This is a genomic window from Dickeya oryzae (assembly GCF_009372235.1).
GTDB lineage: Bacteria > Pseudomonadota > Gammaproteobacteria > Enterobacterales > Enterobacteriaceae > Dickeya > Dickeya oryzae.
On record NZ_SULL01000018.1, the window covers coordinates 1 to 57,671 of the forward strand.

The following is a 57,671-nucleotide window of genomic DNA, read 5'->3' on the forward strand; positions in this document are numbered from 1 at the left end:
TCCATGTGAAGACATGAACCCTTTTTACATCAGCCACCGGATCGGTCAACCGATCCTTAAACGATCGGCATTAGCCTTCGGGCTGGTTTTTTTATGGCATCAATCTGACGGTTACTGGATGCGTGCTTCCCGCACGATATCCGGTTGCAGTTGCGCGACCAGCTCAAAGGAGCGCAGCCGTGCCTGATGATCGAAGATTTGGCCGTTGATCATCAGCTCGTCCGCCTGGGTTTCCCGCAGCAAGGTTTGCAGGCCGTGACGCACTTTGGCGATATCGCCGACGATAGCCAGCCGTAATGTCTGCTCAACAGCAAACTGCTCGGCAGCGGACCAGTGTGTTTCCATCGACTCTACCGGTGCGGGCAGCGGTCCCGGCGTACCACGTCGCAGGTTGATAAACTGCTGCTGTAATGACGTAAACAGGAAACGGGCGTCACGGTCGCTGTCAGCGGCGACAACATTCACACACACCATCGCGTGCGGTTTTTCCAGTTGGGCTGACGGGCGGAAAGTGTCACGATAAAGCTGCAAGGCTTGTAGTAGCATATCCGGTGCAAAATGGGCGGCGAAGGCAAACGGTAACCCCATTGAGGCCGCTAACTGGGCGCTGTACAGGCTGGAACCCAATAGCCAGATGGGAATGTTCAGCCCTTGTCCCGGTACTGCCTGCACGGGTTGACCCGGCTGAGCTGGGGCGAAGTAGCGTTGAAGTTCCTGCACGTCGTGGGGAAAATCATCAATGTCGGCATTCAGGTGGCGGCGTAACGCCTGCATGGTGCGGTGGTCGGTACCCGGTGCACGCCCCAGACCGAGTTCAATACGGCCAGGATAGAGCGATTCGAGCGTGCCGAACTGTTCGGCTATCACCAGCGGTGCATGGTTTGGCAGCATCACACCACCGGAACCCAGCCGGATGTGCTGTGTTCCTGCGGCAAGGTAACCGATCAACACCGAGGTGGCCGCGCTGGCGATACCGGTCATGTTGTGGTGTTCCGCCAGCCAATAGCGCTGATACCCCCACTTTTCCGCATGTTGCGCCAAATCCAGAGAATGGTGGAACGCATCACGGGCCGTATTGCCCTGCGGGATGGGAGCCAGATCGAGTAGCGAAAAAGGAACGGTAGCGGTCATAAGCGTCACTCATCAGGTTGAGGGGCTGACGCATCAGCCCAAATAAACACAGATAAGATGTTACGCTATCTTAACAAATGGCAACGGACGATGCGTGCGCATCGCCCTGACATTGGTGTTAACTCACCAGTTCCAGCCCGGCAACGCGTCGCCAGTAGCCGTTGCAATCCTGCTGATTTTCCAGCGTTAGTGGTTGCTCACCATGCTGGTTAGCGCGGAAACGGTCGATAATCGCCAGCGTGTCCAGCCCTTGAGGCGACAGACGTACAATATCCACCAGTCCTTCCATGGAAGTCAGGTCGTTACCGAGGTTATAGCAGTAACCGCTCTGAGTCTGGATGCCGTTAAGTACAAATACCTGCTGATTTTCCTGCGACAACATCTGACGTCCTTGTGGATACTGGATGCAGCAGGTTTCGCATTCGTCTTTGGGGCGGTTTTCCGAACGGGCGGTAAAACAGCGGGCGGAATAGGCCAGCGGCAGATGGCCGTAGCTCAGCACCTCGACTTCAAACTGATGGCGAAAACCCAGTTCGTCACATTGATTGAGCAGGTTTTGCAGCCAGTCACGCGACAGCTCTACTGGCATGCACCAGCGCATCATGCCTTGTTTGTGCAGCAACCGCAGGGTGTAAGCGTTATAACAGTTCAGCGCATGACCGGCGACAAACGGCAGGTGACGTTCTGCCGCCATATTGACCGCGCCAAGATCGTTGGCTTCCAGCAGAAATTCGCCGTTCTCCACGTATTTTTTCAGTTCGGTCAATTCGGAAGGCGCTTGTAACAACGCCAGCGTAGATATCACCACCTGTTTACCGCTGGCGGCGACTTCATGCGCCAGTGTGAGCCAGTCGCCGGCTTTCATCCCCCGGCGTTTACTGCACACGGTTTCACCCAAATAGATGATGTCGGCACTGCTGTCGAGCGCAGCACGATAGAAGGTTTCAATGTCGGCTTTCGGCCAATAGTAGAGCAGGGCGCCCAGTGAATATTTCATGTGATTGATGTCTCCTGACTACTGCCACTGGCGATGATAAGCGCCCAGCGTGGTCTGCGTACCTTCGGCAACAGCACCCAGCGCCTCCATCCACTCGGCGGTGGGGGTAAAATGTGCCGGGTCAGCTTTACAGCGGTCTATCGCCTGCCGCCACACCTGGGTTACCTGGCTGACGTAGGCTGGGCTGCGCTGCCTGCCTTCGATTTTTACCGAGGCGATATTCGCCGCCATCAGTTCTGGTAACAGTTCCAGCGTATTCAGACTGGTAGGCTCTTCCAGTGCGTGATAGCGCTGACCATCCACCAGATAGCGGCCTTTACACAGCGTTGGGTAACCCGCGTTTTCATTGTCCTGATAGCGGTCGATCAGCACATCATTCAGCCTTGATTCCATGCCGTTTTTCGTTTGTTGCCAGCGCACGAAGCGTGCCGGGGAGCAGGCACCCACGGTGTTGGGGGATTCGCCGGTCAGGTAAGACGACAGGTAACAACGCCCTTCAGCCATGATGCACAGGCTACCGAAGGCGAACACTTCCAGCGGCACCGGGCTGGTACGCGACAACTGTTTGACCTGATGGATGGACAGCACGCGCGGCAGCACAACACGGGCGACATCAAAGTGGCGCTGATAAAAGCGGATAGCTTCCTCGTTGGTGGCGGAGGCCTGAACCGACACGTGACGCTCTACTGACGGATAACGCTCGGCGGCATATTCCAGCATCGCCAGATCCGCCAGAATCAGCGCATCGGCCCCTGCGGTTTGCACGGCGGTATCCACCGCGCGCTGCCAGCGTGGGTAACCATCCGGGTGGGCGAAGGTATTAATAGCAATATGCAGCTTGCGACGGTGGCGATGCACGTAGTCGCTGGCGTCCTGCAATTTTTTGTCGTTGAAATTGAGGCCGGCGAAGTGGCGGGCATTGGTATCGTCTTTCAGCCCGATATACACCGCGTCGGCGCCATGATCGATGGCGGCTTTCAATGCCGGCAGGTTACCGGCGGGGCAAAGCAGTTCCATTCTTACGTCCTTTCATCACGGCCTGACGCAGCGGGCCGGTTTGCAATGAGACAGAATCTTAGTGAACCCGGCTGCCAGCAACTTTGATTTAAACCAGCATATCGGGGAATTGCTGGCGCTTTGCGGTCGTGATTTCGCGCAGAACAGGCTAAATTTATTTCATCACCATCGTGAGACTTTTCCTGCGGGTGTCGCCAGACGACGTTAAAAAAACGCTTCCGGCACTTTTATTGATGTAGACCCTTGCTGCCCGTTTCCCGTTCTATGGCAGAATAATGACCATGTCGGTCAGGCAGCATTGCTTTATGAGGAGTACGCCAGTGTTGGAAAAATTACGGGCGCAGATTGTGCGTCAGGGGCCACGTTTACTGAGTAAGCCGTTAACGTTAACGCCTTTCTTCCTGCAACGCCGGGTGCTGGAGCAACTGCTGGGTTGGCAGTTCCGTCAGGCATTGGAAGAGGGCGAGCTGGATTTTCTGGAGGGTCGCTGGTTACGGGTTGAAGTCCGTGATATCGGTTTGCAGTGGTTTGTGACGCTGCGCGATAACCGACTGGAAATCAGCCATAACGAGCTGGCGGATGTCAGCTTTAGCGCCGATGCTAACGATCTGATTTTGATAGCCGCTCGTCGGGAAGACCCGGATACGCTGTTTTTCCAGCGTCGTCTGCGTATTGAAGGCGATACCGAGCTGGGGCTGTACGTCAAAAACCTGATGGACGCCATCGAGCTGGAAAATATGCCTGCACCGTTGCGGGTGGCATTGCTGCAACTGGCGGGATTTGTCGCAGCCGGTTTACAGGAGGGCGCGGAGCCGGTTAGCCCGCACGCGCCAGTATCATGTTGATTCGCGTTGAGATTCCGGTGGATGCACCGGGGATTGATGCTTTACTGCGGCGCTCGTTCCCGACCAGTGCGGAGGCGGAGCTGGTGCATCAGTTGCGTGAAGACGGCCAACTGACGCTGGGGATCGTCGCGACTGACGACGAGGGTGGTGTCATCGGCTATGCCGCGTTTAGCCCGGTCACGCTGGGCGGCGAAGATTTACAGTGGGTCGCGCTGGCACCGATGGCGGTGGACGAAAACCACCGTTGTCAGGGTATTGGCGAGAAGCTGGTGTACGAAGGGCTTGATGCACTTAACGAGTTTGGTTATACCGCAGTGGTAGTGCTCGGCAACCCGCGTTACTACGCGCGTTTCGGCTTTGTGCCGGCAGCGGAACAGCAACTGTATTGCCGCTGGCTGGGTTACGAGTCGGACTTTCAGGTCTATCCGCTGGCAGATAACCACTTTCAGGGCGCCAGTGGTCTGGTGGAGTACGCCGAACCGTTTAATCGTTTTTAAAGCACGGCAGAAAATCGGTCAGTGTCGAAGGCTGGTGTTGTACCAGCCTTTCTTTTTGCAGTTTGCTCAGTTGCTTGATGCGGTATTCCCATTTCAGCGCCGTCGAGCGATCACCCGCCACACAGTGATACACCAGCGTCAACGGCCCTTTTCCGCGCAGTGAGCGCGCACCTTTGCCATTCTGATGCTCTGCCAGACGCCTGTCGACATTGGTAGTAATGCCGGTATAAAGCCATCCGCTGCCAGTACGCAGCAGATAGACAAACCAGATAGTCTCACTGTTGTTCACGCCATTTCCTTTTCGTGGTTTAGCGCTTATTTTACGGTGACAAGCCGATAAAGGCTGCCTGTTTGACGGCATTCATCGGTGGACGTGGGTGAGGAAAATTGCGACCTTTATTTATCAATAAGTTAGCGCTCTTTAACAACGTGAAAAAGTTGGTGGAATTTTTCAGGCTTTAAAAATCATTAGAAAACAAGTATATACTTTTAGAGTGTTCCCCGCGCCAGCGGGGATAAACCGAACGGAGAAGGGGAGTAGGAAATGCTTATTTTGTGTTCCCCGCGCCAGCGGGGATAAACCGTCAGCGGCTGGCACGTCAATACGCTGACGAATGTGTTCCCCGCGCCAGCGGGGATAAACCGGCTTGATAGTAGTACACCCCTACAACGTAGGGGTGTTCCCCGCGCCAGCGGGGATAAACCGTCTCGGCATAGTCATTTTCGCGGCGCCTTTTTGTGTTCCCCGCGCCAGCGGGGATAAACCGTGATGCCTTAGCCCTATCTGCTGGTGGAACCAGTGTTCCCCGCGCCAGCGGGGATAAACCGAGACTTGGGAACAGAGCGGCCGTCGAGACGGGGTGTTCCCCGCGCCAGCGGGGATAAACCGCTGACCAGTTAATTGAGGAAAAAGGCGGCGACGTGTTCCCCGCGCCAGCGGGGATAAACCGGGGATGCTGACCTGCTGCGGCGTATGTGGGCAGTGTTCCCCGCGCCAGCGGGGATAAACCGTGGTGGCAGTACCGCTGGTAGATAGCACTGACGTGTTCCCCGCGCCAGCGGGGATAAACCGGTCTATGACCGGTTCGTGAGCGAGCTCGGCCCGTGTTCCCCGCGCCAGCGGGGATAAACCGTGTTTTGATAAAATAAGTATATTCGCTTTCTTGTGTTCCCCGCGCCAGCGGGGATAAACCGGTTCCCGTTGCTGTGTCTATTTCAGCTTGCCCGTGTTCCCCGCGCCAGCGGGGATAAACCGAACGTTACCAAGCCCAACGGCACTAGTCCCAGCGTGTTCCCCGCGCCAGCGGGGATAAACCGTAAAAGGGGATTATAGTAATTTTGTTAGTTTCCGTGTTCCCCGCGCCAGCGGGGATAAACCGGTGCTAGTAGAGCAGGTTGCGGATGGAGACAGGTGTTCCCCGCGCCAGCGGGGATAAACCGTGCTCCAGCTATTCAAGTCTGACCGTCTCTGCGTGTTCCCCGCGCCAGCGGGGATAAACCGCACGCAAAGCGGAGGTGGTGGCCGAAGCGCTGGTGTTCCCCGCGCCAGCGGGGATAAACCGGCCATTGCGTACCGGGTCGGCCGTATGACGGGGTGTTCCCCGCGCCAGCGGGGATAAACCGTTCCTCGGTGACGCTATCCGTGATGACCGGCTGTGTTCCCCGCGCCAGCGGGGATAAACCGTCACTCGCCTTGTCAGTAGTCTTCATGCGGCGGTGTTCCCCGCGCCAGCGGGGATAAACCGCGTTTTTGGGGCCCTCTCGGTTGTGGCCTGACGTGTTCCCCGCGCCAGCGGGGATAAACCGCCCGTTTACATAGCTACGATCATTTTCACAGAGTGTTCCCCGCGCCAGCGGGGATAAACCGCGCGTCGGCGGCTTCCTCAGCATTATTGATACGTGTTCCCCGCGCCAGCGGGGATAAACCGGTGCTCGCGCCCTCAACCGAGAGATATATTCCGTGTTCCCCGCGCCAGCGGGGATAAACCGGCCCGGATCACCCGCTGCGCCGCGTTGATTTTGTGTTCCCCGCGCCAGCGGGGATAAACCGCTGTTTATCTGGTCGAGGATGCGGATGAACAACGTGTTCCCCGCGCCAGCGGGGATAAACCGATGCGCTGGATTTATCAATTGGAAGGGCGAATGTGTTCCCCGCGCCAGCGGGGATAAACCGCCGAGAAAATCACCCCGGCCCGCGTTGTGGATGTGTTCCCCGCGCCAGCGGGGATAAACCGTTCAACTATATCTATACTTGACTGTACTTTCAGTGTTCCCCGCGCCAGCGGGGATAAACCCCTTACCGCCAGTAAATGGCGACTCCTGCGGCCGTGTTCCCCGCGCCAGCGGGGATAAACCGCAATCAGCCCAGCTTTCAGAGTCCCAATGATTGTGTTCCCCGCGCCAGCGGGGATAAACCGCACTCCTCGGGATCGGCTAATTCCCAAATCGGGTGTTCCCCGCGCCAGCGGGGATAAACCGAAATGGCAGACGAAAATATTAGCATTGAAATTGTGTTCCCCGCGCCAGCGGGGATAAACCGCAATAGATAAAATAAAAATAAATATTGCTTTCGTGTTCCCCGCGCCAGCGGGGATAAACCGGAGACAGATACCTAATGAGCGTACCTGTGTGGGTGTTCCCCGCGCCAGCGGGGATAAACCGGAGACAGATACCTAATGAGCGTACCTGTGTGGGTGTTCCCCGCGTCAGCGGGGATAAGCGTTAACGTAATAGCGCGGCACAATCCGTCGCGATGCGCTGGGCTTTATTGTGATAATATTCACATCTATCGTGAATTATGTGTGTGTAATTTCTTTTTTATGTGAATAAAACCACAAAATAGGTTGTCATCTCCGGGTGAAATAGCGGTATTCGCCGGAGAGATGACCGTGTGGTCGATAAGCGGGAGCCTTGTATGACTGATTTAACTGCAGCAGCGCAGCGTGCGCTGGGATTGATGGATTTAACCACCCTGAATGACGACGACACTGATGAAAAGGTGACGGCCCTGTGTCGTCAGGCCAATAGCCCGGCGGGGAAAACCGCTGCTATTTGCATCTACCCACGTTTTATACCGCTGGCGCGTAAGGTGCTGCGTGAGCAGGGGACGCCGGATGTTCGTATCGCCACCGTGACCAATTTCCCACACGGTAACGACGACATTGATATCGCGCTGGCGGAAACCAATGCGGCTATCGCCTACGGTGCCGACGAGGTGGACGTGGTGTTCCCGTATCGGGCGTTGATGGCGGGTAACCGTGAGGTCGGTTTCGAGCTGGTGAAAGCCTGTAAAGCGGCCTGTGCGGCAGCTGGTGTGCTGTTGAAGGTCATCATTGAAACCGGTGAGCTGAAAACCGACGCACTGATCCGTGAAGCCAGTGAGATTGCGATTGATGCGGGTGCGGATTTCATCAAAACCTCGACCGGAAAAGTCGCGGTAAACGCTACGCTGCATTCGGCTGAGGTGATGTTGAGTGTCATCCGCGATAAAGGCGTTGGCGAGCAGGTTGGGTTTAAACCCGCGGGTGGTGTGCGTACCGCGCAAGATGCTGCCGATTATCTGCAACTGGCCGATAGCATAATGGGCGCTGGCTGGGCAGATGCCCGTCATTTTCGTTTCGGCGCGTCCGGTTTGCTCGGCAGCTTGCTGACCACACTGGGCCACGCCGTCGGGCAGGCGCGCAGCAGCTACTGATGCGGTTCGTGCTACCGGCGCGACGCAGGCGTACCTCAGCACCAGACAGGAGAAGCTATCGTGTTTCTGATTCAGGAAATTATTCGTAAAAAACGGGACGGGCATCCGCTCAGTGCGGAAGAGATTCGCTTTTTTATTAACGGTGTGCGCGATAACACCGTGTCAGAGGGGCAGATCGCCGCACTGGCGATGACCATCTTCTTTCACGATATGACGATGGATGAACGGGTGTCGCTGACGCTGGCGATGCGCGACTCCGGCACCGTGTTGGATTGGTCCGGTTTACACCTGAATGGCCCGCTGGTGGACAAGCACTCTACCGGTGGCGTTGGCGATGTGACATCGCTGATGCTGGGGCCGATGGTGGCGGCTTGTGGCGGCTATGTGCCGATGATCTCTGGCCGGGGGCTGGGCCACACCGGTGGCACGCTAGATAAACTGGAGTCTATTCCGGGGCTGGATATCTTCCCTGATGACGAGGTGTTTCGTCAGATTATCCGTCAGGTTGGGGTGGCGATTATCGGACAAACCAGCTCGCTGGCCCCGGCAGACAAGCGTTTTTACGCCACCCGCGACATCACCGCTACCGTGGATTCCATCCCGCTGATTACTGCTTCCATTCTGGCGAAAAAACTGGCAGAAGGGCTGGATGCGCTGGTGATGGATGTTAAGGTCGGTTCCGGTGCGTTTATGCCGACCTATGAACAGTCTGAGCAGTTGGCGAAGGCGATTGTCGGCGTCGCCAATAATGCTGGTTGCCGTACCAGCGCGTTATTGACCGACATGAACCAGGTGCTGGCTTCCAGTGCGGGTAACGCGTTGGAAGTCCGCGAAGCGGTGCGTTTTCTGACCGGCGAGCAGCGTAATCCTCGTCTGTTTGAAGTGACGATGGCGCTGTGCGAATCGATGTTGCTGTCGGGCAACCTGGCGCGTGATGCCGCCGAGGCGCGTGCTAAACTCCAGAGTGCGTTGGATAGTGGCCGTGCGGCGGAGGTCTTTGGCCGTATGGTGGCAGCCCAGCATGGCCCGGCGGATTTCGTCGAGCATTACGATCGTTATCTGCAACCGGCGACGCTCAGCAAACCCGTGTTTGCTGAACGTGACGGGATTGTCAGCGCGATGAATGCGCGTGCGTTGGGTATGGTTGTGGTGGCGTTGGGTGGTGGCCGACGTCAGGCCAGTGATATCATTGATAGCAGCGTAGGGTTGAGCGACATGGTCAGCCTGGGTGATCGGGTGGATGCCGAGCGTCCGCTGGCGGTTATCCATGCCAGAACCGAATCGGACTGGCAGCAGGCGGCACAGGCGTTGCGTGAAGCAATCTGTCTGGATTCTCAGGCACCTGCGCCTTGTCCATTGATTTATCGCCGACTGGATATCGCGGATATCTAAGCGTTGGTCGCCGTTTTGCCCTACGCGCATTTATACTTTATGTACACGCTGTGCCCTTACGCACGACGCAGGAGATAACAACATGAAACGTGCATTTATTATGGTTCTCGACTCGTTTGGGATTGGCAGCACTGCTGATGCCAGGCGGTTTGGCGACGCGGGTTCAGATACGCTGGGCCATATCGCACACGCCTGCGCACAAGGCAAGGCCGATACCGGTCGGCAGGGGCCGCTGCGGTTGCCGAACCTGAGCCGTTTAGGGTTGGGCAAGGCGGCGGAAGGCTCCACCGGGCAGTTCCCGCCGGGGCTGGATGCACAGGCGGATATCATCGGCGCGTATGCCTACGCCAGCGAAATCTCCTCGGGTAAAGATACGCCATCCGGCCACTGGGAAATCGCCGGGGTGCCGGTGTTGTTCGACTGGGGCTACTTCCTTGATGAACACAATAGTTTCCCACAGGCGCTGCTGGACCGGCTGGTAGAACGCGCTGGGTTGCCGGGCTATCTCGGTAACTGTCACTCTTCCGGTACGGTGATCCTTGACCAGCTTGGCGAGGAGCACATGAAAACCGGCAAGCCGATTTTCTATACCTCGGCGGATTCGGTATTTCAGATCGCCTGCCATGAAGAGACCTTCGGGCTGGATAAACTGTATGAACTGTGTGAAATCGCCCGTGAGGAACTGACCGAAGGCGGTTACAACATTGGTCGCGTGATCGCCCGGCCGTTTGTCGGTGATAAAGCCGGCCAGTTCCAGCGTACCGGCAATCGCCATGATCTGGCGGTGGAACCGCCAGCACCGACCATGCTGAAAAAACTGGTGGATGAAAAAGGCGGCCAGGTGGTATCGGTAGGGAAAATCGCCGATATCTACGCTAACGTCGGCATCACCAAAAAGATCAAAGCCACCGGTATCGATGCGTTGTTTGATGCTACGCTGAGCGAAATGGAGCAGGCGGGGGACAACACCATCGTGTTCACCAACTTTGTGGATTTCGACTCATCTTACGGCCATCGTCGTGATGTGGCGGGATATGCCGCCGCGCTGGAGCTGTTTGACCGCCGCCTGCCGGAGATGCTCGCTCGCGTGACGGGGGATGACATTCTGATCCTGACAGCTGACCACGGCTGTGACCCGACCTGGCCCGGAACCGATCACACCCGTGAGCATGTGCCGGTGCTGATGTACGGGCCGGGTGTGAAGCCGGGTGATTACGGCCATCGCACCACCTTTGCCGACATCGGCCAGACGGTTGCCCGTTATTTCGGCCTGTCGCCGATGGAATACGGTACACCGATGCTGTGACAGCTTACGTTGTGGCGGGGTGAGGGTGTGACAGGTTAATGCGGTTACCGGTTAATGCTGTGACACGAGCCGTCGACCGACGCTATACCCAAAATAATTCGAGTTGCAGGAAGGCGGCAACCGAGGGAATCCCCAGGAGCTTACATCAGTAAGTGACTGGGGTGAACGAGGGCAGCCAACACACCTGCAACTTGAAGTATGACGGGTATATAATTCATCATCATGAATTCACACTGGATTTAAAAAGGAAGAAAAAAGGATGGCTACGCCACATATCAATGCAGAAATGGGTGACTTCGCTGACGTGGTACTGATGCCGGGCGACCCGCTGCGCGCTAAGTACATCGCGGAAACCTTTCTGGAAAACGCGGTGGAAGTAAACAACGTGCGTGGCATGCTGGGCTTCACCGGGACTTACAAAGGCCGTCGTATCTCCGTGATGGGCCACGGCATGGGCATCCCGTCCTGCTCGATTTACACCAAAGAGCTGATAACCGAGTTCGGCGTGAAGAAAATCATCCGCGTGGGGTCCTGTGGTGCGGTGCGCGCCGATGTGAAACTGCGTGATGTGGTGATCGGTATGGGTGCCTGCACCGATTCCAAAGTGAACCGCATGCGCTTTAAAGATCATGATTTCTCGGCGATTGCCGATTTTGATCTGCTGCGTCACGCGGTGGATGCGGCGAAAGCACGCGGCGTCAACGCCCGTGTTGGTAACCTGTTCTCCGCTGATTTGTTCTACACGCCGGACCCGCAAATGTTCGACGTGATGGAAAAATACGGCATTCTGGGCGTGGAAATGGAAGCGGCCGGTATCTACGGCGTGGCGGCGGAATTTGGCGCTAAAGCGCTGGCTATCTGCACCGTGTCCGACCATATCCGTACCCACGAGCAGACCACGGCGGCCGAGCGCCAGACCACCTTCAACGAGATGATCGAAATCGCGCTGGAGTCGGTATTGCTGGGTGACGCCGCTGAGGCTTGATGCTGTTGACAAACAGCTATGTTGTATTGTGAATAGTGATGTTTGTCCGGTCAGTGAGTCATTTCGTGCGGGATAAACGGTGTCATTTCTTTGCTGCTTCATTGCACGCACGACAAGGAGAGGTGCAAGCGCCACCTCTCCTTGACCTCTGGCTGGTGGCTAAATTATGAACCCTGACGGGTTCACCCTTGCGGGCCAGCGTAAACGCTGTTCCATTTTGCGTTGCAAAATGGTGTGCCGCTACGCGGTTCCTTCGGCGTCCGACTTCGCGGTTCGGGCCGCCTGTGACGCGCTCCAGGCGCGGCACAGGCTTTCGCGACGTCCTGTCGCTCACCCGGCGAAGTCGCCCACCTCAGCGCAGTTTTTGATGCCAGAAAAGCGTCATCCTGTACTTAAGGATTTTATCACCCCAGCGGTAGCGCCATGATAATGGCGTCTTCGCGGCCATTGGCGGTCGGGTAATAATCCCGCCGTACCGAGACTTCGTTGAATCCCAAACTTTGATACAGCGCGATGGCGCGGGCGTTGGACGCGCGCACTTCCAGCCACAGCGTCACAATGCCACGCTGCTCCAGTTCGGTAATCAGGTGTTCCAGCAACTGACGCCCGTAGCCGTGGCGCTGGTGCGCCGGGTCAACCGCAATATTGAACAGCGTGGCTTCATCCAGCACCACCTGGGTGATGGCGTAGGCCACCAGTTGCTGGTCATGACACAGTTTCAGGTTGAGGTAACGCTCGCCCTGATTGCTGATGAAGGTTTTTTCGCTCCACGGAAAAGCGTGGCTTAAGCATTCAATATCAAACGCCTGCGGCAGGTCAGCCGTGGTCAGGGTGGAAATCATGTTCATGGTGACAAATCTGTTGCCACAGGGCGCGTTTCGCCCCGGCGTTGTGAGAGAGCTCGGCCAGAGACGGGCTGGTCAGTTGCACGCCATCCAATGCCAGTGCATCGGTGACAGGCTGACCCAGCCACCAACTGTGGCAGCGGGTATGTTCCGGTAACATCTGCGCCTGACGTGGTGTCAGGCTTATCATCTGCTGCGAAGAGAGATTCAGGCTGCGCAAGACATCCTGTAACAGCGGGTCATCGCTGGCGGGCAGTGGGTCGGCGATGATAATCAGCCGGGCATCAGGCGGCAGGCTGACGGCGATTTCGCCTTTCAGCACCGACGGACGACGCAAGGTCCACTGGGTGATCCCCAGTTGCTGTAACAGCCAGTCCCGTCTTGATGTCATGCCTTACTCACTCTGCGTGCGATGTTAGTGCCCGTGGTAACCGCGCCCGATGTCGCAAATCGTCGTATCCGGCGATGGCGGTGCACGATTGTGCGGCGCTATGCTAACAAATCGCTGAACCTGCGCCAACAAACCACTATAATCCCCGCTCAGTTTATTGAGGAGCCAGACCTGATGTCAGCATTAACCCCCGCCAGTGAAGTGATATTGCGCCATAGTGATGAATTTGTTGCCCGCCGGGTACTGTTTGCCGGTGATTTGCAGGATACATTGCCTGCGCATTTTGAAGCGGCGGTCGTTACTGTGCACACCACGCAATACCATCATTGGCAGCAGTTGCAGCCTGTATTGGGCGACAACGTGCATTTTTCGCTGCTGGCGCAGGCGGACATGGTCGCCGGGTGCGACACCTTGATTTACTACTGGCCGAAGAGCAAACAGGAAGCACAGTTCCAGTTGTCTAATCTGCTGTCGCTGTTGCCGGTCGGCTGTGAGATTTTTGTCGTCGGTGAAAACCGTAGTGGGGTGCGCAGCGCTGAAGGTATTTTGGAGCCGATCGCCGCTATCAATAAGATCGACAGCGCACGTCGTTGCGGTCTGTACCACGGTCGTCTGGATGCCGCCTCCGCGTTTGCACTGGAAGACTGGTGGCTGGAATATGACGTGGATGGCGTGCCGGTACGCACATTGCCGGGGGTATTCAGCCGTGAGGGACTGGATAGCGGCAGCCAGTTGCTGCTCTCGACGCTGGAACCGCATCGTAAAGGGAAAGTGTTGGATCTTGCCTGCGGTGCTGGGGTGCTGGCGGCATCGTTTGCCCGGTTATCGCCGAAAATTCGCCTGACGCTGAGCGATGTGAGCGCGGCGGCGCTGGAAGCGAGCCAGGCGACGCTGGCGGCGAATGGACTGGAAGGTCAGGTTATCGCCAGCAATGCCTACTCGGATATTCAAGGGCGCTTTGATCTGATTATCTCGAACCCACCGTTCCACGACGGCATGCAAACCAGCCTGCATGCGGCGGAAATGATGATTCGCGGTGCGGCCGCTCATCTGAACATCGAAGGTGAACTGCGCATCGTCGCCAACGCTTTCCTGCCGTACCCGGCGCTGCTGGACGAGACATTCGGCAGTCATGAAGTGCTGGCTCAGACTGGCCGTTTCCGCGTGTACCGCGCTGTGCTGCGTCGCCATAAAAACCGCTGATTCACCAAAAAGTAACCCGCAATTTACCTGAAGGCCCGGCTTTCTCGCCGGACCTTCAGGCTTGATGCTCAGGCGTTATCGATCGTTGCCATCCCCTCTCGTCCATAGCGCTCGCCAGCCGCGACATGCGGCGGGAAGATAGCGTTAATCTCATCCAGTTCCTGTGGTGTCAGAGCGATTGACTGCGCGCCGATATTCTCTTCCAGATAGCGACGACGTTTGGTCCCAGGGATCGGCACGATGTGCTCGTCTTGTGCCATCACCCAGGCTAATGCCAATTGTGAGGGGGTGACGGCTTTTTCCCGCGCCATTTGCGTGATTTTTTCTACCAGTTGTAGATTTTTAGCGAAATTCTCATCGCTAAAACGCGGGTTACTGCGCCGAAAATCGTCTGCGGACAAAGCATCCGGGCGCGTGATGGCACCGGTCAGGAAGCCACGCCCCAACGGGCTGTAAGGTACAAAGCCGATACCCAGACGGCGACAGGTGGGGAGGATCTCCGCTTCCACATCGCGCGTCCACAAGGAGTATTCACTTTGCAGTGCGGTGATAGGATGCACGCGTTGTGCCCGCTCCAGCGTGGCGGCAGACGCCTCGCTCAGGCCGATATACCGAATCTTGCCCGCTTTCACCAAATCAGCCAGCGCGCCAACGCTCTCTTCGATCGGCACGGCCGGGTCGATACGATGTTGGTAGTAGAGATCGATAACATCAACCCCCAGACGCGTCAGGCTGCCCTCGACGGCCTGACGGATATACTCAGGTCGGCCACAGACACCGCGCAACGCCGGGTTGGCCGGATCGCGCAAAATGCCGAATTTGGTAGCCAGAAACACCTGATCCCGTTTGCCCTTGATGGCTTTGCCTACCAGTATTTCATTGGTGTGGGGGCCGTACATGTCGGCGGTGTCCAGCAGGGTGACACCCAGTTCCAGCGCCCGATGCAGGGTGGCGATGGCCTCGTTTTCATCCTGACGGGTGGAATAGAAGTCACTCATCCCCATACAGCCGAGGCCGATGGCAGATACCGTTGGCCCCTGCGGGCCGAGTTTTCGCTGTTGCATGTTTCTTGCTCCGTGTTGTTAGCGGCGTTTTCTCAGTGTGGTTGTTTCAATCAAAAAGATAAATTCGCGGTTTTATGCAACACTGTTTGCAAAATACAAACAATGGAGCCGGGGATGGATCAGGTTCAGGCCATGCGGGTCTTCGTGCGCATCGTGGAGGCGGAGAGCTTCAGTCGGGCGGCGGAAAAGCTGGGATTGCCGCGCGCCACCGTGAGCCAGACGCTGAAGCGGCTGGAAGTCAGGCTGGGCGTGCGTTTGCTGCAACGTACTACACGTCAGGTACAGGTGACGGACGAAGGCCTGCTGTACTACCAGCGTTGTGTTCAACTGCTGGCGGAGCTCGACGAGACGGACGCGTTGTTTTCCCATCAGCGTCAGCAGCCCAGCGGTCGTGTGCGTATCGATATGCCGCACTCGCTGGCACGACAGGTGGTGATCCCGTCATTACCTGCGTTTTACCGCCGGTACCCGCAGATTTCACTGGTGCTGAGTGCCAACGACGCGGCGATTAATGTGTTGCGAGAAGGCGTGGACTGCGTATTGCGTGCCTGGCAGGTGGACGATGACTCACTGGTCGCGCGATCATTGCCGTCGCTGCCGCAGGTTACCTGTGCTTCGGTGGCCTATTGTGCCGAGTTTGGTGTGCCTGACTCGCTGGAGGCGCTGGCGACACACCGCATGGTCGGGTATTTTTCGTTACGCACATTGCAGCGTTATCCGCTGGAATTCATGCAGCAAGGGCAGCTCGTTACCCGTACCTTGCCCAGTCTGGTCGAGATAAGCGGTGCGGATGCGTATATCGCTGCCTGTCAGGCCGGGATGGGGATTATCCAGGCTCCCCGTTATGGCCTGGAGTCGTTGCTCTCTGGCGGTGAATTGATTGAGATACTGCCGCAGTTGCCACCGCCCGACATGCCGCTGTATGTGATGTATCCCTCCGGGCGTTTTCTGGCTCCGCGCATTCGGGCCGTGATCGACTGGTTGTCGCAATGCTTTCATCAGCCCCCGTTTGGATGAATGCTGGTTTTTACAGCAAACGCTGTAGCGCTAAGGAAATAATGATTGACGTTGGTGCGAAAATCTCTAGAATGCGCCTCCGTGGTGGCATTATGTGACGTAATGTTGCTTGGTTTGCGAAGGTGGCGGAATTGGTAGACGCGCTAGCTTCAGGTGTTAGTGTCCTTAGGACGTGAGGGTTCAAGTCCCTCTCTTCGCACCAAACTCACCACAGATTTGTATTTCACAGTACCTGCGAAGGTGGCGGAATTGGTAGACGCGCTAGCTTCAGGTGTTAGTGTCCTCAGGACGTGAGGGTTCAAGTCCCTCTCTTCGCACCACTGGGATACAAATCAGCGTCTTGTTGTATCATCGCAGTAAGCAATCTTGTAGTAAGCAATCTTGTAGTAAGTAATCGTAGTACACAGTGCGAAGGTGGCGGAATTGGTAGACGCGCTAGCTTCAGGTGTTAGTGTCCTTAGGACGTGAGGGTTCAAGTCCCTCTCTTCGCACCACTCTCCTTATCTTTCTTTGGCTTCAGCACAGCAATACCCACCCATAACTATATCTACGACATCTACTACCGTTCGTTTTTCCTCATATTTTCTCATGGGCCTGACCGTTATGCTGATTCAGGGCCAATGCGGCCACCCTTTGAGCGTGAGCGACAGCGCCGCCAGGCCGCCTGCCAGCGCAATGCAGGAAGGCAGCAGCAGATAGTGGCGCATACGCCGGTGGAACAACATGCCCACCGTGAGCAGCATGGCCAGCGCACAGATGTATTTTAAGTGCGTTTGATTCAGTTCCGGCAGGGCCAGCAACGGCATCAACGCAGCCGGTAGCAGTACACCCCAGGCGCTGGACAGGCGTTTACCAAAATACCAGCTTATTCCCCACAGCCCGCACGCCGCGATCATGGCAGTCAGCATGGTGGTTTCTCTTGTTGATAATGATAACCAATATCATATATCAGATTTTCCGCTACACAACCGATGCCGTGTGATTTTTCTATGACCTGCCGTTTGGCCGACGGCAGGGGATAAATCAGGCAGATTCAGGCGCGTCACGCAGATAACTGCGTACCAGCTGTAACATGTTGAGTAGCGTGGCACTGCGGTCATGTTTACGCCAGATGACGGCAATTTGCGTGGTGAGGTGGGGGGTATTGGTATCGTGGTAGGTCACATTACCGGTCTGGATGCTGGTCATTGATGCCGGGACGAAGGTCACGCCAAAGCCGGATGCCACCATACTGATGGTCGCGGTGAGGTGTGGTGCCAGCGGGTTGATTTTGGGCTGATAACCCGACAGGTAACAAGCCCGGACAATCAGGTCGTGCAGGCTGGGGCAGAGCTCACGTGGGAAAATAATCAGCGGTTCATTCTGCAACTGCCCAAGATTGATTCGCGTTTGATCGCTAAATGGGTGGTTTTCCGGCAGCACCAGACGCATCGGCTCGTTAGCCAGCAGTTCACCTTCAAACTCTTCGCCGATGTTGTCTGGCAGGCGTACAAACGCGATATCGATGGTGCGGTTACGCAGGCTCTCCAGAATTTCATGGATGTGCTCTTCCCGCGGCTGTAGCCGTATTTTGGGGTAGTGCTGTCGATAGCGGCGCAGCAGCGTCAGTACCGCTGGGTGAAAGGTGACAGCGCAGGAAAAGCCGACATTGATAACGCCGCTCTCTCCACGCGCGATGCTGCGCACCCTTTCCACGGCGGCATCGGTCAGTTCAAGAATATGGTTGGCGTCTTGATATAGCGCTTCGCCCGCTTCCGTCATCTCCACTCCACGGGTTAGCCGCTTGAACAGCGGTGTACCGATTTCCCGCTCAAGTTTTTGAATCTGCTGACTTAATGGGGGTTGTGATATGCCAAGGCTTTCCGCTGCACGGGTGAAATGCCGGGTTGAGGCCACTGCGACAAAATAGCGCAGATAACGTAATTCCATATATTTTCGATCTCCAATTGGCCACTTCTCTGTATTGGAACTTTGGTGTGACGGCGCTCAATATTCAAGTGAAAGGTTAAATAAATTTAAGTTGATCATCGTCGGAAGGGAATGGATATGAAAGATGTTAACTGTGTCGACCCGTGTGTCAGGGAACTGGCCAGCTTTGCACTTCATCATCAGGAACAGCATCCAGAATGCGTTATTTATCAGACCTCATTAATGAGCGGCCTTATTAATGGGGTTTACGAAGGTCACACCACCATGGAAGAACTTCTTAAACATGGCGATTTTGGATTAGGAACATTTAACAATCTTGATGGTGAGCTGGTGGCGCTCAATAGCCGCATCTTTCAGCTTCGTGAAGACGGTAGCGCACGTGCGGCGTTGCCGTACCAGAAAACCCCTTTCGCGGTAATGACCTTTTTCCGGCCGACGGAACAGATCCATTTCGGACAGACCATCGGCCGCGAAGCGATTCATCAGCGCATTAATGAATTGATTGCAACAGATAATCTGTTTTGTGCCCTGCGGATAGATGGCCGTTTTAGCCATGCAGAAACCCGTACGGTACCCCGCCAGGAACGACCTTATAAACCGATGCTGGAAGCGATTGCCCAACAACCGACGTTTCGTTTCGAACACTGTCAGGGCAGCGTAATCGGTTTCCGTAGTCCTGCCTATGTTCAGGGGATTAATGTGGCTGGTTATCATGAGCATTTCATCACCGACGATCGCAAAGGTGGTGGACATCTCCTTGATTATCAATTGGAAGAAGGCGTGTTGACCTTTGGCTCCATCGCGAAGCTGGTTATCGACCTTCCCCGTGACCGGGATTTCCTGAAAGCCAATTTATCCCCTGACGATCTCGATAGCGTCATTCACTCCGTAGAGAGCTGAGACATCGGGTAGGTGTAGGTACTGAAAGCACAAGCACACTGTTATGCAGAGGATAAACATTATGGAAAATAGGGATGGTCAACAGCACTGGACGAGCGGTGCGGAGCTGATCGTAAAACATCTTGAGCAACAAGGCGTCAACTATGTCTTCGGCATTCCTGGTGCAAAAGTCGACCGCGTGTTTGATTCATTGGTGGACTCACCCATTCAGACCATTCCCGTCAGGCATGAAGCCAACGGCGCGTTTATGGCGGCGGCTATCGGTCGCCTGACCGGTAAAGCGGGTGTGACGCTGGTGACCTCGGGGCCTGGTTGTTCGAATCTGGTGACCGGGCTGGCTACCGCGACAACCGAAGGCGACCCGATGGTGGCGCTGGGCGGCGCGGTAAAACGTGCAGACCGCCTGAAGCTGACCCACCAAAGCCTGGATACCGTTAGCCTGTTTCAGCCCGTGACCAAGTACAGTGCGGAAATCACCGTGTCGTCGGCGATTTCAGAAGTGATGGCCAACGCCTTTCGTGCCGCCGAATTTGGTCGTCCGGGGGCTGCGTTTATCAGCCTGCCGGAAGACATTGTTAACGAACCGGTTGATAGCCCGGTTCTGGCTCGAACCACGTTGCCGACCCTCAACAGTGCGCCGTATGCCGATGTCGAGCGGGTGGCCGGGCTTATCAAAAATGCCAAAAACCCGATCCTGTTGCTGGGGTTGATGGCCAGCCAGCCGAAAAATGCGCAGGCGTTGCGCCGGTTGCTGCATCACAGCGGCTTGCCGGTCACCAGTACTTATCAGGCGGCTGGGGTGATCGACCAACAGCACTTTGACCATTTTGCCGGGCGGGTTGGGCTATTTAATAATCAGGCTGGCGACAAGCTGTTACAGCAGGCCGATCTTATCGTGACAGTGGGATACAGCCCGGTGGAGTATGCCCCGGCACTGTGGAATACCGGTAAGGCGACGCTGGTGCACATTGATGTGTTACCCGCTGAAGTGGAAAGTGCCTACCGCCCGGATGTGGAACTGGTGGGTGACATCAGCATCACCATCGATATGCTCAATGAGCAACTGGCCTCACCGATTGTGCTGTCGTCAACGGCCCAGGCAATTTTGGACGAGCGCTGTCAGTTGCGCCATCAACTGGCGACCCGCGCGATTAACATGGACGGCTTTGCCATTCACCCGCTGCGGCTGGTGCGGGTCATGCAAGATCTGGTCAATAAAGATGTGACCTTGTGCGTGGACATGGGCAGCTTCCATATCTGGCTGGCGCGCTATCTTTATAGCTTCCGTGCCCGTCAGGTGTTGATGACGAATGGACAACAAACCATGGGGGTGGCATTGCCGTGGGCGATTGCTGCCGCGTTGGTCAATCCTGGTCAGAAGGTGGTGTCGGTCTCGGGTGATGGCGGTTTCATGCAATCCAGTATGGAGCTGGAAACGGCGGTACGGCTGAAATCCAACATCCTGCATATTATCTGGGTGGATAACGCCTACAACATGGTGGAAATTCAGGAAGAGAAAAAGTATCACCGTGCTTCTGGCGTTAAGTTCGGGCCTATCGATTTCAAAGCCTATGCGGAAGCCTTTGGTGCCAAAGGGTTTGCCGTAGAATCGGCGGCTGAATTGGTGCCGAAACTCTGGCAGGCCATGGACGTGGACGGCCCGGCGGTTATCGCTATTCCGGTGGATTATTCCGACAACCATTACCTGATGGAGAACGTCAACATCGGCCACCTGATTTAAGACGTCGTATCGTCAGTCATTCAGGCCCTGTCATCCTACCTGCTGCAGGATTTGCAGCCTTTTTGAGTGTGATTCGCTCATGATGCTCCACGCGTCCTGAAGCCCCGAGATAGGGAGCTTCGCGTCCCCCCACTGTGTTTCACACGGTGGGGAACGCCGTCCGAGAGTGGCAGGACGCGCGTTTTTTCGCCTTATCTTGTTATGTCTTGCATTGAAATATCCCACCGTGGTGATGGTCTGACGTGATCATCCACATTCTGTATCTGTCACCTTCTCGCGCTCGCCAGTAACCGCATCAGGTTGTCGTTGACAGGAAGATGTCCACGATGGTGATCACAAAATCAGCCTGTGCATGCGATGATTGAGGGCACCCCGATTGCCTGAAATAATCTAATTTTAGGGTTTTTTCGCATTACTTTATCTAATTTATATAGAGAATTCTTATTCTGATATCACACCATGAAATCATTTTTTAATAATGAGTGGTGCCAATTCTATTTTATTATTTGGTTTTTAATTTCAATTAATTGTGGTTTTGTGGATGTATATCCTATATATCGATTTTGTGAATAGGCTGAGGTTCCGTCTTTTTATATAGATAAACTTATGGTTGTGGGAGTGGTGGAACGTCGGCTTCAGTGGTAAGTTCAGGTGCAGGATAAACGTTTGCGTCGTGAGGTCTGGCGTCACAACGCACGGCTAACGTAGAGAGAAAAGAATGGCAAACCACACCCCGTTATATGAACAGCATCTGGCCGATGGCGCCAAAATGGTGGATTTTCATGGCTGGATGATGCCGCTGCATTATGGCTCCCAACTGGATGAACATCATATTGTACGCAGCAGTGCTGGCATGTTTGATGTGTCGCACATGACTATCGTGGATTTGCGCGGTGCCCGTGTCCGCGAATTTTTGCGTTACCTGTTGGCGAATGACGTTGCCAAACTGACCCAGCCCGGCAAGGCGCTCTATACCGCGATGCTGACGCCATCTGCTGGCGTGATCGACGATTTAATCGTGTATTTCCAGACCGAAGATTATTTCCGGCTGGTGGTGAACTCCGCCACGCGCGAGAAAGATTTGGCCTGGATTACCGAGCATGCCGCTTCCTTCCAGGTTGCGATTACCGAACGCGAAGACCTGTCGCTGATTGCGGTGCAAGGGCCGCAGGCACAGGAGAAAGTGCGTAGCCTGCTCAGTGATGCACAGCGTGACATCATTGCGGGCATGAAGCCTTTCTTTGGTTTGCAGGTGGGCGACCTTTTTATCGCCACCACTGGCTATACTGGCGAAGCAGGCTATGAAATTGCGTTGCCGCAGGAACTCGCGGTCAACTTCTGGCAACAATTGCTGGCTGTTGGCGTAAAACCCTGTGGGCTGGGCGCACGTGACACGTTGCGTCTGGAAGCGGGCATGAACCTGTACGGTCAGGATATGGATGAAACCATCTCTCCACTGGCGGCCAACATGGGCTGGACTATTGCCTGGCAGCCGGATGATCGTCAGTTTATCGGCCGTGAGGCGCTTGAACGTCAGCGTTCTGAAGGCACTGAACAGTTGGTCGGTTTGGTGATGACGGAAAAAGGCGTGCTGCGTCACGGTCAACCCGTTCGCTTTACCGATAATCATGGCGTGATGCAGGAAGGGGTGATCACCAGCGGGTCGTTTTCGCCTACGCTGGGCGTCAGCATTGCGCTGGCCCGTGTGCCCGCCGGTATCGGCGAGCAGGCAATCGTGCAGATTCGCAATCGTGAGATGCCGGTGCACGTGACCAAACCGAATTTCGTCCGTGCAGGCAAAGCGCTGGTTCAGTTTTAATTTTTGGCATTAATGGAAGGAGAAGGTGGCAATGAGCAATGTTCCGGCAGAACTGAAGTATTCCTCATCCCATGAGTGGGTGATGGCGGAAGGTAATGGCGTTTACAGCGTGGGTATCACCGAGCATGCCCAGGAATTGCTGGGTGATATGGTGTTTGTCGATCTGCCGGAAGTCGGCAGTACGGTGAATGCTGGCGACGACTGCGCGGTCGCAGAATCCGTCAAGGCCGCGTCGGATATCTACGCGCCGATCAGCGGTGAAATCGTGGAGATCAACGAAGAGCTGGAAGGCGCACCGGAATTGGTGAACAGCGCGCCTTACGCTGAAGGCTGGTTGTTCCGCATCAAAGCCTCTGACGAAGCCGAATTGAACGAACTGCTTGATGCCGCCGGTTATCAGGCACTGCTGGAAGAAGAAGACAGCGACGAAGAAGAATAAGCCTGACGCCCCGTTTGCTTCCCGCAACGGGGCGTTTTTATGGTCCGCCTGGTTTTGCTATTGGTTTGTTTTGTGAATGGTTTGCTTGTTTTTCTGAATGATTTGCTTGTTTTCTGAAATTAGTTAATTGCGCTGCACATCACTGTGCCAAATGCAGGAAATTCCCCCACATGACCCAGACTCTCAGTCAACTCGAACACGGCAGTGCGTTCACCGAGCGCCACATCGGCCCGTCAGTTGCTCAGCAACAGCAGATGCTGACCGCCATTGGCGCGGCTTCGCTGGACGAACTTATCCGTCACATCGTACCTGCTGATATCCAGTTACCGCAGCCGCCAGCGGTGGGCGACGCCGCCACCGAATATCAGGCGCTGGCCGAACTCAAAGTTATCGCCAGCCGCAACCAGCGTTATAAGAGCTATATCGGCATGGGGTATCACGCCGTGCTGACGCCGCCGGTGATTTTGCGCAACGTACTGGAAAACCCAGGTTGGTATACCGCGTATACGCCGTACCAGCCGGAAGTATCGCAGGGGCGTCTGGAAGCGTTGCTGAATTTCCAGCAATTGACACAGGACCTGACCGGACTGGAGCTGGCTTCCGCCTCGTTACTGGATGAAGCGACCGCCGCCGCGGAAGCGATGGCGATGGCTAAACGTGTTAGCAAGCTCAAGCAGGCCAATCGTTTCTTTGTCGCCGACGATGTCCACCCACAGACGCTGGATGTGGTGCGTACCCGTGCTCAGACCTTTGGTTTTGAGATAGTGACCGGCAACGCCGCTGAGGCGGTGAAATACGACGACGTTTTCGGCGTGTTGTTGCAACAGACAGGTACCACCGGCGAGTTGCACGACTATCGCGCGTTGATGACCGAGTTGAAAGAGCGCAAAGTCATCATCAGTGTGGTGTCGGACATGATGGCGCTGGTGCTGCTGGCGGCACCCGGCAAACAGGGCGCGGACATTGTGTTGGGCTCTGCCCAGCGTTTTGGTGTACCGATGGGGTACGGCGGTCCGCACGCGGCCTTTTTCGCCTGTCGTGATGAATACAAACGTGCGATGCCGGGCCGTATTATCGGTGTTTCCCGCGATGCGGCCGGTAACACCGCGCTGCGTATGGCAATGCAGACCCGTGAACAACATATCCGCCGGGAAAAAGCCAACTCCAATATCTGTACCTCTCAGGTGCTGCTGGCCAACATTGCCGGGATGTACGCGGTGTATCACGGTCCGCAGGGGCTGAAACGCATTGCCGGGCGTATCCACCGTTTGACGGATATTTTGGCTGCCGGTTTGACGGCGCGCGGTCTGACGCTGCGTCATCAACACTGGTTCGATACCCTGACCGTCGAGGTCGCGGATAAAGCGGCCGTACTGGCGCGTGCGGTGAGCGCCGGTATCAACCTGCGCGCCGATCTGGATGGCGCGGTTGGCATTGCGCTGGATGAAACCACTGGTCGTGATGACGTGCTGGCACTGTTCGCTGTCTTGCTGGGTGACGCACATGGTCTGGACATCGACACGCTGGATGCCGCAGTAAGCCAGCAGTCAGCGTCGATCCCCCCAGCCTTGTTACGCAGTGACGACATCCTGACTCACCCGGTGTTCAATCAATACCACAGTGAAACCGAGATGATGCGTTATCTGCATCGTCTGGAAAGCAAGGATCTGGCGCTGAATCAGGCGATGATCCCGCTCGGTTCCTGCACCATGAAACTCAACGCGGTGGCAGAAATGCTGCCGATCACCTGGCCGGAATTTGCTGAGCTGCACCCATTTTGCCCCACTGAACAGGCGCTGGGGTATCGCCAACTGATCACGCAGTTGTCCGAGTGGCTGGTGCAACTGACCGGCTATGACGCGGTGTGCATGCAGCCCAACTCCGGTGCGCAGGGCGAATACGCCGGTTTGCTGGCTATCCGTCGCTATCACGAAAGCCGCAATGAAGGCGAACGTACCCTGTGTCTGATCCCGAGTTCCGCCCACGGCACCAACCCGGCTTCCGCACAGATGGCGGGGATGCAGGTGGTGGTGGTGGCCTGTGATAAACAGGGGAACATCGACCTGCACGACCTGCGGGAAAAAGCACAGCAGGCGGGGGATAAGCTCTCCTGCATCATGGTGACGTACCCGTCGACCCACGGCGTGTATGAAGAAACCATCCGTGAAGTGTGCCAGATTGTCCACCAGTACGGCGGTCAGGTGTATCTGGATGGTGCCAACATGAACGCGCAGGTTGGGATTACCTCGCCGGGTTACATTGGCGCGGACGTGTCGCACCTTAACCTGCACAAGACCTTCTGCATTCCCCACGGTGGTGGTGGACCGGGCATGGGGCCTATCGGCGTGAAAGCGCATCTGGCACCGTTCGTGCCGGGCCATCAGGTGGTGGAAATGGACGGCGTGCTGACCCGTCAGGGGGCGGTTGCCGCAGCACCATTCGGCAGTGCGTCTATCCTGCCGATCAGTTGGATGTATATCCGTATGATGGGGGCTGAGGGGCTGAAGCAGGCCAGCCAGATGGCGATTTTGAACGCTAACTATGTGGCGACGCGCCTGAAAGACGCCTACCCGGTGTTGTACACCGGCCGTGATGGTCGCGTAGCGCATGAGTGCATTCTGGACATTCGGCCGCTGAAAGACAGCACGGGCATCAGCGAGATGGATATCGCCAAACGTTTGATTGACTATGGATTCCATGCGCCGACGATGTCATTCCCGGTCGCAGGTACACTGATGATCGAACCGACCGAGTCAGAAAGCAAAGTGGAGCTGGACCGCTTCATCGACGCGATGTTGGCGATTCGCGCTGAGATAGACCGTGTTGCTGCCGGTGAATGGCCACATGACGATAACCCACTGGTGAACGCACCGCATACCCAGACCGAACTGGCTGCTGACTGGTCGCATCCGTACAGCCGTGAACTGGCGGTATTCCCGGCCGGGCAGACCCACAAGTACTGGCCTGCGGTAAAACGTCTGGATGACGTCTACGGTGACCGTAACCTGTTCTGCTCCTGTGTGCCGATGAGCGAATACCAGTAAAGGCAAGTCTTGTTGTGAATAACCGGGGGGCGTGAGCCTCCCGTTTTTCGTTATGCCGGTTCTTGATCAGCGGCAGATTACTTCAGCCAGCCTTTCGCCTGCGCATCTTCCAGATGCTGCTTCAGATAACCCCACAGCGCCGGATTAATATCCTGGATAAAATCGTTACGGCTCAACACCTGTTCCAGTCGAATGCCGTGTTCTACCCAGCTCTGCCCGCCATTATGCAGGTTCATCAGCACTGGCATTACGCGGTCGATCATCAAGGCAAAGCGAGCTTCTGCACTGTCACCGGCTTCGTATTCGTGCCAGAGCGCCAGAAACTGGTCATGCTGTGGTTGCGGTAGCAGACCAAAAATACGTGTGGCGGCCGCCTGTTCCTGTTGCTGAATAGCTTCGCGGGCTTTGAGGTCGTAAACCAGTACGTCACCGGCATCAATCTCCACGATATCGTGAATCAACGCCATTTTGAGTACGCGGGTGATATCGATAGTGTCATCGGCATACGGTGCCAGGCTCATCACGGCGACGGCAAAATGCCAACTGTGTTCTGCGGAGTCTTCCTGACGGTCAGTGCCGATTACCTTGGAACGGCGCTGAACACTCTTGAGTTTGTCGATTTCCATCAGAAATTTGACGACATCGGTCATAGGGCCGAAATCCAGTACGGGTAAAGCAGATGACATCCGTTAACCTCCTGTAATAAAGAGCGGTCATTGTAGGAGATATAGGGGGTGATGAACATGCAAGAATCTCCCCCCGATGCAACGGATTTTTATTTTAGCGTACAGGTGTACACTGGAATAGTTCTCAGTTAATCTGCTCAAAACTTGCTCGGCGCGACAGTCTGTGTGCCGCAGTTACACCGAGTGAGGTAGGTATGGGACAAGAGGTTGGCATGAAGAAAAATGTGGGGGAACCCGGGTATACGCTGGCGGAAGAAATCGCCAACAGCATTAGCCATGGAATCGGTTGTGTGTTTGGGATAGTCGGGCTGGTGTTGCTGCTGGTACAGGCAGTGAACAACGGTGCCACGTCTTTAGCCATTACCAGCTACAGTCTCTATGGCGGTAGCCTCATCTTATTATTTCTTGCATCCACGCTGTATCACGCCATTCCGCATCAACGCGCCAAACGCTGGCTACAGATCTTTGACCATTGCGCCATCTATCTGTTGATTGCCGGAACCTATACCCCGTTTCTGCTGGTAGGGCTGGATTCACCGCTGGCGCGAGGATTGATGATCGCCATCTGGAGTCTGGCGCTACTGGGCGTCATTTTCAAACTGGCGTTTGCACACCGCTTTGAAGTGTTATCACTGATTACGTACCTGGTGATGGGATGGCTATCGCTGATTGTGGTTTACCAACTGGCGATGAAGCTGTCCATCGGTGGGGTGACTCTGCTGGCGATAGGGGGCGCGATATATACGCTGGGCGTGGTGTTTTATGTCTGCAAGCGGATTCCGTTCAATCACGCTATCTGGCACGGGTTTGTCTTAGGCGGTAGCGTATGCCATTTTCTGGCCATTTACCTGTATGTGGGGTAACGGCGCGGTGAGTGCGGTGCGGTAAATTGACGTTGAAGTTGATAATCTCAGGGAACGGTGGCTCCCTGAGTTTTTTCCAGTATCGATTATTCTACGAGAGAATAAGGCAGCGGCTGAATCGCAAGCTGGCTGCTGCCATCGTCGCGAACTCGCAGCACGCTGTCTGCGTCCAGATCGTTATTTAATACTGCCTGAACCCACAGCGTGCCGTCATGCAACTGGCTGCTCGCCAGTACCGTACCGGTGCGCCGCCAGTTATCACCCAGTTTCAGTTCCAGCTCATCACCTACCGCAGGTGTCTGTGCGCCAGAGCCAGACAGCCAGTACAGTGCGCGTTTATTAGCACCACGGTATTTGGCTCGGGCAACCATTTCCTGACCGGCATAGCATCCTTTGGTGAAGCTAATGCCTTGTAGCGCTTGTAAATTGGTGGCCTGCGGAATGAATTGCGCACTGTTAGTACTGTCAATGACGGGGCGGCACGCTTCTATCTCCAGCGCCAGCCACTGGCGGCCATCATTGAGCGTGATCTGTGCTTGCAGTGCGTCGATAACAGCAGCGGCACGTTGTGCATCCAGCACCAACACGAAACGCTCGGCGGGCTGTGACAGGTGCACGAGCGTTGCGCCGGGTTGGTGTACGACAGCGTTATCGGCATCGGGCAGGGTATCAAACAACGCCGCCAGATGATGACGGATGTTGCCACCCGCGGCACCCAGCAACACGACGCTGTCGTCAGCCGTCAGGGTGGTTTTGGAGAACACCGCGTATTTTTTCAGCTCCGCCAGTTGAGAATCGCGTACACTACGGCGCTCCAGATAAGCCAGTCCATCGCCATAATGGAATAAGTGTACCGTGCTCCACATTTTTCCCTTGGCGTCACAGTGAGCACACAGTACCTGCTCACCGGCCTGTAGCGCATTAACGTCAGCCGTGAGTTGCCCCTGAAGGTATTTGACGGTGTCTGGCCCGGTCAGGGTAACCAGCGCCCAGTCGTCCAGCGACATCAGGGTGGCGGGGAGATGAGCAGAAGAAAACAGCGGTTGTTCGGTAAACGGATGAGCCATATTACAATCCTGCGATGCGTAATGTCAGCGAATCATCCAATGGTAAAAGAGCGACAACGGTTTGCAAGCAGTTTAGGCGGTGTTCTGCCATCCGGTCGCTGATTAGCGCGTCTGGTAACATGAATCAGCAAAATGGCGCGAATCGTGCGATACGCAAGGCCACGGTAAAATAGTACAGGCGCTGATACGCGAAAATATGTCAAAGTGTTACTATTGGTTGAAGGGCATCAGGTAGAATAGTTGTGCACTGGCGGTCGTTATCGACCCGCACGGATAACCAGACAGAACAGAGAAGTAGGCGACATGAACATGGACATCAATAACAAAGCACGTATTCACTGGGCGTGCAGGCGTGGAATGCGCGAACTGGACATCTCCATCATGCCGTTTTTCGAGCATGAATACGATACGCTGAGCGATGACGACAAACAGCAGTTTATTCGTCTGCTGCAGTGTGACGATCCCGACCTGTTTAATTGGTTGATGAACCACGGCGAGCCGGGTGATCCCGGTTTGAAGCGGATGGTTTCCCTTATTCAGACGCGAAATAAAGATCGTGGCCCAGTGGCAATGTGATTTACGCGTATCCTGGCGCATGCAGTTGTTTTCGCTGCTAACGCACGGATTTCTGATGCTGATGATCCTGCTGGCTCCCTGGCCGGACGGCTACGCACCGCTGTGGCTCGGGTTAGTGACGCTGGTCGTGTTTGACTTTGTGCGCAGCCAGCGAAGCATCAAATCGCGCCAGGGGGAGATTTCCCTGCGTGGCGATAATCAACTACACTGGCAGCAACGTGACTGGCAGATTGTCCGGCGACCGTGGTTTATGCGCAACGGCGTATTGTTATCGCTACGTGCGGTGGATGGTAAAGGGCAACAGCGTTTGTGGCTGGCGTCAGACAGTATGGGGAGTGAGGAATGGCGGCTGTTACGTCAACAGCTGCAGCAGCCTGCGCTGCATGGAACGGAATCTTCCCGCCATCATTAACGGGCGAACGGTATTCGTGCGATTCAGGCGTGCCAGACACGCCTGAATGTTCATCTGGCCTGATGACATCAAATAACGCGACAGCGCGTCAAAGTAACTCTGCCATTTCCAGCAGGATTTGTTCGCACCATTGCTGAAGACGATCATCGCTCATGTCGTACTGGTTTACCTCATCCAGCGCCAGGCCAACAAAGTGCTTACCGTCTTCGGTGACGGGTTTGGGGCTGGTGAAATCGTAACCCGCCGTTGGCCAGTAGCCAATGAAGCGCACGCCCAGCGGTTTGAGCTGGTCATGCAACATGCCGAGCGCATCCAAAAACCATTCGCCATACCCTAACTGGTCACCCATACCATAGAGCGCGACAATTTTTCCATTCAGATTCAATGTTGGCAATTGCGCCCAGATGGCTTCCCAGTCTTCCTGTATCTCACCAAAGTCCCAGGTGGGGATGCCAAGGATCAGCATCTCGTAGTTTTCCATCTCCTGCGGCGCAACGTCTTTCACGTTATGCAGGTCAACCAGTTCCTCACCCAGAATGTCGCGGATTTTCTCTGCTGCCATTTCGGTGTAGCAGGTGCTGGTGCCGTAAAAAAGTCCTATCTTCATAAGTTGTCTGATCGTGATTGCATCAATAAAAGGCGATATTGCTGTGCGCTTAGCCTAACGGAATAACCTGGGAGCGTACAGGGTGGGGCGGAAGATGAGAGGATGGTAAGCAAGAAAGCAGGGACGACAACAGGGTAAAAGCAGGGATGAAAGCGACGCCTTCATCCCTGTAAGACTTAACCGAGAGACTGGTGACGGGTTTCTTTTGTCAGCAGCAGTGCAATCAGAGTCAGCGAGGCCATGGCGGCGAGGTAAACACCGACATAGAACAGCCCATAATGGCTGGTCAGCCAGGCGGCGATATACGGCGCTACGGATGCCCCCAGAATCGAGGACACATTGTAGGAAAACGAGGCACCGGTATAGCGCACTTCAGTGGGGAACAGTTCCGGCAACAGCGCGCCCATCGGGCCGAAGGTCAGCCCCATCAGGCTCAGGCCGCAGACCAGAAAGGCCATAATCAGCATCTGGTTACCAGAGCCCAGCAGCGACGGGAATGCCATCGCGAAGACCAGCATAATGCAAGTCACGGTGATCATGGTCTTGCGACGACCGACGACGTCGGCCAGATAGCCTGCCACCGGGATCATCAGACCAAAACCGATGACTGCCATCATCAGCATCCACAGGAAGTTATTACGTGGAATGCCAAGCCCAGCCGGTGCTGGGGTGGTGCCGTAGGTCATGGAGTAGACGGTCATGATGTAAAACAGGGTATACGTTGCCAGCATAATGAAGGTGCCCAAAACGGTGGCTTTCACATGCTTGCTCAGCAGGGTACCCAACGGTACACGTACCTGTTTCCCTTCTTTGGCGACTTTGGCAAACACCGGTGTTTCGTGCAATGACACACGTACATACAGGCCGATAATCACCAGCACCGCCGAGGCGATGAACGGCACACGCCATCCCCAACTCATGAACTGCTCGTTAGTGAGCATCCAGGACAGCAGCAGGAACGTACCGTTAGCGAAGAAGAAGCCGATGGGCGCACCCAATTGCGGGAATGAACCGTACAACGCGCGTTTGTGGGCAGGGGCGTTTTCGGTTGCCAGCAGCGCCGCGCCGCCCCATTCGCCACCGAGACCCAGCCCCTGACCGAAACGGGCCAGCGCCAGCAGCAGTGGTGCCATAACGCCGATGGTTTCATAGCTCGGCAGCAAGCCGATTAAGACGGTGGAGATCCCCATGGTCAGCAGCGAGGCGACCAGCGTCACTTTACGCCCGACACGATCACCAAAGTGACCGAATAGCGCAGAACCGATAGGCCGGGCAACAAATGCGATGGCGAAGGTCGCCAGCGATTGTAGCGTAGCGGCGGTCGCATCCCCCTGCGGGAAAAAGATGTGCGGAAATATCAGCACGGCAGCGGTAGCATAAATGTAAAAATCAAAGAATTCGATGGCGGTACCGATCAACGAGGCGACCACCACCTTATTGCGCGAGTTAACTGGCGCTTCTGGTGCTTGAGTATCAATAGTGGATGAGATGGAGGCTTGCATAATTTTTTTGCTTTTTTGTAACACACGGACGCGCATTCTATGCATAGAAAAAAGTTCTTTTCAAACCACGGCGGCGGCTGAAGTCAAGCCTTGTGGTAACAGCATTCCGTGATCTGCATCAATAAGAAAATATAATCCCTTTCATGCTTCGTTTTGCCACAGGATGTGATGAAGTTGAGAATGATTACCGAATTGTACCCCGAACATACTCTGTCAGGCATAATGGCGGGAGAGTATGGTCTGCGGCATGGCAGGAGAGAGAGATGCAGAAACAGGATCAGGCCTTAATCGAGCAGTTTCTGGATGCCTTGTGGCTGGAACGCAACCTGGCGGAAAATACATTGTCGTCCTATCGCAATGATCTGTCCTCGCTGGCGGAGTGGCTGGCGCACCATGACCGTCATCTGCTGGAGGCGCAGCCGTCTGACCTACAGGATTTTCTGGCTGAGCGACTGGAGGGCGGTTACAAGGCCACCAGTTCAGCGCGTTTGCTGAGCGCAATGCGGCGTTTGTTTCAGTATCTGTACCGGGAAAAGCAACGAGCAGATGACCCGAGTGCGCCGTTGTCTTCTCCTAAACTGCCGCAGCGATTACCGAAGGATCTCACTGAAGCGCAGGTGGAAGCGCTGTTGGCGGCACCGGTTACCGATCAGCCGATCGAACTGCGGGATAAGGCGATGCTGGAACTGCTGTACGCGACCGGTCTGCGTGTATCGGAACTGGTGGGGCTGACGATGAGCGATGTCAGTCTGCGCCAGGGGGTGGTGCGCGTCGTGGGGAAAGGCAACAAGGAGCGACTGGTGCCGCTCGGGGAAGAGGCGGTGTACTGGCTGGAGCAGTATCTGGAGTACAGTCGTCCCTGGTTGCTAAACGGGCAGACGCTGGATGTGTTGTTTCCGAGTAACCGTGCCCAGCAGATGACGCGCCAGACGTTCTGGCACCGTATCAAGCACTATGCGACACTGGCATCTATTGACAGCAATAAACTTTCTCCGCATGTTTTGCGTCATGCCTTTGCAACCCACCTGCTGAATCACGGTGCGGATTTGCGAGTGGTGCAGATGTTGTTGGGCCACAGCGATCTTTCCACCACGCAGATTTATACCCACGTTGCGACGGAGCGGTTGAAACAACTGCATCAACAGCACCATCCCCGGGCATGATGCCTCTGGGTCGATAGAATGATAATGGCGGTTTCCGCCTATAATGGATAAGCGCGGCGCTTGCGCCCTGAGAACAGGATAACTCCATGAAAAAACGTGTAATACTCCTTTCGTTGCTGGCGCTGGCTTTCGGCAACATGGCACACGCGGATGACGCCGCGATTAAGCAGACGCTGAACCGTTTGGGAATACAGAACGCGGAAGTGAAAGATTCTCCCATCAGCGGAATGAAAACTCTGTTGACGGAGAATGGCGTGCTTTACATCACCGACGACGGTAAACACCTGTTGCAAGGGCCACTGTATGACGTCAGCGGTAAGGATCCGGTGAATGTCACCAATCATATTCTGAATGATCGTCTGAATGCCCTGAAAGACCAGATGATCGTTTATAAGGCACCACAGGAGAAACACGTCATCACCGTGTTTACCGACATCACCTGCGGCTACTGCCACAAGCTGCATGAGCAGATCAAAGATTACAACGCGCTGGGTATTACCGTGCGTTATCTGGCTTTCCCTCGCCAGGGCATGAACTCTCAGGCCGCGAAAGACATGCAATCCATCTGGTGCGTCGCGGATCGCAACAAGGCGTTTGATGCGGCCATGAAAGGGGATGATGTCTCGCCGGCGACCTGTAAAACGGATATCGGCGCGCACTACCAACTGGGTGTGCTGTTTGGCGTGCAGGGGACACCGGCTGTCGTATTGAGTGACGGCACGGTGGTGCCGGGGTATCAGCCGCCTAAAGAAATGATGGCTATGCTGGAAGCGCACAAAGCCTCGCTGAAATCTGGTGGCTAATTGAATCGAGTGGTTAATCAAGCGTGAATGTTGTTACCCAACTCCGTCGCCGTCCGGTGGCGGAGACGGAGTTACCTGACTCCCTCCCGGCACTATTACGTCGTTTATACGCCCAGCGCGGTGTGAGACAGGCGCAGGAACTGGAGCGCAGTCTGCGCGGCCTGTTGGATTATCGTCTGCTGAGCGGTATTTCTCAGGCCGTCGACGTGTTGTGTCGGGCGCTGGCGGAAGAGCGCCGCATTGTGATTGTCGGTGATTTTGACGCTGACGGTGCCACCAGTACCGCGCTGACGGTGCTGGCGCTGCGCAGTATGGGAGGGCGAGAGGTTCAGTATCTGGTGCCCAACCGTTTCGAAGATGGGTATGGGCTCAGTCCCGAAGTGGTCGCTCAGGCGGCTGCCAAAGGGGCGGAGTTGATCGTTACCGTCGATAACGGCATTTCGTCCCACGCTGGGGTGGATGATGCGCACCGGCGAGGTATCGAGGTGGTGGTGACTGACCACCATTTGCCGGGGGACACCCTGCCAGCGGCAGAGGCGATGGTGAATCCTAATCTGGTGGATTGTGCGTTTCCGTCGAAGGCGTTAGCCGGCGTGGGCGTGGCGTTCTACCTGATGATGGCGTTGCGGGCTCGCCTGCGTGAGTCTGGCTGGTTTACTGAACGCGGGCTGGCCGAGCCTAATCTGGCGGAATTGCTGGATTTGGTGGCGTTGGGGACGGTGGCGGATGTAGTGCCGCTGGACGCCAATAACCGTATTCTGGTCGCACAGGGACTGAGCCGCATTCGGGCCGGAAAATGTCGGCCGGGGATCCGCGCTTTGCTGGAAGTCTCTAACCGCGATGCCGCCCAACTGGTAGCCACTGATTTGGGCTTTGCGCTCGGGCCGCGCCTGAATGCTGCCGGTCGACTGGACGATATGTCCGTCGGGGTTGAGCTGTTGTTGTGCCATGACATCGTGCAGGCGCGGATGCTGGCCAGCGATCTGGATGCGCTCAACCAAAGTCGCCGTGAGATTGAAGCGGGGATGCAGGTAGAAGCGTTGCAGTTGTGCGAACAACTGGAGCGTAGCCGCGATACGTTGCCGCTGGGGCTGGCGATGTACCACCCGGATTGGCACCAGGGCGTGGTGGGCATTCTGGCGTCGCGCATCAAAGAGCGTTTTCATCGCCCGGTGATTGCGTTTGCACCGGCGGGCGACGGCATTCTGAAAGGCTCCGGGCGCTCTATCGCCGGGCTGCACTTGCGTGACGCGCTGGAGCGACTGGATACCTGTTATCCCGGCCTGATGCTGAAGTTTGGCGGTCATGCGATGGCGGCGGGACTGTCACTGGTCGAAGATCGCTTTGACGAGTTTCGCCAGCGTTTTGCCGATCTGGTTGGCGAGTGGCTGGATGCTTCACAGCTCGAAGGCGTGGTGTGGTCAGATGGCGAATTAGCCGTGCCTGAGTTGTCGCTTGGCACCGCTGAAATGCTGCGTGAGGCCGGGCCGTGGGGGCAGGCTTTTCCTGAGCCACTTTTTGACGGCCGTTTTCGCCTGTTGCAACAACGGCTGGTTGGTGAACGCCATCTCAAGGTCATGGTGGAGCCGCTGGGTGGCGGCCCGCTGTTGGACGGTATCGCGTTTAACGTGGATACCGTGCTGTGGCCTGACAGCAGCGTGCGTGAAGTCGAACTGGCCTATAAACTGGATGTTAACGAATTCCGCGGCAAACGCTCGGTACAACTGCTGATAGAGCACCTGTGGCCGCTGTAGCGTACAGACGCTGAAATCGACGCCGGGTTTTCCCGGCGTTTTCTTTTCACCCGGCGGGACATCCCGCTAAAATCGGTAACCCGCTAAAATCGGTAACCCGCTAAAATCGGTAAAAAGCTATAAACCACGGCGTGGATCCGCTACAATTCGCGGTTTACATGCATTCTGTCATCGACAAACAACTATTAAGATCTTACGACCATGTTTGAAATCAATCCGGTAAAAAACCGCATTCAGGACCTGTCTGACCGGACAGCCGTTCTGAGGGGGTATCTTTGACTATGACGCCAAGAAAGAGCGTCTGGAAGAGGTAAACGCCGAGCTGGAACAGCCCGACGTATGGAACGAACCTGAGCGCGCTCAGGCGCTGGGGAAAGAGCGCTCCTCCCTGGAAATGATCGTCGACACCATTGATCAGATGGTTCAGGGGCTGGACGATGTCGCCGGCCTGCTGGATCTGGCGGTAGAGGCCGACGACGAAGAGACCTTTAACGAAGCCATCGCCGAGCTGGATTTACTGGAAGACAAGCTGGGTCAGCTGGAATTCCGCCGTATGTTCTCCGGCGAGTACGATAGCGCTGATTGCTACCTCGATTTGCAGGCCGGTTCCGGCGGCACCGAAGCGCAGGACTGGGCCAGCATGCTGCTGCGTATGTATTTGCGCTGGGCGGAAAGCAAAGGCTTCAAAACCGAAGTCATTGAAGAGTCTGAAGGCGAAGTCGCTGGCATCAAGTCTGCCACTATCAAGATTATGGGCGACTATGCGTTTGGCTGGTTGCGTACCGAAACCGGCGTACACCGTCTGGTGCGTAAGAGTCCGTTTGACTCGGGCGGCCGCCGCCATACGTCGTTCAGTTCCGCTTTCGTGTATCCGGAAGTCGATGACGATATTGATATCGAGATCAATCCTGCCGACCTGCGTATCGATGTGTATCGCGCTTCTGGTGCGGGTGGTCAGCACGTTAACCGTACTGAATCCGCGGTGCGTATTACTCACATCCCGACCAATATCGTGACGCAGTGCCAGAACGATCGCTCTCAGCATAAGAACAAAGATCAAGCGATGAAACAGCTGAAAGCCAAGCTGTATGAGTTCGAAATGCAGAAGAAGAACGCTGAGAAGCAGGCGTTGGAAGACAATAAGTCCGATATCGGCTGGGGCAGCCAGATTCGTTCTTATGTACTGGACGATTCCCGCATTAAAGATCTGCGTACTGGGGTTGAAACACGTAATACCCAGTCGGTGCTGGATGGCGATCTGGACAAGTTTATCGAAGCAAGTTTAAAAGCGGGGTTATAAGGAATCTCATGTCTGAACCACAAAATCAGGGTGCCGAGCAGGCGCTGGATCTTAACAACGAACTCAGAACCCGCCGTGAGAAGCTGGCGGCGTTGCGTGAGACCGGCATCGCTTTTCCGAACGATTTCCGCCGTGACAGCACCGCTGATCAACTGCACACCAGCTATGACGAAAAAGAGAACGAAGAGCTGGAAGCACTGGGTCTGGAAGTGACGGTTGCCGGTCGTATGATGACCCGCCGTATCATGGGTAAGGCGTCATTCGTGACCTTGCAGGATGTCGGTGGCCGTATTCAGTTGTATGTGGCGCGTGATGACCTGCCGGAAGGCGTCTACAACGAGCAGTTCAAAAAATGGGATTTGGGCGACATCCTTGGCGCACGCGGCAAGCTGTTTAAAACCAAAACCGGTGAGCTGTCTATCCACTGTACTGAACTGCGTTTGCTGACCAAAGCGTTGCGCCCGTTGCCGGATAAGTTCCACGGCCTGGCGGATCAGGAAACCCGTTACCGCCAGCGTTATCTGGACCTGATCGCCAACGACGAATCCCGCCATACTTTCCGTGTGCGTTCGCAGATTCTGGCTGGTATTCGCCAGTTCATGGTCGGTCGTGATTTTATGGAAGTCGAAACGCCGATGATGCAGGTGATCCCCGGTGGGGCGTCTGCTCGTCCGTTCATCACCCATCACAATGCGCTGGATATCGATATGTATCTGCGTATCGCGCCAGAGCTGTACCTGAAGCGTCTGGTGGTCGGTGGTTTTGAGCGTGTATTCGAGATCAACCGTAACTTCCGTAACGAAGGTGTGTCGCCGCGTCATAACCCTGAGTTCACCATGATGGAACTCTACATGGCGTATGCGGACTACAAAGACCTGATCGAACTGACCGAATCACTGTTCCGCACGCTGGCGCAGAACGTTCTGGGCACCACTGAGGTGCCGTATGGCGACCAGGTGTTTGATTTCGGTAAGCCGTTCGAGAAGCTGACCATGCGTGAAGCCATCAAGAAATACCGTCCTGAAACCAACCTGGCGGATCTGGATAGCTTCGACGCGGCAAAAGCCATCGCAGAATCTATCGGCATCAAGGTAGAGAAGAGCTGGGGCCTGGGCCGTCTCGTCACCGAGATCTTCGAAGAAGTGGCGGAAGCCCATCTGATCCAGCCGACGTTCATCACCGAATACCCGGCTGAAGTGTCACCATTGGCACGTCGCAACGACCAGAACCCGGAAATCACCGACCGCTTCGAGTTCTTCATCGGCGGACGTGAGATCGGCAACGGTTTCTCCGAGCTGAACGACGCAGAAGATCAGGCGCAACGCTTCCAGGATCAGGTGGCGGCGAAAGATGCCGGTGACGACGAAGCGATGTTCTACGACGAAGACTATGTTACCGCGCTGGAGCATGGCTTGCCGCCGACCGCAGGTCTGGGCATTGGTATCGACCGTATGGTGATGCTGTTTACCAACAGTCACACCATTCGCGACGTGATCCTGTTCCCGGCAATGCGTCCGCAGAAATAAGCCTCACCGCGGTATCCCGGCTCGTTTGCCCGCAGGCAGACGAGCCGTTTTTTTATCTCCCCGTGTTTCCCTCTTTTACGCGCATTATCATCCGACAGGCTCGCCTTGCCGTTGGCGTGGGGGGAATGCTACTGTCGTTTGTCCTGATACGGCATTGCCGTAGCGCATTTATCTCGCTGTATCGGCATAGCAGTCTTGCCAGTAAGGCAAGCAGGAAAGTGGATTCATCGCCCAGCATGAGACAGAGTGAAGAGAGTAAGAAGAGGAATGTATGTTACTGGTGATGTTGAGTGGGTTGTTACTGTCGTTGTCGCTGTGCCTGGACTTGGGCATCGTCAACACCGCCATTATTAATCGTGGTATTCGGGACGGCGCAGGCGCGGCGTTTTTTATTGGGCTGGGATCCTGCTTTGGTGATTTGCTCTATGCGACCCTGTCGGTGTTAGGGATGGCGGTGATCTTTAACTACACCCCAGTACGGTGGCTGTTGTGGATTGGTGGTGGCGGTGTACTGCTGTGGCTGTCATTCAACATGGCACGTAGCGCCTGGCGCGACTATCGCCAGCACCGTGGTTTGGCTATTGAAACCGCGAGCGAGCCTTCATCTGGTGCCTCTGCCCCTGCGCGCCGCCATTTTATCAGCGGAATGGGAATGGCACTGGCGTCACCCAGCGCATTACTGTGGTTTGCTGCTGTGGGCGGGACGTTGATTGCCCAGGCGACGGATGGTTCTGCCAGACAAATTGCGCTATTTCTGGTGGGATTTTTCATTGGCGGCATACTCTGGACGCTGTTTATGGCGGTCTTAATCAAGTACGGGCGTGGTGCGTTAAAAGGCAGGTTGTCGTTTTACTGCAGTGCGGTATCGGCAGTGTTATTCGCGGTGTTTGCCGTGCAGGTGATCGTCAACGGGTACCAAACGCTGCTGATGACAGCGGTGTGAGTCGACCGCTCAAAACACGCGCAATCAAACCGTGTTTTATCTTGCCCGCCAGAGAGATGGCGCTATAATGCCAGTCACTTTCTACGCGGGCGTAGTTCAATGGTAGAACGAGAGCTTCCCAAGCTCTATACGAGGGTTCGATTCCCTTCGCCCGCTCCAAACTCAAGTCTCCTGAAGTATCCCAACTGTAAGTGTGTAAGCACACCCGTTTTAGTTCCATGGGTAATCCCCCCGAAAAACCGGTGTGTTTATAAGTAGAATTTTCTCCTAACCTGAATGCAGGGGGATTTCTATGACCCGAAGGGCAGCGAAGCTCACCGATCACGTTTTACTGACAGTCAGATCATCGCCATTCTCAAACAGGCTGAGGCGGGGACGCCGGTTCCTGAACTGTTCCGGGAGCATGGCATCAGCAGTGCCAGTTTTTATAGATGGCGCTCAAAGTTTGGCGGGATGGATGCCGCACTGATGAGCAGACTCAAAGCGCTTGAAGAAGAGAACCGCCGACTGAAAAAAATGTATGCCGAAGAGCGAATTAAGGCCGAAATTATTCAGGAAGCGATGACAAAAAAGTGGTGAAGCCATCAGACCGAAGCGGATGGCTCTGTATGCAGTAGAACACCGGGGGATCAGTATCCGTCTGGCCTGCCAGGTCTTTGTCATCAGCGAATGTTGCTACCGGTACAGACGCTTACTCAGTCAGGAAAATCAGATAATTGCTGACTGGCTGGTGCGCATCACGGACAGCCAGCGAAACTGGGGTTTCGGTCTGTGTTACCTGTATCTGCGCAACGTGAAAGGCTTTGCCTGGAACCACAAAAGAATTTACCGGATTTACTGCGAACTGTCGCTGAATATGCAGGTAACACTCTGATAATATGGGCTGAACGACAAAATATTATCCTCAATTTTATTCAGCCGGGGAAACCACAGCAGAATGCGTATATTGAGCGTTATAACCGGACAGTGCGATATGACTGGCTGGGGCACTATCTGTTTTATTCGCTGAGTGAGTTACAGGAATACGCCACACAATGGCAATGGTGGGTAGGATCATGGTTCTATAATCATGAACGACCGAATATGGCACTGAATGGCTTCACTCCAATGCAGCATATTCAGCGCTTATCCGATTCTACTCATCTGCCCGGTTAAAAATGGGGGGCGCGGCAGTTACACAGAATTATTTACAGGGTCAGATGTGGATTTTGTCAGTTATTCACTATTCCAGTTTATAGCGGAATAGTGAACGCTTATGTTATCAACATGCGGCCTTATCAGCCGTATTTTCACCTCCAGTATCTGGGATAAAAATCAATATATTGACTGATACTGTACATGGACGTAATGATACAAATAATAGCAATAAAAAGAAATGCAATTTTTCCGAGTTTTTCTATTCTCATTGCAGACATTGCAATAAGAATAGTAATAAGAAATCCGATTTTAATCCTGTCAAATGTATATGTTGCTGCATGTTCAAACATAGCAACGTTTTCTATCAGCATAAAGGAAATGATGGCGATTAAAATGTAAATAGTGATGTATTTATCTTTGCTAAAACTACTGCTTTTATTGATACATAATGATGCTAAAGCCAAAAGGAATGCGGAAATTAACCATGGACCATATGCCTGATATACAGATAGCCACCACTCTCCCCAGCCAATGTATGTTATTTTCATACCCCTGATACTTGCCCGGTTAGATAGCTCGTCAAAGTACGGACCAAGTCCCACCATGAACGAATAATACCAAAGTAGTGTCAAACCACCTGAAATTGCCATCAAAGTGTAAATGATTGTATTTTTATATCCTAATTTAAGTTTCAGGTCATGGATAAAAACAACGACGAATAATGCTATACACATCAAGTATGCCGTCCACTCAACCCAGCAGGCAAGTGCTGATATGACGCCAAGTGCAATCACCGTCTTGCGGTTTATTCCCATAGCCACCATCAGAAATGCTGCTGCTGCAAAAACTTGGAATGCCTGATGTGCCCACATTGATAATTGGTGAGAGTGCATCGGTTCGACAGCAAATAACATCGGAATTACGGACAGGAAGGAAATTACCGCGCTATATTCTGATGTTCTGGTTACTGTTGAGATAGTAAAATAAATAAGAATAATTGAAATAATCCAAAATAGCATGTTGACCCATTGCAACATCTCCCAAGAAATAGATATTCCCGATATCAGTGAGGCCGCTTTTATTACACCATATGCAGCTACCATTGATCCAGGTGGGAAGGATATGTAGATGGCTTCGTTATTTATTCTCGGTGATGGCAGAACTGCATAGCCTGGGATTGGTGGGTTATCTGTAACTACACACGGTTTTACTAAATCAACACATGGCCGCGATATGGCAAAATAATGCTGGTTGAATGGAAGGGTATCATAGCGTTTTAATGTATTGAAGAAATGCGCTGATGCTTCAGCGTTTTCCCACCTTTGATTCCAGTGACTTTTGTCTGATGGGGATCCGTAGTTATAGCTATACAAAGTTGTCGCAGTTATCAGCCATAGAGCAACAATGACCAATGCTCCAATGATTGTAGACTTACGCATTATGCTTCCTTATTTTCTTTAATTCTAAAATTATTCAGTTATGACTAAGCAATAAATGTTGTACCAAGGGAGTTTGACGGCCTAGCTTAGCGAGCGATATGAAGGTGAGGATTATACATATTTTGCTATGTTAATACTCTTTGTCTTTCACTATTAGTTGATACAATATGAAGCAATGTTGTGCAAAATTAATGAGACTGTAAATAATTCTGTGTAACTGCCGCCGTATTAAAGGTGCTCGCTCAGGTGGTCACCGAACTCGATAATAAAACGGCTCATCGGCAGCCGCCAGTTCTGGATCGGCATACTCCATTTTTTCGATGCAGACTGTATCGCCAGATAAATCACTTTCCGTACCGAATCATCTGTCGGGAACACCTTACGTTGTCAACAACACCGCTTAATGACCACAAAGGGGGTGCGGACGATTTCCTGGACTGGTTGATTAGATTAACCCCAGTCTTTTCCGGTACGTTTCAGGGCTCACTGCGCCCAGTGGCAGTTTGATCCGATGACTATTGTACCAGCGGATGTAGCCATCCACCTGCTTCATAAAGTCATCCAGCGTTACACCTGACCAGTTGCGACCATAATACATCTCGTTTTTCAGCCGTCCGAAGAACCCTTCGCACGCCGCATTATCCGGAGAGCAGCCTTTGCGCGACATAGAGTGCACCAGGCCCGAGGATGATATTCTCTGTAACCACCCCGGCCACCGGTAATGTCCGCCGCGATCGCTGTGTATGATCGGAGGTTCGGGCGGTTTTAGCGTGACGATCGCTCTTTCCAGCATGCTGTTGGCAAGCATCGCGTCTGGCCGGGTGCCCAACGACCAGCTCACCACCTTACCGCCGAAGCAGTCCACGACTGGTGACAGCCACACTTTGCCTGCGGGCAGATGGAACTCCGTGATATCCGTCAGCCACTTCTGATTGGGCAACCCGGCGGTGAAGTCCCTCGCAAGAAGATTATCAGGGGCCGCCCCGATTTCTCCGCGGTACGAGCTGTAACGCCGTCGACGGGCTGTGCTGACAACAAGCTTTTCTTCTGACATCAGCCTGCGCACGACTTTTTCAGAGAGCCGGACGCCTTCATGACGGAGCATTGCGTGCAAGCGGCGGTAGCCGTAACAGCGGTAGTTGGCGTGGAAGATCTCCGACAGGCTGACGCGCACACCAGTGTGTTTATCAGCGGCCCGCAGTGCTGCACGGTGATAAAAATAGCTGCTACGGACGAGCCTCAAGGTGTTCAGCTGCACTGGCAGTGGATGTGTATCTCTGAGGGCATCAGCGACCTTCGTCTTTTCCCTGTTTGTCAGGGTGCTGACGCTGATGCCCGGGTCTTTTTTATTATTTTCTCCTCCTTCTTCAGGATATCCAGTTCCAGCTGCTGGCGCTTTATCGCCTGAGTGAGCCGGGCAAGCTCTTCCCGTAGCGCATCACGTTCCTGGATAAGGGAGGGGGCGTCATTTTTTCGCATGAACTGGTAAGTCTCATCGCCGATGGCCCCGTTTTTCCATTTATACAACACCTGCCGGCTGACGCCCACGTCCTGTGCGATTTTTTTGGCGGGGATGGTCCGGGTACACAGATCCCTGACGGCCTGCAGCTTAATCTCAGGCTTAAAGGGCGCGCTGGCGTTTTGGACACTGGTGTGGATGCGTCGCCAGCCGGGATGGAGTTCATCTATCCAGCGAATAAGAAGCGCACCGAAGGGGTATACCAGCGTCCTTCGGGTTATGGGCAAGGCAGCAGCCGTGCGTAAGGTAATGGTCGACGGCGGCCTGTTTCTGCGCATCAGAGCAGCGCTCTTTGCGGGGCAGGCAACTGATATCGCCACTGCTGGCTTCCCATGCCTGTACCCATCGCCGGAGGTTGCGTTCTGTGGGGTAGCCCAGTTCACGAATAACAGAGGCGATCTTTCTGCCGAATTTAAAATAGAGCTCAATAGCGCGAAGGCGCTCAGCTTTGGAATACATAAATTATCTCCTGAGAGTCCAGGAAATCGTCCGCACCTCCTTTTCATCATTTCTGATGTCCGCTTTTAACATTCAGTTTTCGGTGTGTTTTTCCTCTATGGCTTTGGGTAACGAGCCAGCTTTCCGCTTATCTTTCAGTCGGCAGTTCTCTTCTTCAAGCGCTTTCAGTCTGCTCATCAATACCGCATCCATCCCGCCAAACTTTGAGCGCCATTTATAAAACTGGCACTGCTGATGCCATGCTCCCGACATAATTCAGGAACCGGTGTACCCGCCTCAGCCTGTTTGAGAATGGCGATGATCTGACTGTCAGTAAAACGTGATCGGTGGGCTTCGCTGCCCTTCGGGTCATAGAAATCCCCCTGCATTCAGGTTAGCAGAAAATTCTACTTATGCATGCACTGGTTTTTCAGGGGGATTACCCGGCAGTTACACAGAATTACGCACAGGTTCTCTCAATGCCTAATATTATCACATTCAAATTTTGCCGCATCACCAATTACAGGATAGTCATAATATAATCTATATATATTATTTGCATCTGCATTTTCTTGATAAAGAGTGATTTCTTTAATACTCATTGATGTTAAATCGAGGAAGTTGGATAAGGTTCGTGGGGTAATTACAGGATTAAACCCATCTCGATAAAAAATTGGGAAAGAGAATGTATTCTCACTCCATGGTAAACTAACAGGCAAATTTGATGGAAGGCCTGTACCCTCAATTTCCAACAGATATCGTGATAGTTTCCCAACTAATGGTATATGTGATATCGGGTTTTTAATATCATATTTTACTACGGCTGTCACTAGTTTTATATCACAAGATTTCGCTTCAGTTTTACTGATATTAAGGCTAATTGGTTTGTTAATGTTAAAATCACCCTGTAATTTTAATTTCACAGGACCCAAAGTATCCCATTTATTCTTATTTGTAATATGCCATAGAGAAAATTCATTTTTATCCACAGCTAAATCATAGTTGTTAACTATATTTCTAAAGAACGGCCAATGCCAGTTAAGTAACCAAGGGGTAAATCGTTCTGGTTTAGCAAAAGAAATATATTCAGGTTTTATCTGCGTAAAAGAAGAATAATATTTATCCCTTGCTTCTCGACCGAGAACATGTATTAACATTTCTGTCGGCGCAGGATTATTTGTACCATAAAATATATTTAACAGCGAACCTGGATATATTTCCCAAATCAAACCATTATGTGATGGTTGAGCGTCTGAGGACAAGGTATCTTTATCTTTCGAAGGGGGAGGGTTCTCAGCTTGTTTAACTATATTCGTGGCGTATTGTATGCTTAGAACTCCCCCCCTATTCCACATTTCCCATGGGCCAAAATCATCGTATTTCTTATTGGCAGTAAGATTTTCTTTCGCCCATTTGGCATTAGTGTATTCAAATTTTGACAAGTCGAGGTTCCGTATGCAACTGTCGTAGCTTCCTTCGGGGTTAAGATTTAAGCACTCATTGATAACAGCACTTCTAAATAAATCGACAGTAATGACACTACTACCTTTAACTACTTTAGAAACATATAATGGTTCTTTAGTGCCTTCACCGACCACTATATTTCCTGGCGTAATATCGCCAGTAGAGTAAACAACAAAGCTGGTGTTACGATTTTTACCAAAAAAGAAGTCATCATTTATTAAATCTGTATCGATATTTAATATCATCTCCTGCTTGTTATCTTTATTATTTTGACGTGTCACATTTATAATATTCTTACGAAAATCGAAATATGGTGGGAATTTTTTATCGAGTTTGACAATATATGTGTTATTTAAATTATAGACAGATAGAATTTTTGCTGAGTAGTTACCATCAGTCCCATCCCAAGATAAAGTATCTCCATTCTCTAGTATCATATTAGATAAATTAAGTGAAGATATAGGTCGAATGGCATAAGTATATCCAGTTGAATCGAGAGTAAACTTCCCGCCGCGAATCCATCCCATGCTGTCACTCTCAAACATCATATGTCCGCTCTGTTTCTTTCCTGAAGGGATGCGAATTGATGTGGGGAAAAAACCATAAGGGACATAACCTTTTACTGTGATATTACCCAAATTATCTATATCAGTAATGGTAGTATAAATGTCTTCATTTTCATTTTCATTTTCATTTTTATTTTTTAGAATTGCAGTTCTGCCAATAAAGACATCTTTGGGTATAACACCTGATTCAAGGAGAATGTTTTTCTCTAAAATCTTAAACGTAGATTTATTACTAAAGCCAAAAGTGAAATCATCAGACCATATAGGTAGTAAAGGCATAGATGATAATGATGTTTTATTATTATTAACGTACCTCAGCCAGGTTGGATAGGCAATATTATCTGATAAAAAGCGCTTTCCTGTATTCTTGGCGATATAATAGGTTGCTTCAGATAAGTACTCACCATATTGGTGTCTTTGATTAAGTGAACCAATAACCCCTCGGAGATCTTGGTGTCTTGATAATTTGACGCCCTCAACATGAGAGTTATTATACTGGTCTTTGGGAATGCTTTTTTTGGATAGATGCATATATCCATACCAATATGTAAAGGATATAAGAGAGACTATTATGATAGAGATCCGAGTGAAGGTTTTACTTCTGAAAATATTAACCATTTTTTAATTTCGCATTTTTATTGAAAGTAAAGAACAGAATAGGGAAGAACGATAATGTCATATATCTAATCTCAAGTGGTGCTTGGTGTGCACCAATGTAACCCAAGTTAGAAGCCCATGATACTATGCCCCCAAAAAACATTACCAGACAAGCATAAAGGTATTTTGAATTGAGATTATATTTACGGTATATAAAGAAGATAACTATTGTATAAACAATAGCAGCCAAGGTAACAAGCTGGCTAACTACTGCACTTATATTGTCTAGATGGAATAACTCATTAAACGAAGAGAAAAATGAATTAGGAAAAACACCAAAAACCCATGTTTGATCGTTAGATATCGTTATTATAGCTCGAATTGATTCCAGGCTTTGGAATAAGACAAGTAAAATGACAATATGAGCCAATATAGATAATGTGAATAGAGATGTTGAATATATTAAAGCATTAAGGCGCTTTTTTTCATGAAAAAAAAAGTACAGGAACACAGTTAAGCAAAATGCAGCAATAGCATAAAACCCTTGTTCAGCACCAAGTAGGGGTGATATTGAGGCAACAAAGAGAGTTATAACTATCGTTTTTATTGTTTTCTTTTTGTTTACATTTTCACAACAACTTATGATATTATAAAAACATATCGCTAGTAGAATATGTGGAGAAAATCGTACAGCCATTGGTGCACCAAGAAATAAAGGTGAAAAATATGAACCAACGTAAGGTATAAAGTCAAAAAGCACAGAAATAAACAATGTTACAAGCAATGCTGTAGAGAAGCAGCTTATTTTACGCAGTATGAAATAAATAGGAAAATATAAAAAAGCGCAATTGACTATAAACGTACTATTCAATGCAGAGATAATAACACCAAAACCAAATATGTGTGAAAATAAATAATAAAGCGGATAAATTAAATAAGGTATCCCATTACCATGGAAATAAGAAAAATCTATGGCCGGATATGAGCCAACATCTATTGCCCGTAGAGGGAACAGTGTCTGGAAAGAACCATCCCAAGGTTCTCGATTGAAATATAATACCGAGTTATAATATATCACACTTACGCAAATCAATGAAATTAATGAAACTCCAATAGAATACAGGTTCATCCATTTGTCGGAAAGGAAATTTATTTTTGCAGAAGATGAAAGTATTTTCATTTATTACGCTTTCCCCATAATAAACACACCAAGTATAATGACCAATGTTCCAATTACCTTCATTAAGGTTAAAGACTCATTGAATATAAGGTAGCCCATAAGCATAACAAAAACAAATCCTAATGAAATGAATGGGTAAGCAAAACTCACATCAACTTTCTTTAAAACGTAAACCCAACTCAGCAACGCAACTACTTGGAACAAGATACCAGAAAAAAGATAAAAATTAAAAGTAATCTCGCCAATTAATTTGGTGATATTTGCAAGGTCAATCTGATGCGGAATAGATATTTGCGCAGCGCCTTTTTTCAATAAAAGCTGAGATGATGATGAGAAAAACACACTAAAAATAATAACAAAGATTAGCATAATATGGACCTGTACATTTCTTTTACCAAAGAGATACTGGTATCAATATCTTGCAATGGAGTTTCTGATCTTTTCATCTCAATTGATAACCACCCTTGATATGATGCATTTTTAAAACCTTCGCACGCTAATTTATGGGCTTCAATATCAATACCAATTGGTGCCAGATCTTTTTCACTAATATGAAAATGAGCAATTCCCGTATTCAATAAGGAGATTCTCTTATAGACATCTTCCTTTGATAATCTTAGACCGGCAAGATCTAAGTGAACTCCAAATCCTGGTTTATTAATTTCATTTACAAGCTCAATTGCTTCTTCTGAGTCGGTAACAAAATCACATCCATAGTATACAGGATTAGGTTCAATACAGATCATGGTGCCAACATTATGAGCTTGGACTGCTAAGGGGCGGAAGAAATTTGCCGCAATTTCTACTGCCTGATTAAATGAAATATGATTTTTTAATCTATTTTTAGGTGAGCCAAAAACTAATCTTTCAGCACCAAGGAGACCTGCCATATGGATAATTTTACTCAGATGAAACTGAATAGCATCGCTTTCCTCTTTATTACCAAAAATACTACCTGCGGGCCCACCAAACAGCAATGCTTGCATCGAGCTGATAACAATACCAGCATCATTCATTTTGTTTTTGTATAAAAAAACTTCTTCATCAGAAAAGTCTTGGACATTATTAACAACTTTTGCAGGAGCTACTTCAAGAGCATTAATACCATGTTTTTTTAGGATGTTAAGTACGGCATCATTTTCATCATTGTTCCATGCAATATTTGAAATTGTTAGCCCCTTAATTTTCATTGCGATTTTCCTTAATGAATTTTTCTAACTCAATAAGGCAATCTTGTTTATTATAAAGGTAGCCGTCTTTTTTCCCAAAAAGTGAAAAATATTTTGATTTGATATCATAACGAGGAGGCAGTGAGTTTGTTATGTTTTCATAAGAATAGCCGAGAACCATCTTGGCTATATCTGCCGTAGGGATCGGTTCGACTGACATATTAAGAAGGCGAATGTTGTTTTCAACCATTTTTTCAATATCAGCTTTAAGAAGGTCAAGGCAATAAAATTGGAATGAACTGCGAGTATCAATTTTTTCAATCTGATTATTATTCAAAAAATCATAAATAATGTTCTTCTTCAAACCCTGCCCAAAGAGTCCAGGAAGGCGAAGCGTGTAAACATTAGTGAAATTGTGGTTGATGAAATCTTCGAACTTCAAACGGTGCAATCCATAAGGTTGACCAATCTCTCTGGAGAGCTCACTATCCTCATCAAGATCGATTGGATTTGGATATACATCAACAGTTGAAATTAGAACAACTTCTTCAGCAGTTACGGTTTTTAGAATGCCAATGAGACTGCTAATGTTCTCCCAGTCTTCAATAGGATGCTGGTTAGCCCACCATTTTACTGCGGGAACTCCACAGATAAACAACTTATTATAGTGTTTGTTACGAATATTACTTATATTTTTAGAGTTATATAAGTCATCGAATTTATATTGCTTAAGTAAATTCCCGCCAACAAAGCCTGTATAACCAATTAAAGCATTCATCGTGATAGCTCGTAATTATAGAAAAATAAAGCTAGATAGATTATATCTAGCCAATAGTAAGACATTAAATAGATGTTATGGCACCTATTTTTTGTCATATTTCCCTAAGCACACTTCTAATAACCTGACGATAACCTGTAGATTACCTCTGATAGGACTAATTTTTGTCGGTGTTTTCCCATGCTTAGGATAGATTCGCATTACAGGGATTTCTACACATTTAAATCCTAACTTGGCAGCTTGTATTGCAAGATAATAATGAAGTTCGTAACCCGTGAAAATATTTCTGAATACTGCCAGTTTTTCATCTACCAAATATTTTGCGCTATAAGCACGAAAACCATTAGTAGTATCCGTATATTTGAAACCGGAAAATAATCTTACAAGTGGAACATGGATGACCTTTAATCCGATGAGGCGAGATTTAGGCGTATTTACATGTTTTCCTCCAGGGATAAATCGAGAACCCTGAACATGATCCATACCATTTTCTAGTTGGAGAACGAAATTTGGTATGTCATCAACACTGTCTTTGTTGTTTCCGTCAATAACAATAATACCTTTATAACCTTCCGAAAGCGCCCATGCAAAGCCCATACGCATTTGGCTACCCAGCTTCCCTGCACCAGTTTTGACTAAGAGGCTTGTTACGCCATATTTTTCTAAGTTTTCAGTACTGGTTGACCCATCGGTGCTACCTCCATCGGCAATGACAATATCAGTACAGGCCCTGGCTTCATCCATGCGTGCTAACTGTTTTATTAACTTATCACCTTCATTTATGACGAAAATTAATGTGCAATATTCATGTTGCTTGAGTTTAACTCTCGTTTCTTCATATTCAGGCACTTCCCAGGTATATTTTTTATCCATCACTTGTTTCGCCCTGTTTGCACTAAATTGATTAAATCAGAAGTAGACTCTGCTAACACATTTACTCGGTGTAAATCTATCATGACCGAACTATTTTTCTCATATACTATATTATAATCAGCATGCTCAGAACGGTCATCAAGTAACCGCCCTAAATATTCGCCAAAGAAGGCTAACATAGTAAAAATAAGCATAAATAGAACAGACATAAATATAATTTGTGTTGTCCATCCTTCAATAACATCATTAGTTACTATTTTTACAATAAAACTGTATAGACTAAAAATAAATGCAAGAAAACTACCGAACACTCCTAATAGGCTCATCCAGCGTAGCGGCTTTGTTGAGTTAAAGATCATTATTTTAACAGTATCACGGATTCCAGAAAGAAGGATTTTTTTCTCATTAATCCGTGCAAGTTCGTAGGTTTCCGTTGTAGATGCGAACCCAGTATTAGATATCCTCACCATCATTTTATGATGAAAGCGACCGTTTGCTGTTACTGCATTGACTGCTCTTCGACTCAAACAGCGGAGATTTGTTGCGTTTCTTGGTAACTTATAACCAATCCTGGTTAAGAGATGATTCATGGCTGGTCTGACTATTGTGTACGCAAGAGATGAATTCTGCTTAGCTACGCCAATGACTATGTCACTGCCAGAAAAAGACTTATCTACGATGTTTGTAATAACGTAAACGGGATCTGTACTAATATCAAATAGTACGACAAAATCCCCTATAGCATTTTCTAATCCAGCGGATAGAGAGATATCAGCTGATACTTCAGATGAAAGACGAATATAGCGTATAGATTCTAGTTCGGTAAGCAAAGAAGTAATGTAGTTTTCTGTGTCGTCAAAAGAATAATTGTCAATAATTATGATTTCAAAGTCTACGTAGTTTTTCGACAGAATATCGTTAATAGGTCTAATCTTATCTTTTAGATCCTCTACCTGATCTTTGCAAGATAATACAACTGATACAAAAATATCCTTCTTTGTAGTACTAATTAAATTCATTTGTTCAGTCCTAACTCATTAATTACTGTAATAACATCATAAACATTATCAATCTTTCCCCCCATAATACAATGCAAACCTTCTATGCCATGATTTGCTTTGAAAAGGATAGGGCGTGAATCATCAGTCTCACTTCTCGGAAGTAGTGTTTTAACTTCCCAAATAGATTCTTTATATTCGCACTCAGATAAAACTGGTATATATCGACTGGCATCAGATACAATTTTACGCCAGAGTGTATCCTTTGGGATATTATTGAAATATTGATGTGATGGGAAATAGCTTTCGTTACTTTCATTCCATTCATGATGGGGGGTATATCTTACATGGCTAAATGAGTGTAACCCTTTTGAGGGAAAAGGCATGACAGAGAAGAATGGTCCGCACATTACAGTAATTCCTGTTTTGCTTAAAATATCAGGAACTTTCACGATACACATTTCAGTCAATTCTTGCTTGAGAGGGATAAGTTCTATTTTTGACTCATGTAGAACGAAATTCGTCATTGAATAAGTACAATTGAAAACCTGCTTCGTTTTATAGTACTCAATTGATAAACCATCCGTATCATCGACGTTCTGAGTTTTGACAGTTAAGCCTGAACTATCTTTCTGTACGCCGGTAACAACGGTATTATATTTTATGGTTACGCCACTGTCTGCCAGTCGGGAAAGCATGATAGAACGAAGCTTTCGGGAGTCAAAAGCATATTCTTTAGTAGTAAATACCTCCTCAATTAAATGCTTATTCGTCAAATCTCTGATCCAATGGGGAGCAATATCACAAGGTGCCCCTATTCTCTGGCAGAATATTTGAAATTGCCGTGCTGTGATTTTTCCAAGTATGTTTCCAACCATATAAAATTTAGAGAACTCATCATCAATGCATTCTTTAAAATCATCACAAAAAATTGGAAATGAAGTACGAGATCTTAACGCTGTAAGATGACTTCGTGGATAATGATAACCATTATGTACACGAGCCTGGTTAACATATGAAGCACGTTCCATCAAAGAAGACTCTTTTTCAAAAAGAGTGACTTTATGTCCTTGAGATGCTAAATAGTTAGCGATGTAAACGCCAAAAAAACCCCCGCCAATTACGATAGAGTCATTTACTTTGTTCATCACTTCTCCTTCTTTTTATTATTGAATGAATGAATGAATCTAAGTAGATTTGCTTTATCCATTATGTTATTCCAATTGTAATTTTCAATGCATTCCCAGTATTTAGCATTAGATAAATAATTTTCTGGTCTAAAGTTAGATAGGTCTTCATTGATAAATTGAATACCTTCAATTTTATTATTTATGGAAAATGACTCAACCCATTCTGTCTGGGTTGAACATACGTTTAATCCCATAGCTAAATACTCTAATACCTTTGTTGATGTCTGATATTTGTATGGATAAACATTAGGAGTATAATTTATCCCACATTTTGCTTTACATGCCAGTGCAGGGATATCTGCATAATTTAATTTTCCAGAAAAAATAATATTAGATGCATTTTTAAAATCATTATATAACTCATCAGGACAATCACCAATAATTAATAATGTATACTCAGAGAATTTAGTGCTAAATGATTGTAATAGTATTCTTATATTTCGTTTTGCAGATAAACTGCCAATATACACGAAATCATACTCTTTATTAATAATATTCCTTTTATTATAAAAGTGTTCACCTACTCCCATGTCTCTATATGTAAACGGGGTTTTATCATTAAGTAGAGTTTTTCTTTTTATTACCTCATTTAAGAACACTCTACCGTCAGGGATAATGTTTATTATTTTTTTTATTCTATCTTTTATTAATCCATAGGGTGGGGTAGAAAGTGAAGCATATTCATGGATATGTATTCCTGATGCTTTTTTTTTGTATTCCACCCCCATGAAGAACCAATAGATATCTGCATTTAGCATATCTTCAGGGTGTTCCACAACAGATACATGTAATCCATGGTTAGAAAAATACTCCTTATAAATTTCGATTTCAGGAAGATACTCTAAACTATTTTTAATAAATGCAATTCGAGCCATCCTTCCACCTTAAAGATAAAAATATAAAAAACATAATTGATAATATATACATGCTAAATGAAGTTAGGTATACGATATTGTATAAGCTAGTACCTAAAACTGAAAGTGTTACATAATAAACAGGCTTTAACCCAAATCTTAAGAGATCAATGAAATAAATTTCTTTTGTTACAGTAAAAAAAATGGCTCGATTATAACTAGGTGAAAGGATTAATATTGCCGCAAACCAAAAAGATAGACTTTGTAAAAATATAACGCTATCATTCCAATTATCGCCAATGAGAAAGTTAACTTTCGGTAATATAAAATAAGATGATAAGATATATATGAACCCTAAGGTAATACTGATCAAGCTATATTTTAATAGTACCTTTTTTTCTTTATTCGACAGGCTGTAGAGTACTGCGCGACTGATTGCTGAGTTTGCAAGTGTGACAAAAACGGTAGTTATTTTTTCAGCAATAGAATATAGTGCTGATGCATGATAGCCAAAAAAACTGGAAATAAATATTATTGGTAAATGAGTTCCTACGGATGGAATTATTGATGCTGTTGTGTGAATGGCCATATATTTAGTATTATTTCTAATAATTTTTAACGATGCTTTTAACCCTTTTTCCCTGGCATTGTCAAATTTTACTCTACTAATAAGTAGCGAAATCATTGAACCAATGATAGTTCCAATAATAAGCCCGTAGTGGAATTTTATTAAGACTAATTGTGATATGCCAACCAGTATGACTCGATTGAGTTGTATTATATTAAGTTTTCGGTGGTTTCCCAATGACGTATGGTAGTCATATAATATTTCAAATGAACTGAAACAGAAAATAACAACTGGTATTGAAATGTAAATTAATGGCAAGCTAAGAAAAAAAACACTACCAGATACTACCAAGGATGAAATTATAGTAATACTTAGCGATAACAATTGGCATGAGCGATAGAGCAACTGCTTTTCATAATCATGATTTGTAATTAACAAGAGATTTAGTCGTAATGCACTAATATAGGATATCAGTCCCGACCATGCCATAATTGTTGCATAAAGACCAATTGCCTCTACCGAGTAAAATTTGAAAAGAGCAAGCATGATGCCTGTCCCAAGTATTTGGGACAACAAGCTACCGCTCAAAATAGATATAAAAAATTTCATTTTATAAGCACATGCAGATTATTGGTACATTGAATAGCCCGTAAATCTGTTAATATTGAATTTTTACTGTAAATTGCATCGATATTGTAATCTCGAATAAAATTATTAATATTTTTTACATCTATATTAGATGGAGACAGTAAATATAATGCTGTACTTTTAATAGATTGTTCTGAGACTGATGCTTGTTCAAAACCATTCGCGGTTATAAATAATATTCTCTTCACATTATACTCTTCGATGCATTGTCGTAATCCTTGTTTCTCTATTGCCGTTATATACTCCTGTGACTTTTCATCTAATATGTTCTTTTTTACCACTCGACCAACCGTCCAGACTGAGCTAAAGATAATAGCATATGTCAAGCACAGCATCGTTATTTTGTAATTGTTGCTTACATTTACAGCTATTGTGTAAAGTAAAAAAATCGAGATGAATAAATAAAGATTAAAGAAATACCTGCCATCAGTATATCCCGTTAACCCTATTATAGGGACGACTGAACTAATAGTGATGGTAATAAATAACAATTTAGTACTTACATAATCATGTTTTTTTATTGTTAATATTTTTTTATTATGAGATATACGCTTGTAAATCACGTGAGAGAAGATAATAAATAGAGGGGATGCTACTCCCCATAGTATAAATGAGGTGAACGTTTTTATCTCTTTAATTATGATATTTTTAGCGATGGCTAACCAGTTACCTATTTCGATTGTAGGAGCATAATCTAAAACACCAATATTTGGTGGCATTAATATTAATTTAGAGCTTTCTGTTACCCATAAAGTATTAAAATATCGTTCCGAGTAGATTGTCCATATAAAAGCCGATATTAGTGGTGGGGCCAAAAACAATAATTTTCCAACAGTGTTTTTCTCTTTAAATAAAACCCAAAGTGAGAATATCGCAAATAAAATAATAAACTCGAAACGTGTAAGTATTGATGCTGAAAAAATTAATCCAATAATAAATAGTTTTTTTGTGCTAAGATATTGCTGTGAAATGAATATATTTCCGATTAACATTAATTCTAATGTTGCTAATGGCATCGATCTTCCATAAGCAACCTCTTGGAAGAAAGGAGGATATAGCAACAAGAATGAAAACATTATTATATATTCTTGTTGTAATTTCAATCTATTCAACATTTTGTTTAAAACAATACAGCAAGTCATTAATAAAAAAACATTTAAAACTAGCGATGAATAAATCCCTATATTCAAAACTTTATCTGCTAGTTGTATTAATAGTGGATAAAAAAATGGAAATGATGGACTATGTGTAGAATTATACTGATATTGTCTAATAAAGGATGGCTCATACCCCGAGAACACTACTTTTGATAAATCATAATATGTCCAACTATCAACTGTAAATCCGGGGAATAAAACTACATCTAATATTATTTTACCTAAAAATATTGTCAAACATAAAAATATTTTCATTCTATTATCCAACTCACCCTCCTCTTGCGTATTAATGTATTTAGTTTTTCGATTTTTTTAATTCGCTAAGGTAAAAATCAGCCTCCATAGAAGCGGCTTTGAGGCATATTCCAACAGGGGAGCGAAAAAATTTATTCATCACTATTTAGCATTCTTCTTGAAGGTATTACCAAGAAAAAGGCCCCACTGTTTCTCTCCTCTGAATCATCAAAATATAAGATGAAACATTTACGCATGGGGTTTCTTTAAGCTATAACCTAACAGGAACAATCACCACCTCCAGAGGAGGTGGTTTAAAGCTAATAATTAAAAATGAGTTTTTACAAAAATATCTTTCCTGGTTGTGTGCTGAAAACGCCTCAAAGGTACTATTGTACTTAAGGTGGGACTATAACTATTTTGTGCAATAGAAATCTCATGTGACTACAGAAAGCAGCTATTTGACTCGTCACGGTTTTTCAGACCAGCTACCCGAAAAGCTCTTCCAGGGAAGATTGCCTTTCCTTATCTTTGTGCAAAGCAGGTCATAAACGGCATATCCTATGAGCATTGCTCATATGCGATGCTATCTAGATAGATTTACTTGAATCCTATGCTCAATGATCCTACCCAGCATCTGTGGACGCTCAGCCAGTGCAAGGTGTTCCTTGCCGCGTTCAAAACGAGTAACTGCAGCCATATATCTGGTTTCTGATGGACTTTCATTACCCCAAACCATGATGAGCTGTGCCAGGTGAGTACCAATCAATAAGTACGTGCGGTTGTTGCCCCGCGTGGGTATCAGTTTCTCTCACCTGTAGTCTTACCTGTTTTGACATCCCGCTATTTACACTCACATTGTTACAACGTGTTATCGGGTGGTGCAGTAAACAACAGCAACAGATGACCTCATCAGACTGGCTGCCGAAAATGCGCACCTGAAGCGCCAACTGGCGGAACGCGATGAAGAACTGGCTATTTTCCAAATAGGTCGCGACATACTTCACGAAGCGCCTGAAATGAAGGTTGTCTTCATCGAAAAACATCGGGCAGCGTTCGGTATTAAAGCGATGTGTCGGGTGCTTCGGGTTGCACGCAGCGGCTGGTATGTCTGGCGTAGTCGCCGTTGTCAGATAACCCCACCTCAGTAGTTCCGACTCATTTGTGATGAGGCCGTCCGTAACGCATTCGCTGAGGCAAAGCAGCGCTATGGTGCGCCGCGTCTTGCTGATGAGTTGCCGGAGTACAATATTAAAACCATCGCTGCCAGTCTGCGTCGTCAGGAGTTGCGGGCGGAAACCAGCCGTAAATTCAGCCCGGTTAGCTACCGGGAACATGGCCTGCCGGTATCGGAAAACCTGCTTAAGCAGAACTTCATCGTCAGCGGCCCAAACCAGAAATGGG

47 protein-coding genes, 4 tRNA genes, 4 pseudogenes and 1 CRISPR repeat array (1 of these 56 running past the window's edge) are annotated in these 57,671 nt (G+C 50.2%); of the genes and pseudogenes, 28 read left to right on the forward strand and 27 right to left on the reverse strand.

Annotation, left to right across the window (positions count from 1 at the left end):
* Window positions 1–111 precede the first annotated feature (111 nt).
* The 3 genes from FAZ14_RS18695 to ubiU all read right to left on the reverse strand — a co-directional run bounded on the left by FAZ14_RS18695 (window position 112) and on the right by ubiU (window position 3,145).
* Complete coding sequence (locus FAZ14_RS18695) at window positions 112–1,131, reverse strand: luciferase-like monooxygenase (RefSeq protein ID WP_016943553.1); 1,020 nt, start codon at window positions 1,129–1,131, stop codon at window positions 112–114.
* A gap of 118 nt (window positions 1,132–1,249) precedes the next feature.
* Window positions 1,250–2,128, reverse strand: coding sequence for a U32 family peptidase (locus FAZ14_RS18700; RefSeq protein ID WP_153508999.1), 879 nt, complete (start codon window positions 2,126–2,128; stop codon window positions 1,250–1,252).
* Between the two features lie 18 nt (window positions 2,129–2,146).
* Window positions 2,147–3,145: a ubiquinone anaerobic biosynthesis protein UbiU gene (gene ubiU, locus FAZ14_RS18705; protein ID WP_012883349.1), complete on the reverse strand. Its 999-nt coding sequence runs from the start codon at window positions 3,143–3,145 to the stop codon at window positions 2,147–2,149.
* 320 nt (window positions 3,146–3,465) lie between these two features.
* Between ubiU and ubiT the strand changes: the two genes are divergently transcribed.
* A complete protein-coding gene (gene ubiT / locus FAZ14_RS18710; protein ID WP_012883350.1) occupies window positions 3,466–3,990 on the forward strand; it encodes a ubiquinone anaerobic biosynthesis accessory factor UbiT in 525 nt (174 codons plus the stop codon).
* A complete protein-coding gene (locus tag FAZ14_RS18715) occupies window positions 3,984–4,487 on the forward strand; it encodes a GNAT family N-acetyltransferase (protein ID WP_016943556.1) in 504 nt (167 codons plus the stop codon). Before ubiT ends, FAZ14_RS18715 begins: the two co-directional genes overlap by 7 nt.
* On the opposite strand, the gene FAZ14_RS18720 is transcribed toward FAZ14_RS18715, so the two are convergent.
* Window positions 4,474–4,776: a GIY-YIG nuclease family protein gene (locus FAZ14_RS18720; protein ID WP_153509000.1), complete on the reverse strand. Its 303-nt coding sequence runs from the start codon at window positions 4,774–4,776 to the stop codon at window positions 4,474–4,476. The genes FAZ14_RS18715 and FAZ14_RS18720 overlap by 14 nt on opposite strands.
* Window positions 4,777–4,981: 205 nt before the next feature.
* Window positions 4,982–7,209: a CRISPR direct-repeat array (repeat unit 29 nt; unit sequence GTGTTCCCCGCGCCAGCGGGGATAAACCG).
* Window positions 7,210–7,401: 192 nt separating this feature from the next.
* Here FAZ14_RS18720 and deoC point away from each other — a divergent pair.
* The 4 genes from deoC (at window position 7,402) to deoD (ending at window position 11,864) form a co-directional block, all read left to right on the forward strand.
* Complete coding sequence (gene deoC, locus FAZ14_RS18725; RefSeq protein WP_016943558.1) at window positions 7,402–8,181, forward strand: deoxyribose-phosphate aldolase; 780 nt, start codon at window positions 7,402–7,404, stop codon at window positions 8,179–8,181.
* A gap of 60 nt (window positions 8,182–8,241) precedes the next feature.
* A complete protein-coding gene (deoA, locus tag FAZ14_RS18730; RefSeq protein WP_153509001.1) occupies window positions 8,242–9,573 on the forward strand; it encodes a thymidine phosphorylase in 1,332 nt (443 codons plus the stop codon).
* A gap of 82 nt (window positions 9,574–9,655) precedes the next feature.
* The gene (gene deoB / locus FAZ14_RS18735) at window positions 9,656–10,879 is read left to right on the forward strand and encodes a phosphopentomutase (RefSeq protein ID WP_038925627.1); all 1,224 of its coding nucleotides are present in this window, start codon (window positions 9,656–9,658) and stop codon (window positions 10,877–10,879) included.
* Between the two features lie 259 nt (window positions 10,880–11,138).
* Window positions 11,139–11,864 carry a purine-nucleoside phosphorylase gene (deoD, locus tag FAZ14_RS18740; RefSeq protein ID WP_153509002.1) on the forward strand — a complete coding sequence of 242 codons (726 nt, stop codon included), beginning with the start codon at window positions 11,139–11,141 and terminating at the stop codon, window positions 11,862–11,864.
* Between the two features lie 404 nt (window positions 11,865–12,268).
* Here deoD and rimI read toward each other — a convergent pair whose 3' ends face one another.
* Window positions 12,269–12,712, reverse strand: coding sequence for a ribosomal protein S18-alanine N-acetyltransferase (gene rimI / locus FAZ14_RS18745; protein WP_016943562.1), 444 nt, complete (start codon window positions 12,710–12,712; stop codon window positions 12,269–12,271).
* Window positions 12,681–13,100 (reverse strand): DNA polymerase III subunit psi, encoded by a 420-nt coding sequence (locus FAZ14_RS18750; protein WP_016943563.1) that lies wholly within the window; start codon window positions 13,098–13,100, stop codon window positions 12,681–12,683. Before FAZ14_RS18750 ends, rimI begins: the two co-directional genes overlap by 32 nt.
* 174 nt (window positions 13,101–13,274) lie before the next feature.
* On the opposite strand from FAZ14_RS18750, the gene rsmC reads away from it, so the two are divergent.
* The gene (rsmC, locus tag FAZ14_RS18755; RefSeq protein ID WP_153509003.1) at window positions 13,275–14,303 is read left to right on the forward strand and encodes a 16S rRNA (guanine(1207)-N(2))-methyltransferase RsmC; all 1,029 of its coding nucleotides are present in this window, start codon (window positions 13,275–13,277) and stop codon (window positions 14,301–14,303) included.
* A 68-nt stretch (window positions 14,304–14,371) separates the two neighbouring features.
* Here the strand turns inward: rsmC and FAZ14_RS18760 are convergent, their stop codons facing one another.
* A complete protein-coding gene (locus FAZ14_RS18760; RefSeq protein WP_153509004.1) occupies window positions 14,372–15,367 on the reverse strand; it encodes an aldo/keto reductase in 996 nt (331 codons plus the stop codon).
* Window positions 15,368–15,481: 114 nt separating this feature from the next.
* On the opposite strand from FAZ14_RS18760, the gene FAZ14_RS18765 reads away from it, so the two are divergent.
* From FAZ14_RS18765 to FAZ14_RS18780, 4 genes are all read left to right on the forward strand, one after another.
* Window positions 15,482–16,384 carry a LysR family transcriptional regulator gene (locus FAZ14_RS18765; RefSeq protein WP_038925624.1) on the forward strand — a complete coding sequence of 301 codons (903 nt, stop codon included), beginning with the start codon at window positions 15,482–15,484 and terminating at the stop codon, window positions 16,382–16,384.
* Window positions 16,385–16,500: 116 nt separating this feature from the next.
* A tRNA-Leu gene (locus FAZ14_RS18770) sits at window positions 16,501–16,586 on the forward strand.
* Window positions 16,587–16,618: 32 nt separating this feature from the next.
* Window positions 16,619–16,704: transfer RNA gene (locus FAZ14_RS18775), tRNA-Leu, on the forward strand.
* Window positions 16,705–16,792: 88 nt separating this feature from the next.
* Window positions 16,793–16,878: transfer RNA gene (locus FAZ14_RS18780), tRNA-Leu, on the forward strand.
* A 117-nt stretch (window positions 16,879–16,995) separates the two neighbouring features.
* On the opposite strand, the gene FAZ14_RS18785 is transcribed toward FAZ14_RS18780, so the two are convergent.
* Both FAZ14_RS18785 and FAZ14_RS18790 read right to left on the reverse strand, forming a co-directional pair.
* On the reverse strand, window positions 16,996–17,292 hold the full coding sequence (locus FAZ14_RS18785) for a DUF1435 domain-containing protein (RefSeq protein ID WP_016943567.1): 297 nt from the start codon (window positions 17,290–17,292) through the stop codon (window positions 16,996–16,998).
* 115 nt (window positions 17,293–17,407) lie between these two features.
* Window positions 17,408–18,313 (reverse strand): LysR family transcriptional regulator, encoded by a 906-nt coding sequence (locus tag FAZ14_RS18790; RefSeq protein ID WP_038925623.1) that lies wholly within the window; start codon window positions 18,311–18,313, stop codon window positions 17,408–17,410.
* A 111-nt stretch (window positions 18,314–18,424) separates the two neighbouring features.
* Between FAZ14_RS18790 and budA the strand changes: the two genes are divergently transcribed.
* The 5 genes from budA to gcvP all read left to right on the forward strand — a co-directional run bounded on the left by budA (window position 18,425) and on the right by gcvP (window position 26,256).
* Complete coding sequence (gene budA / locus FAZ14_RS18795) at window positions 18,425–19,213, forward strand: acetolactate decarboxylase (protein WP_080647262.1); 789 nt, start codon at window positions 18,425–18,427, stop codon at window positions 19,211–19,213.
* Window positions 19,214–19,274: 61 nt separating this feature from the next.
* On the forward strand, window positions 19,275–20,954 hold the full coding sequence (gene alsS / locus FAZ14_RS18800; protein ID WP_029456610.1) for an acetolactate synthase AlsS: 1,680 nt from the start codon (window positions 19,275–19,277) through the stop codon (window positions 20,952–20,954).
* 718 nt (window positions 20,955–21,672) lie between these two features.
* Window positions 21,673–22,773 carry a glycine cleavage system aminomethyltransferase GcvT gene (gcvT, locus tag FAZ14_RS18805; protein ID WP_153509005.1) on the forward strand — a complete coding sequence of 367 codons (1,101 nt, stop codon included), beginning with the start codon at window positions 21,673–21,675 and terminating at the stop codon, window positions 22,771–22,773.
* Window positions 22,774–22,804: 31 nt separating this feature from the next.
* The gene (gene gcvH / locus FAZ14_RS18810; RefSeq protein ID WP_016943572.1) at window positions 22,805–23,212 is read left to right on the forward strand and encodes a glycine cleavage system protein GcvH; all 408 of its coding nucleotides are present in this window, start codon (window positions 22,805–22,807) and stop codon (window positions 23,210–23,212) included.
* A 170-nt stretch (window positions 23,213–23,382) separates the two neighbouring features.
* A complete protein-coding gene (gcvP, locus tag FAZ14_RS18815; RefSeq protein ID WP_153509006.1) occupies window positions 23,383–26,256 on the forward strand; it encodes an aminomethyl-transferring glycine dehydrogenase in 2,874 nt (957 codons plus the stop codon).
* Between the two features lie 77 nt (window positions 26,257–26,333).
* Here gcvP and FAZ14_RS18820 read toward each other — a convergent pair whose 3' ends face one another.
* Window positions 26,334–26,942 carry an HD domain-containing protein gene (locus FAZ14_RS18820; protein WP_038907054.1) on the reverse strand — a complete coding sequence of 203 codons (609 nt, stop codon included), beginning with the start codon at window positions 26,940–26,942 and terminating at the stop codon, window positions 26,334–26,336.
* Window positions 26,943–27,154: 212 nt separating this feature from the next.
* Between FAZ14_RS18820 and trhA the strand changes: the two genes are divergently transcribed.
* Entirely contained in the window at window positions 27,155–27,805 is a 651-nt protein-coding gene (gene trhA, locus FAZ14_RS18825) for a PAQR family membrane homeostasis protein TrhA (protein ID WP_016943575.1), read from the forward strand.
* 86 nt (window positions 27,806–27,891) lie between these two features.
* Here trhA and ygfZ read toward each other — a convergent pair whose 3' ends face one another.
* Entirely contained in the window at window positions 27,892–28,872 is a 981-nt protein-coding gene (ygfZ, locus tag FAZ14_RS18830; RefSeq protein WP_153509007.1) for a tRNA-modifying protein YgfZ, read from the reverse strand.
* A 309-nt stretch (window positions 28,873–29,181) separates the two neighbouring features.
* On the opposite strand from ygfZ, the gene sdhE reads away from it, so the two are divergent.
* Both sdhE and FAZ14_RS18840 read left to right on the forward strand, forming a co-directional pair.
* On the forward strand, window positions 29,182–29,448 hold the full coding sequence (sdhE, locus tag FAZ14_RS18835) for an FAD assembly factor SdhE (RefSeq protein ID WP_016943577.1): 267 nt from the start codon (window positions 29,182–29,184) through the stop codon (window positions 29,446–29,448).
* Complete coding sequence (locus tag FAZ14_RS18840) at window positions 29,429–29,860, forward strand: protein YgfX (RefSeq protein WP_012883372.1); 432 nt, start codon at window positions 29,429–29,431, stop codon at window positions 29,858–29,860. The genes sdhE and FAZ14_RS18840 overlap by 20 nt, the downstream gene beginning before the upstream one ends.
* An 88-nt stretch (window positions 29,861–29,948) precedes the next feature.
* Here the strand turns inward: FAZ14_RS18840 and fldB are convergent, their stop codons facing one another.
* Both fldB and FAZ14_RS18850 read right to left on the reverse strand, forming a co-directional pair.
* Window positions 29,949–30,467 carry a flavodoxin FldB gene (gene fldB / locus FAZ14_RS18845; protein ID WP_016943578.1) on the reverse strand — a complete coding sequence of 173 codons (519 nt, stop codon included), beginning with the start codon at window positions 30,465–30,467 and terminating at the stop codon, window positions 29,949–29,951.
* 176 nt (window positions 30,468–30,643) lie between these two features.
* A complete protein-coding gene (locus FAZ14_RS18850) occupies window positions 30,644–31,969 on the reverse strand; it encodes an MFS transporter (protein WP_038925657.1) in 1,326 nt (441 codons plus the stop codon).
* Between the two features lie 263 nt (window positions 31,970–32,232).
* Here FAZ14_RS18850 and xerD point away from each other — a divergent pair, with 263 nt between their 5' ends.
* The 8 genes and pseudogenes from xerD to FAZ14_RS18890 all read left to right on the forward strand — a co-directional run bounded on the left by xerD (window position 32,233) and on the right by FAZ14_RS18890 (window position 40,613).
* A complete protein-coding gene (gene xerD / locus FAZ14_RS18855) occupies window positions 32,233–33,132 on the forward strand; it encodes a site-specific tyrosine recombinase XerD (RefSeq protein ID WP_016943580.1) in 900 nt (299 codons plus the stop codon).
* 86 nt (window positions 33,133–33,218) lie between these two features.
* Window positions 33,219–33,935 (forward strand): bifunctional protein-disulfide isomerase/oxidoreductase DsbC, encoded by a 717-nt coding sequence (gene dsbC / locus FAZ14_RS18860; protein WP_016943581.1) that lies wholly within the window; start codon window positions 33,219–33,221, stop codon window positions 33,933–33,935.
* Window positions 33,936–33,958: 23 nt separating this feature from the next.
* A complete protein-coding gene (gene recJ / locus FAZ14_RS18865) occupies window positions 33,959–35,689 on the forward strand; it encodes a single-stranded-DNA-specific exonuclease RecJ (RefSeq protein ID WP_153509008.1) in 1,731 nt (576 codons plus the stop codon).
* A 201-nt stretch (window positions 35,690–35,890) separates the two neighbouring features.
* Window positions 35,891–36,989, forward strand: a protein-coding gene (gene prfB / locus FAZ14_RS18870; protein ID WP_100224712.1) for a peptide chain release factor 2 whose coding sequence is annotated in 2 segments (ribosomal slippage) — window positions 35,891–35,965 and window positions 35,967–36,989 — 1,098 coding nt in all. Because the reading frame shifts where the segments join, the coding sequence is not laid out codon by codon here.
* A gap of 8 nt (window positions 36,990–36,997) precedes the next feature.
* Complete coding sequence (gene lysS / locus FAZ14_RS18875) at window positions 36,998–38,515, forward strand: lysine--tRNA ligase (RefSeq protein ID WP_153509009.1); 1,518 nt, start codon at window positions 36,998–37,000, stop codon at window positions 38,513–38,515.
* A gap of 271 nt (window positions 38,516–38,786) precedes the next feature.
* Window positions 38,787–39,458, forward strand: a complete 672-nt coding sequence (locus tag FAZ14_RS18880; protein ID WP_153509010.1) for a LysE family translocator — start codon at window positions 38,787–38,789, stop codon at window positions 39,456–39,458.
* Window positions 39,459–39,543: 85 nt separating this feature from the next.
* Window positions 39,544–39,617: transfer RNA gene (locus tag FAZ14_RS18885), tRNA-Gly, on the forward strand.
* 117 nt (window positions 39,618–39,734) lie between these two features.
* A pseudogene (locus FAZ14_RS18890) lies at window positions 39,735–40,613 on the forward strand (transposase).
* Window positions 40,614–40,747: 134 nt separating this feature from the next.
* Here FAZ14_RS18890 and FAZ14_RS18895 read toward each other — a convergent pair.
* From FAZ14_RS18895 to FAZ14_RS18960, 14 genes and pseudogenes are all read right to left on the reverse strand, one after another.
* Entirely contained in the window at window positions 40,748–42,034 is a 1,287-nt protein-coding gene (locus FAZ14_RS18895) for a hypothetical protein (RefSeq protein WP_033581512.1), read from the reverse strand.
* Between the two features lie 445 nt (window positions 42,035–42,479).
* Window positions 42,480–44,012, reverse strand: a pseudogene (locus FAZ14_RS18900) (IS3 family transposase).
* 87 nt (window positions 44,013–44,099) lie between these two features.
* Window positions 44,100–44,380: pseudogene (locus tag FAZ14_RS18905) on the reverse strand (transposase); the annotation flags it as partial.
* An 87-nt stretch (window positions 44,381–44,467) separates the two neighbouring features.
* Window positions 44,468–46,552 carry a hypothetical protein gene (locus FAZ14_RS18910; RefSeq protein WP_235914633.1) on the reverse strand — a complete coding sequence of 695 codons (2,085 nt, stop codon included), beginning with the start codon at window positions 46,550–46,552 and terminating at the stop codon, window positions 44,468–44,470.
* A 79-nt stretch (window positions 46,553–46,631) separates the two neighbouring features.
* Window positions 46,632–47,798, reverse strand: coding sequence for a hypothetical protein (locus tag FAZ14_RS18915; RefSeq protein ID WP_152446752.1), 1,167 nt, complete (start codon window positions 47,796–47,798; stop codon window positions 46,632–46,634).
* A gap of 3 nt (window positions 47,799–47,801) precedes the next feature.
* Window positions 47,802–48,167, reverse strand: coding sequence for an EamA family transporter (locus FAZ14_RS18920; protein ID WP_016943600.1), 366 nt, complete (start codon window positions 48,165–48,167; stop codon window positions 47,802–47,804).
* The gene (locus FAZ14_RS18925) at window positions 48,161–48,988 is read right to left on the reverse strand and encodes a sugar phosphate isomerase/epimerase family protein (protein ID WP_016943601.1); all 828 of its coding nucleotides are present in this window, start codon (window positions 48,986–48,988) and stop codon (window positions 48,161–48,163) included. Before FAZ14_RS18925 ends, FAZ14_RS18920 begins: the two co-directional genes overlap by 7 nt.
* The gene (locus tag FAZ14_RS18930) at window positions 48,978–49,745 is read right to left on the reverse strand and encodes a Rossmann-fold NAD(P)-binding domain-containing protein (protein WP_012771068.1); all 768 of its coding nucleotides are present in this window, start codon (window positions 49,743–49,745) and stop codon (window positions 48,978–48,980) included. The genes FAZ14_RS18925 and FAZ14_RS18930 overlap by 11 nt, the downstream gene beginning before the upstream one ends.
* A gap of 84 nt (window positions 49,746–49,829) precedes the next feature.
* Window positions 49,830–50,618: a glycosyltransferase family 2 protein gene (locus tag FAZ14_RS18935; protein WP_016943602.1), complete on the reverse strand. Its 789-nt coding sequence runs from the start codon at window positions 50,616–50,618 to the stop codon at window positions 49,830–49,832.
* The gene (locus FAZ14_RS18940; RefSeq protein WP_012771066.1) at window positions 50,618–51,637 is read right to left on the reverse strand and encodes a glycosyltransferase; all 1,020 of its coding nucleotides are present in this window, start codon (window positions 51,635–51,637) and stop codon (window positions 50,618–50,620) included. The genes FAZ14_RS18935 and FAZ14_RS18940 overlap by 1 nt, the downstream gene beginning before the upstream one ends.
* Complete coding sequence (locus tag FAZ14_RS18945) at window positions 51,634–52,764, reverse strand: FAD-dependent oxidoreductase (RefSeq protein WP_016943603.1); 1,131 nt, start codon at window positions 52,762–52,764, stop codon at window positions 51,634–51,636. The genes FAZ14_RS18940 and FAZ14_RS18945 overlap by 4 nt, the downstream gene beginning before the upstream one ends.
* Window positions 52,764–53,681: a glycosyltransferase gene (locus FAZ14_RS18950; RefSeq protein ID WP_012771064.1), complete on the reverse strand. Its 918-nt coding sequence runs from the start codon at window positions 53,679–53,681 to the stop codon at window positions 52,764–52,766. The genes FAZ14_RS18945 and FAZ14_RS18950 overlap by 1 nt, the downstream gene beginning before the upstream one ends.
* The gene (locus FAZ14_RS18955; RefSeq protein WP_016943604.1) at window positions 53,659–54,837 is read right to left on the reverse strand and encodes a polysaccharide biosynthesis protein; all 1,179 of its coding nucleotides are present in this window, start codon (window positions 54,835–54,837) and stop codon (window positions 53,659–53,661) included. The genes FAZ14_RS18950 and FAZ14_RS18955 overlap by 23 nt, the downstream gene beginning before the upstream one ends.
* Window positions 54,834–56,300 carry a hypothetical protein gene (locus FAZ14_RS18960; RefSeq protein WP_235914635.1) on the reverse strand — a complete coding sequence of 489 codons (1,467 nt, stop codon included), beginning with the start codon at window positions 56,298–56,300 and terminating at the stop codon, window positions 54,834–54,836. The genes FAZ14_RS18955 and FAZ14_RS18960 overlap by 4 nt, the downstream gene beginning before the upstream one ends.
* Window positions 56,301–57,146: 846 nt before the next feature.
* On the opposite strand from FAZ14_RS18960, the pseudogene FAZ14_RS18965 reads away from it, so the two are divergent.
* Window positions 57,147–57,671, forward strand: a pseudogene (locus FAZ14_RS18965) (IS3 family transposase); its annotated part runs 243 nt beyond the window's last position; the annotation flags it as partial.

What these genes read in the sequence shown, in the direction of transcription:
- FAZ14_RS18695 (WP_016943553.1), bottom strand. Translation starts at nt 1,131, where the DNA reads ATGACCGCTACCGTTCCTTTTTCGCTACTCGATCTGGCTCCCATCCCG.
- FAZ14_RS18700 (WP_153508999.1), bottom strand. Translation starts at nt 2,128, where the DNA reads ATGAAATATTCACTGGGCGCCCTGCTCTACTATTGGCCGAAAGCCGAC.
- ubiU (WP_012883349.1), bottom strand. Translation starts at nt 3,145, where the DNA reads ATGGAACTGCTTTGCCCCGCCGGTAACCTGCCGGCATTGAAAGCCGCC.
- FAZ14_RS18715 (WP_016943556.1), top strand. Translation starts at nt 3,984, where the DNA reads ATGTTGATTCGCGTTGAGATTCCGGTGGATGCACCGGGGATTGATGCT.
- deoC (WP_016943558.1), top strand. Translation starts at nt 7,402, where the DNA reads ATGACTGATTTAACTGCAGCAGCGCAGCGTGCGCTGGGATTGATGGAT.
- deoB (WP_038925627.1), top strand. Translation starts at nt 9,656, where the DNA reads ATGAAACGTGCATTTATTATGGTTCTCGACTCGTTTGGGATTGGCAGC.
- deoD (WP_153509002.1), top strand. Translation starts at nt 11,139, where the DNA reads ATGGCTACGCCACATATCAATGCAGAAATGGGTGACTTCGCTGACGTG.
- rimI (WP_016943562.1), bottom strand. Translation starts at nt 12,712, where the DNA reads ATGAACATGATTTCCACCCTGACCACGGCTGACCTGCCGCAGGCGTTT.
- FAZ14_RS18750 (WP_016943563.1), bottom strand. Translation starts at nt 13,100, where the DNA reads ATGACATCAAGACGGGACTGGCTGTTACAGCAACTGGGGATCACCCAG.
- rsmC (WP_153509003.1), top strand. Translation starts at nt 13,275, where the DNA reads ATGTCAGCATTAACCCCCGCCAGTGAAGTGATATTGCGCCATAGTGAT.
- FAZ14_RS18760 (WP_153509004.1), bottom strand. Translation starts at nt 15,367, where the DNA reads ATGCAACAGCGAAAACTCGGCCCGCAGGGGCCAACGGTATCTGCCATC.
- FAZ14_RS18765 (WP_038925624.1), top strand. Translation starts at nt 15,482, where the DNA reads ATGGATCAGGTTCAGGCCATGCGGGTCTTCGTGCGCATCGTGGAGGCG.
- FAZ14_RS18785 (WP_016943567.1), bottom strand. Translation starts at nt 17,292, where the DNA reads ATGCTGACTGCCATGATCGCGGCGTGCGGGCTGTGGGGAATAAGCTGG.
- FAZ14_RS18790 (WP_038925623.1), bottom strand. Translation starts at nt 18,313, where the DNA reads ATGGAATTACGTTATCTGCGCTATTTTGTCGCAGTGGCCTCAACCCGG.
- budA (WP_080647262.1), top strand. Translation starts at nt 18,425, where the DNA reads ATGGATATGAAAGATGTTAACTGTGTCGACCCGTGTGTCAGGGAACTG.
- alsS (WP_029456610.1), top strand. Translation starts at nt 19,275, where the DNA reads ATGGAAAATAGGGATGGTCAACAGCACTGGACGAGCGGTGCGGAGCTG.
- gcvT (WP_153509005.1), top strand. Translation starts at nt 21,673, where the DNA reads ATGGCAAACCACACCCCGTTATATGAACAGCATCTGGCCGATGGCGCC.
- gcvH (WP_016943572.1), top strand. Translation starts at nt 22,805, where the DNA reads ATGAGCAATGTTCCGGCAGAACTGAAGTATTCCTCATCCCATGAGTGG.
- gcvP (WP_153509006.1), top strand. Translation starts at nt 23,383, where the DNA reads ATGACCCAGACTCTCAGTCAACTCGAACACGGCAGTGCGTTCACCGAG.
- FAZ14_RS18820 (WP_038907054.1), bottom strand. Translation starts at nt 26,942, where the DNA reads ATGTCATCTGCTTTACCCGTACTGGATTTCGGCCCTATGACCGATGTC.
- trhA (WP_016943575.1), top strand. Translation starts at nt 27,155, where the DNA reads ATGAAGAAAAATGTGGGGGAACCCGGGTATACGCTGGCGGAAGAAATC.
- ygfZ (WP_153509007.1), bottom strand. Translation starts at nt 28,872, where the DNA reads ATGGCTCATCCGTTTACCGAACAACCGCTGTTTTCTTCTGCTCATCTC.
- sdhE (WP_016943577.1), top strand. Translation starts at nt 29,182, where the DNA reads ATGGACATCAATAACAAAGCACGTATTCACTGGGCGTGCAGGCGTGGA.
- fldB (WP_016943578.1), bottom strand. Translation starts at nt 30,467, where the DNA reads ATGAAGATAGGACTTTTTTACGGCACCAGCACCTGCTACACCGAAATG.
- FAZ14_RS18850 (WP_038925657.1), bottom strand. Translation starts at nt 31,969, where the DNA reads ATGCAAGCCTCCATCTCATCCACTATTGATACTCAAGCACCAGAAGCG.
- xerD (WP_016943580.1), top strand. Translation starts at nt 32,233, where the DNA reads ATGCAGAAACAGGATCAGGCCTTAATCGAGCAGTTTCTGGATGCCTTG.
- dsbC (WP_016943581.1), top strand. Translation starts at nt 33,219, where the DNA reads ATGAAAAAACGTGTAATACTCCTTTCGTTGCTGGCGCTGGCTTTCGGC.
- lysS (WP_153509009.1), top strand. Translation starts at nt 36,998, where the DNA reads ATGTCTGAACCACAAAATCAGGGTGCCGAGCAGGCGCTGGATCTTAAC.
- FAZ14_RS18880 (WP_153509010.1), top strand. Translation starts at nt 38,787, where the DNA reads ATGTTACTGGTGATGTTGAGTGGGTTGTTACTGTCGTTGTCGCTGTGC.
- FAZ14_RS18895 (WP_033581512.1), bottom strand. Translation starts at nt 42,034, where the DNA reads ATGCGTAAGTCTACAATCATTGGAGCATTGGTCATTGTTGCTCTATGG.
- FAZ14_RS18910 (WP_235914633.1), bottom strand. Translation starts at nt 46,552, where the DNA reads ATGCATCTATCCAAAAAAAGCATTCCCAAAGACCAGTATAATAACTCT.
- FAZ14_RS18915 (WP_152446752.1), bottom strand. Translation starts at nt 47,798, where the DNA reads ATGAAAATACTTTCATCTTCTGCAAAAATAAATTTCCTTTCCGACAAA.
- FAZ14_RS18920 (WP_016943600.1), bottom strand. Translation starts at nt 48,167, where the DNA reads ATGCTAATCTTTGTTATTATTTTTAGTGTGTTTTTCTCATCATCATCT.
- FAZ14_RS18925 (WP_016943601.1), bottom strand. Translation starts at nt 48,988, where the DNA reads ATGAAAATTAAGGGGCTAACAATTTCAAATATTGCATGGAACAATGAT.
- FAZ14_RS18930 (WP_012771068.1), bottom strand. Translation starts at nt 49,745, where the DNA reads ATGAATGCTTTAATTGGTTATACAGGCTTTGTTGGCGGGAATTTACTT.
- FAZ14_RS18935 (WP_016943602.1), bottom strand. Translation starts at nt 50,618, where the DNA reads ATGGATAAAAAATATACCTGGGAAGTGCCTGAATATGAAGAAACGAGA.
- FAZ14_RS18940 (WP_012771066.1), bottom strand. Translation starts at nt 51,637, where the DNA reads ATGAATTTAATTAGTACTACAAAGAAGGATATTTTTGTATCAGTTGTA.
- FAZ14_RS18945 (WP_016943603.1), bottom strand. Translation starts at nt 52,764, where the DNA reads ATGAACAAAGTAAATGACTCTATCGTAATTGGCGGGGGTTTTTTTGGC.
- FAZ14_RS18950 (WP_012771064.1), bottom strand. Translation starts at nt 53,681, where the DNA reads ATGGCTCGAATTGCATTTATTAAAAATAGTTTAGAGTATCTTCCTGAA.
- FAZ14_RS18955 (WP_016943604.1), bottom strand. Translation starts at nt 54,837, where the DNA reads ATGAAATTTTTTATATCTATTTTGAGCGGTAGCTTGTTGTCCCAAATA.